The organism is Shewanella sp., assembly GCF_048265805.1.
GTDB lineage: Bacteria > Pseudomonadota > Gammaproteobacteria > Enterobacterales > Shewanellaceae > Shewanella.
In genome coordinates, this window is sequence record NZ_JBLXAT010000016.1 from 1 (window position 1) to 57,671 (window position 57,671).

Sequence of the window (57,671 nt, forward strand, 5' to 3'; positions counted from 1 at the left end):
ATCTTCCCCTCAGTCGGGGCGATTCAGGTTTCTTTCAACCTGACGGGTTTGCCAGCTTCGCTGGGCAAACAAAAAAGGAATGCCGCAGCATTCCTTTCATTCACATCAGCGCAAGCGAAAGCTTGCAAGACCGCTACATATCACATTGTTTCAGCGGCTTACGCAGCTGTGCCCGCACGTTATCCATGCCGGCGTAAAACTCTTTCATCATCAGTAAGCCCATCATTTTACCGTTGTCGGTGACAATCAGCTCATCGGGATTGTTGGGGTCGTTTTTCAACGCGCCAATCATCTTCATTGAGGTCATCTCTTTAAACAGGGCGGTGTCCAAGTTAACGCCGAAAGTGTCGCGGAAGTATTTGCGATTGAGGCGGCCGGAGAACATACCCAGCAGGAAGCGATATTGCATCACGTCTTTAACGCTGTAGTTCTTTTGCTGCTCAACGCCCATTTTGCCGTTGATGATGCGGTCTTCGTAGCGACGCAGTGAGAAGGTGTTCACGTACAAAGTATCATTCAAGAAGCTGAAAGAGCCTGAGCCGACACCTAAGTATTCGTCGTAATCAATCACGTATTCGTCAAAGCCTTCGTCATTCGCTTTACCGAATGCCCATGCGGACAACTGGTTATATTGGCCGTTGAGGGTGTTCAAAATCATGCGATATTGGTTAGCCATGTCGTGATGCGGTGCGGCTAAGTTGGCTTTGACGCTTTTACGGGTTTGGTGGGTGACCATCAGCGGATAGGTGGTGATCTGCCGTGGGTCGAGCTTGGAGGCCATATTCAGATCGTGCTGAATGATCTCGTCGGTTTGGCCACGGAAACCAAAAATCAGGTCGACGTTGATGATCGGGAACAGCTCTTTGGCCGCCATGATCTTGTCGAAAGTTTGCTGACCTGAGCCGAATTTATCGAGGCGTTCGGTCATTTTCAAAATGTCATCGTTAAAGCTTTGTACGCCAATCGACATGCGATCCACTAGGCCTTTGAGCTGTTTAAAACCGGGGCTGTCGAGATGCTGTGGATCAGATTCACACGAGACTTCTTTGATCGATGGGAACAGGGTTTTAGCGTGTTCGATAGTGCGCGCCAGTTCATCTTCTAGCACGGTGGTGGTGCCGCCACCGATGTACATAGATTCAAAGTCGTACCCCAGCGCTTTGACCATGTCCATCTCTTTGCGCAGCGCCACAAAGTAGCGGCGCGCTTTGTCTTCTTTAAACAGAAAACGGTGGAAGGTGCAGTATGAACACAAGGTGTGACAGAACGGCACATGGGCGTACAACATGTACTTTTTGCCCGGCTGTGGCGCTGGCATGATATCCGCTGACAAGGTATCCAGCCGCAGATTCTTGTCGACGTAGTAATGCATCACCTTTTCCATGGCGCGTAACATCCAATCGGGTGTTGTGATGTTGGCTTGGTATGGGCGTACCAGTTGACTATCTAGGCTTTCAATAACGGATGACATAGAGATTCCTGTCCGGGTTGCAATAATCCTCAAATACCGCGCAGAGTTAACGACTATCCAAGGCAGCTTTTTATGGCTGTTAAGGCTACCGCCTCAAGCTAACGGAAAATGTGAACTTGCTAGAGATTAGCATTCCTAGCAAGGCTCCAAAGAGGAATTTGTTAAGCCGGTCATGTTTTAGATAATTATAATGAACTTAAGTTACTTTATTTTAAGCGCATGTATTAGCTATAAAAAAACCGCACATCAAGCGCGGCTTTTTTAAACAATGCTAATTAATCACGATATTTTAACGTACCGTTAGCTTTGATTTCGTCGTACCAGAGGTTGTGATGCTGGGTCGCCCAGTTCTCATCACAGTAACCTGACACCATACATTCCATGCCACCTTCTGACATTACTGTCGCCATAAAGATGTGCACAATCGAGAATGCACAAATGATGATGGCGCTGACGGCGTGCAGGATTAATGAGATTAAACTCAGGGTGCGGCTCGGCTCAAACACGTTCGGGAAGATCAGCAGCAAACCTGAAGCTGAAATCACTAAGCCGAACAGGGCAAAGGTCCAAAACCACATTTTCTCACCGGCGTTAGCAAAGCCAGAATCTGGGTGTTTACCTTTGAATGGGCCGAAGTTGATGTAACCGCCGACCACCAAAAACCATTTGAGATCGTACATTTTTGGCATTTGGTTTTTAGCCCACAGTACTGTCATCAGCAGCCAGCCAATCATGAACGGGAAGGCCATAACGTTGTGCACCTGCTTAGCGATGTAGACAAAGCTCGCCCAGAACCCGTCACTCACATAAGGTTGCAGGAAGAACCGCCCTGCTAACAAGGTTAAGCCAGTGAGGATCAAAGTTAAGCAAGGGATAGCCCCTAACCAGTGAATGGAGATGTCGAACTTCGACCAACGGTGCACCATTTTGCCAGAAAAGCCGTGGTGCAATTTGGAGATGCCATTCACCATGATAAACAGCGCGAAGATGACAATCATGCCAAACAATGCGGCCATTAATCCCGGCGCGAGCCAGTCACTGCGCAGCTCCAATACGCGCAGATCATAGCTGTTGATCGGCATGGCATGGAACTCACTGTGTGAGGTGGTGTAGCCGGTAGCGCCATCTTTTAACTGCGCCCACACGGCGTCATTGCCCACAGGTTGCTCTTGAGTTGATGTATCGGCCGCAAAGCTCAAGGTGCTGAATAACACCACCAAGGCCAGCCCGATGCGGGTGAACAATTTGTTCATAATAAACCTCGCTCACCAGCCTGAGTTAACAGGCTGGTTGTTGTCGCATATTACTTCCACGCTGCGTTATCAGCGCCACGGTAAGCCACACGTTCACGGAAGATGCTTGAAACGACTTCGGCATCACCCGCTAACAGCGCTTTGGTGGCACATAACTCAGCACACATGGGCAGTTTGCCTTCGGCAATACGGTTGGAGCCGTACTTAGCGCGTTCAGCTTCTGAATGGTTTTCTTCTGGGCCGCCGGAGCAGAAGGTACATTTGTCCATCTTGCCGCGGCTGCCGAAAGCGCCATTTTTCTTAAACTGCGGTGCACCAAATGGGCAAGCGTACAGGCAATAACCACAGCCAATGCACTTGTCTTTGTTGTGCAGGATCACACCGTCTTCGGTGCGGTAGAAGCAATCTGCTGGGCACACGGCCATGCAAGGTGCATCTGAACAATGCATACAAGCGACGGAGATTGAAGCTTCACCACGCTCACCATCATGGATGGTCACTACGCGGCGACGTTGAATGCCCCATTCAAGGGCATGTTCGTTTTCGTTTTTACAGGCGGTGACACAGCCGTTACATTCAATGCAGCGCTTGCTATCACACAAAAATTTCATAGTTGCCATAGTGGAATATCTCCTTCACAACGCTGCAATTAGGCTTTGACGATTTGGCACAGCGAGGCTTTGGTTTCCTGCATCTGTGTCACTGGGTCATAGCCGTAGGTCAATGCGGTGTTGGCTGATTCGCCAAGCACGTAAGGTGCAGTGCCTTCCGGATAATTTGCTGCTAAGCTTTCGCCATGCATCACACCAGCAAAGTGGTATGGCATCCAAGTCACTCCCGGTTTCACGCGTGGGGTGACCAACGCATCCACCAGAATGCGGCCGCCTTCAGCGCCCTCTAGCCATACTTTGTCGCCGTTGCGGATGCTACGATCAGCGGCATCGCTTGGGTGCATTTCCACAAACATGCTTTGTTGCAGTTCAGCCAACCATGGGTTTGAACGAGATTCTTCACCACCACCTTCGTACTCCACCAAACGGCCAGAAGTCAGTGCCAGCGGGTATTTACCAGTCATATCCTGTTGTTGGATTGATTTATACAAGGTTGGTAGACGGTGTACCTGACGGTCTTCATAGGTTGGATATTTCTCAACCAGATCACGACGCGGGGTATACAGCGGCTCGCGGTGTACTGGCACTTGGTCAGGGAAGGTCCACACAATACAACGCGCTTTGGCGTTACCAAATGGAATACAACCGTGCTTCATTGCCACGCGGTGGATACCGCCAGACAAGTCAGTTTTCCAGTTTTTGCCTTCTGCTTCCGCTTTTTCAGCGTCAGTTAGATCATCCCACCAGCCCAGTTGTTTCAGCAGCTTATCGGAGAATTCTGGGTAGCCATCTTGGATTTCAGCGCCTAGTGAGTAGGAGCCGTTCGCCAGAATGTTTTGGCCTTGGTATTCCACACCATAACGGGCGCGGAAGTTACCACCGCCGTTCAGTACGTGACGGCTTGTGTTATAAAGGATCTGCGTACCTGGGTGTTTCTGCTCTGGTGTACCCCAACATGGCCAAGGCAAACCGTAAGTTTCACCTTTACATGGGCCGCCTGCCGCTTCCAAGGTTTTGGTGCTAAAAGTGCCCCAGTTCATAGTGTGTTGTTTGATACGTTCTGGGCTTTGGCCACTCATACCAATAGTCCACATGCCGCGGTTGATTTCGCGGGTCACGTCTTCCACTAATGGAATGCCTTTTTCATCCAGTTGCATACGCTTGGTGTACTCTTTATCGAAACCGAGTTTCTTAGATAACAGGTACATGATTTCCAAGTCGTTTTTAGACTCAAACAGCGGCTCAATCACTTGCTCACGCCATTGAATTGAACGGCCAGAGTTAGACAGCGAACCACGTGATTCAAACTGGGTACAGGCTGGCAGCAGGTAAACGCCGTTTTTACGGCGGTGCATCACGCCCGCCATGGTTGGCGCTGGGTCAACCACCACGATGGTGTCCATCTTGTCTAATGCTTCACGCACATCGCGTTGGCGGGTTTCAGTGTTGACCGATTGTCCCCAGAAGAATGCCATGCGAATGTTGTCACGTTGCGCCAGTTTGGCTTTGCCTTCCAGCACACCGTCATGCCAACGCGAACAAGGAATACCCGGCGTGTTCATCGGTACGCGGTCGAGGTATTCCCCTGAATCAAAACGGTTTTGTACCCAGTCGAAATCCAGGTCCCATACGTGTGACCAGTGTTTCCACGCGGCAGTAGTCAGGCCGTAGTAGCCTGGCAAAGTATCAAACAGCAGACCTAAGTCAGTCGCGCCTTGTACGTTATCGTGACCGCGGAAAATGTTCGTGCCGCCACCTTGTTTACCCATGTTGCCCAGCGCCAACTGCAGAATACAGTATGCACGGGTGTTGGCGTTACCCACGTGGTGCTGGGTCCCCCCCATACACCAAACCACTGTGCCCGGACGGTTGTCGGCAAACATTTTGGCAGTTTGATAGAGTGATTCTTCAGTGATACCACAGATGTTCGCCACTTCTTTTGGTGGGAACTTAGCCGCTTCTTTGCGGATCTCGTCCATCGCGAATACGCGTTGTTCGATAAAGGTTTTATCTTCCCAACCGTTGTCAAAGATGTGCCACAACATCCCGTAAATAAACGGAATATCGGTACCTGGGCGGATAGCAACGTGCAGATCTGAGTGAGCAGCTGTACGGGAGAAACGTGGATCAATCACGATAATTTTGGCGTTGTTACGCTCTTTGGCCAGCAGGATATGTTGCATGGCCACTGGGTGAGCTTCAGCAGGGTTAGAACCGATGAAGAAGATCGCTTTGGTGTTTTGAATATCGTTAAACGAGTTAGTTTGCGCACCGTAGCCCCAAGTGTTAGCAACACCGGCTACCGTGGTAGAGTGACAAATACGTGCTGAGTGGTCGACGTTGTTGGTACCCCACATGGCCGCCAGTTTACGGTACATGTAGCAGCCTTCGTTAGAGAACTTGGCACTGCCCATGAAGTACAGTGAATCTGGGCCTGACTCTTGGCGGATCTTCAGCATCTGGTCGCCAACTTCATCAATGGCGGTTGCCCAAGAGATGCGTTTCCACTTGCCGTCGACCAGCTTCATTGGATATTTAACGCGTTTTTCACCGTGGCCATGTTCACGCAGTGCTGCACCTTTGGCACAGTGACCGCCTTGGTTGAACGGATGGTCGAATGCAGGTTCTTGTCCGGTCCACACGCCGTTTTGTACTTCCGCATACAAACCACAACCTACGGCGCAAGCGCTACAGATAGTGCGTTTGACTTCGATTGGTGCATCGTGTGGCACGTCTTTCGCTTCGGCGCGGCGCATCATGCCCGTGCCTAAGAATGACGCAGCGGCGATACCACCAGCGGCCACTCCGGTATGTTTCATAAATTGACGACGACTGATCCCCAGTGTCGGCTTGTCAGCCTTAGCGGCGACATCAGATGTGCGAGTTAACTTCATCGCTTCGTTCTCCTGGATTAACGCAGGCTGTTGTAATAATGGCGAATATGTTCGGTTTCCCGATATCCATTTGCCTTAACTGTCTGTTTTTCTTCTGACTTTGGTTCACTAGCGACTGCGCCTGTTGCTATTACAGCGGCGCCAGCAGCCGAACCGACGGTCAGGGCTTTCAGCAGCGAACGGCGACTCAGATCTGGTGTAGATTGGGTCATGACGACTCCTGATTTACAGCTGCCCGAGAGGGGCAAAAAGTGAGTATGTTTAGCCGTGGAGGTATGCAGATGTGATGGTCCGAATACGACGGCAGACCATTAAGAAAAGTTGCTTAAAAAAGTAACAACTAAACTCTTAATTTAGGCAAGTGGAATATAAAGAGAAATTAGGCAGGAAATATTGATCTAAAACAGCTTTGTAGGCCGCATTCTGACTGGATTTTTAAAAGCGTTAACTGACGCATGTTAATGGGGTGAAAAAGCGGGAAAACTGATCAATTTTCTAACAAAAAATGGCGGCTTTCTCACCTTTTAAACGCTCAAAAATAAAACACCCCAGCACAGGCTGGGGTGTTCGCTTTTACCGCAAAAAAACTTACTCTTCGCGATACTTCAAGGTGCCATTGGCTTTGATTTCATCGTACCAAAGGTTGTGGTGTTGCATGGCCCAGTTTTCATCACAATAACCCGACACCATACACTCCATCCCGCCTTCACTCAGCGCAGTCGCCATCCAGATATGGACGATGGTGAATGCGATGATTAATGTGGCGCTGATACCATGTACCAACAATGCCGCCATTGAGGCTTCACGTGGTAAATCCAGATTTGGCAACACCATCATCACACCGGAAACCCCGATGAACAGACCGAAAATTGCCAAAGTCCAGAACCACAGTTTTTCACCCGCGTTGGCAAAGCCAGAGTCAGGATGTTTGCCTTTCAATGGGCCGATGTTGAAGTAACCACCCACGGTCATAAACCATTTTAGGTCGTAACTTTTCAGCATCTGATCGGGCAACCACTTGATCACTAATACCGCCCAAGCGACGAGGAAGAATGGACCTACCCAGTCGTGAACCGTTTTAGAACCGTAGATCAAAGCCGCCCAGATATCGCCACCGACATAGGGTTGCAATACATGTTTGCCGAGCATGATGTTGAGGCCAGTGAAGATCAAGGTTAAACAGCTGATCGCCACACACCAGTGGATGATCAAGTCCGCCTTGCTCCAACGAAACACCATCTTGCCAGAAAAGCCTTTGCTCAAACGTGATGGGCCGTTGACGAAGTAGAACAGCAAAAAGGCACCAAATACGCCCACTACGGCCAACCCCATAATTGGAGTCATGTATTTGTTGCGCACTTCGCGCCCTTGTTCGCCGACAACGTTAATCAACACGCCCGGCTCAACACCTTGAGCGGTGGTATAGCCAGATTCACCCGACTTTACCGCGCGCCAAAGATCCGCTTCGCTGGTTTGTGCTTTCGCCTGCTGGCTACTGGATTGTTCGTCCGCGGCCATAGCGCTGACACTTGTCAGCCCTAACCCGAATACCAACACCATGAGAGCAAACAGACTGCGCAGTGATTTATTTAGCATAGTCACTCCTCATCAAAGCGGGTTACCCCGCTTTGGTTCACTCTTAGTTCATGTCACCAGTTTGAGGGTTGTAGCCCCAAATGGTGTTCGGGTTACCACGGCGTGCCATACGTTCACGGTAGATGCTCGATACCACTTCTGCATCACCTGCCAGCAATGCCTTGGTTGAGCAAAGCTCAGCACACATCGGCAATTTACCTTCGGCGATACGGTTAGCACCGTACAACTTATGTTCACGTTCAGAGAAGTTCTCCTCTGGACCGCCAGCACAGAAGGTACATTTGTCCATCTTGCCGCGGCTGCCGAACGCTGTCTTTTTCGGGAACTGTGGCGCACCGAAAGGACAAGCGTAGAAGCAGTAGCCACACCCGATACAGGTATTTTTGTTATGCAGTACGATGCCTTCCTCAGTACGGTAGAAACAGTCTGCTGGGCAAACCGCCATACAAGGGGCATCTGTACAGTGCATACAGGCTACAGAGATTGAAGCTTCACCCGCTTTACCATCATTGATGGTAACCACGCGGCGACGCTGGATACCCCACTCAAGAGCGGAGTCGTTTTCGTTTTTACACGCAGTGACACAACCGTTACACTCGATGCAGCGCTTGGTGTCACATAAAAATTTCATGACTGCCATAGTGGCTTATCTCCTCATCAAGTCAGTTATGCTTTAGTGATTTGGCACAGTGAGGATTTAGTTTCCTGCATCTGTGTCACCACGTCGTAGCCGTAAGTCAGCACGGTATTGGCAGATTCACCCTGAACATAAGGCACGGTGCCTTCAGGATAATTACCTACGAGGCTTTCGCCTTCGAACATACCAGCGAAGTGATAAGGCATGAAACACTCACCCGCAATGACGCGCGGAGTCACCATCGCCTTAACCTTGATTTTGGCGCCTTCCGGCCCATGAACCCACACGTTGTCACCATCACGCAGGCCACGATCTGCCGCGTCAGCAGGGCTCAATTCAATGAACATCTCCTGTTGCAGCTCAGCCAGCCATGGGTTAGAACGGGTTTCTTCACCACCACCTTCGTATTCCACCAGACGACCAGAGGTCAGTACCAATGGGAAGTCTTTGGTGAAGTCCTGATCCTGAATTGACTTATACAAGGTTGGCAGACGTGCCACCATGCGGTCTTCATAGGTTGGGTACTTGCTTACCAAGTCACGACGTGGGGTGTACAAGGGTTCACGGTGCAGCGGAATGTCGTCTGGGAAGTTCCAAACCACACAACGCGCTTTCGCATTACCATAAGGGATACAGCCGTGCTTGATGGCAACACGTTGGATACCGCCAGACATGTCGGTTTTCCAGTTTTTGCCTTCAGCAGCCACTTTCTCTTCAGCAGTCAGGTCATCCCACCAGCCAAGTTGCTTGAGCATCTTGTCGGTAAATTCTGGATAACCGTCAGTGATTTCACTGCCTTTTGAGTAGGAACCTTCGGCCAGAATGTTGGTGCCATTGTGTTCAACCCCGTAACGGGCACGGAACACACCACCACCATCTTTAACCGCTTTGCTGGTATCGTACAGAATCTGCGTACCAGGGTGTTTCATCTCTGGGGTACCCCAACATGGCCAAGGCAAACCGTAAGTTTCACCTTTGGCTGGGCCGCCAGGTGCTTCCAGAGAGTCAAAGTCGAACGTGCCCCAGTTTTGTTGGTGCATCTTGATACGTTCAGGGCTTTGACCTGTGTAACCAATGGTCCACATACCGCGGTTGAATTCGCGGGTCACATCTTCGATCAATGGCTCGTCGCCATTCACTTGAATGTGTTTGCAGAATTCTTTTTCTACGCCCCATTTCTTCGCCAACTTGTACATGATCACGTGATCAGGCAGTGACTCGAAATGTGGTTCAATCACTTTGTCACGCCACTGAATTGAGCGGTTAGATGCCGTTACTGAGCCGTAGGTTTCAAACTGAGTACAGGCTGGCAAAATGTACACACCGTCAGTACGCTGTGACATTACTGCTGCCATAGTTGGGTGCGGATCGACCACCACGACGGTGTCCATCTTGTTAAGCGCTTCACGCACTTCGCGACCACGTGTTTCGGTGTTCACCGACTGCCCCCAGAAGAACGCCAGACGGATGTTGTCTTTTTGGGCGATCTTGGCTTTGTCTTCCAACACTCCATCGTGCCAACGTGAACATGGAATACCCGCTGAGGTTTGCGGTTTTTGACCTAAGTATTCACCTTGGTCGAAACGGCTGTTAACCCAATCGGCTTCGAGATCCCAAACGCGTGACCAGTGGCCCCAAGCGCCTGACGTCAGACCGTAGTAACCTGGTAAGTTGTCGAACAACAAGCCAAAGTCAGTCGCGCCTTGTACGTTGTCGTGACCACGGAAAATGTTAGTACCACCACCGGATACGCCCATGTTGCCCAGCGCTAACTGCAAAATACAGTAAGAACGGGTGTTAGCGTTACCGACGTGGTGCTGAGTACCACCCATACACCAAACAATAGTGCCAGGTTTGTGCTCATGCAGCATCTTAGCGATGCGGTACATCTGCTCTTTCTTCACACCAGCAATGTGTTCAACTTCTTCTGGGGTGAATTTGGCGGCTTCTTCACGAATACGTTCCATGCCGTATACGCGAGATTCGATAAAGCTCTTATCTTCCCAGCCGTTTTCAAAGATGTGCCACAGCAAACCGTAGATGAAAGGAATATCGGTACCAGGACGGATATGCACGTACTCGTCAGACTTAGCTGCAGTACGGGTGAAACGTGGATCAACCACAATAATTTTGGCACCGCGCTCTTTCCCTTCTAACACGTGTTGCATGGCAACTGGGTGAGCTTCACTAGGGTTTGAACCCACAAACAACATCAACTTAGAATTATGCATGTCGTTAAATGAGTTGGTTTGCGCACCGTAGCCCCAAGTGTTAGCAACACCGGCTACCGTGGTAGAGTGACAAATACGCGCTGAGTGGTCGACATTGTTGGTGCCCCACATAGCGGCCAATTTACGGTACAGGTAAGACTGTTCGTTAGAGAACTTAGCACTCCCCATGAAGTAAACTGAATCAGGACCAGATTCTTCACGGATTTTCAGCATCTTATCGCCAACTTCGCTGATGGCTTGTTCCCAAGACAGACGCTTCCACTTGCCGTTTTCAAGTTTCATTGGGTACTTGTTACGTTTGTCGCCATGAGCCACTTCACGCAACGAGGCACCTTTAGCACAGTGACCTCCACGGTTAAACGGATGATCAAACGCCGGTTCTTGGCCAGTCCATACACCGTTTTGTACTTCGGCATAAACCCCACAACCTACTGCGCAATGCGAGCAGATTGTACGTTTAACTTCAGTCGGTGCATCATGTGGCACTTCGGTAGCTTCAGCACGACGCATCATGCCGGCACCCAGCATGGATGCTGCGGCGATACCGCCGGTAGCGAACCCTGCTGATTTCAGGAACTGACGGCGGTTCAGCCCAAGCGAAGACTTAACTTCAGCTACGGGTGCTTGGTCAGCTTTACGAGTTAATCGCATCACACACTCCTTATTATCATTTACTACGCAAAGTGTCGTAGTAACTGCGGACATGCTCAGTTTCACGGTAACCGTCAGTTGTTTTTGCTGCAGTTTCTGTGGTGTCGGTCGCGGCAAGCGCTTGACCACTCACAGTGGCTACAGCTCCTGCGGCGCTACCGAGCGCCAAGGTTTTCAGCAATTGACGGCGACTCAGATCAGAAGCTTGCTTCTTCATAGCGTCTCCTAGTAGTTATGCGCAGGAGCCCTCACTCCCGCACAGTGCTTATGGTGAATAAGCGGGTGTTTAGGCCAGTTCGTTGGCCTTGGGTTGGATCTGAACATCGGAAGATTCCACCACCGGTGTACTCAACACTAAACGTTCAAACTCAACAATTTCGGTTTCAAAAAACGCGCGTCCCAGTTGGGCAACAACCGCGTAAAAAGCGGCGCTGTTGCAGCGTGACAACGAATCCCAGAAGCGGATAATCCAACTGCCCAGATGGCGCCGATAAAATGCCAGTTGTTGGTGGCTAGGTGCTTCGAGGATCAGCACACTCATCACTTCAAACAACGCGGCCACATGGTCTTCTGGTTCTTTCACATCATCACCGCGTTCAAACCCCAGCTGTACCAAGTCTTGGCGCAGCAGCGCTAGCGGTTTGTCCATCAGCGAACCAGTCATAAACCAGCTGCCGTATGGGAGGATTTCCCCTGAGCCCACACCAATAAACAGGCTGAAGTATTCGTCTTCTAACTGCTCGGCAGAAAACTGCTCGGCCGCTAATTTCAGCGATAACCAAGCGCGGGTCATGCTGCTGTCGTCGTTGTTATCGACTTCTAATCCATGGAGAAATTGCAGCAACTCCGCAGAGGGAGTGCGGCGCAATAAGGCTGCCAACAGTTGATAAATATCAGCCCGGAGCAGATCGTTTTCGGAGATTTGTTTGGTGTTTTCGGTCATATCGGCTCTCTTATCTCAGTTGCTTTTCCGGGTCTTCAAGAATGTCTTCAAACATATCTTTGACTCGGCAATCGCCGCACATTTTTAGCCGCTCGATATTGGCGCTAAAAGCACTGTGCGTTCCGACCATTTCCAGCATCCGATGCACCATAGACTGGGTCGCAAACGGAGCACCGCAACGAATACATTCAAACGGTGCTTCCTCTTTCAAGGTCTTACGCGCTTGTCTGGACTCCTTATCCAGATTGATCCTTGGCGACAGACTGATGACTTTTTCAGGGCAAGCGGCTTCACATAGCCCGCATTGCACACAATCCTGCTCGACAAAATACAGCGCTGGCTTATCACCACCGTCAAGCAAAGCTTGGGTTGGACAAGTTGCCACGCACGACATACACAAGGTGCAACCTGTCTCTTTGACGCTCACTTCACCGTACGGGATGTTGCTCAACGCCAGCTCTTCTTGGGTATTAGCCGCTTGCTCGTTGAGATAATCCACCGCGGCATAGAAACCGTTACGTTTGGTGGTGACCGCAAATTCCGCTGCCACAGTCGTTGGCCACGCGGTTGACTCTTCAAGTATAGGCGACAGATTTGCCAGTGCTTTTTCATCTATCAGTTGAATACGTGCGGGCTGGCCAATTTGTTCAAGTAAGGTGTTCGCCAGCGCGATTTCACCATTGAGCATTTGGGTTAATGTCGGCGCGGTGGCCGAGGTGTTCAGCACTAACACTTGCTGTGCGCCCCATGCCAATGCGGTCATCCAATGGTCGATACCAGCCACGGTAATCTCTTCCAACTCCACGGGCAGCACTTGGCCTGCGAGGGATTCGTTGATTAAACCGGCGCCTTGGTTGGCGTCATGGAACAGTATCACTGGCGCTACACTGGTTTTGTCGCGGTAGCGATTGATCAATTTATTGAGGTATGAGTGCAGCGACTGCGGCGTTGGCAAGTCGTAGCTCAACGCGCCCGTTGGGCAGGCGTTGGTACAGCTGCCCGCACCGTGGCACAGGTAAGGGTCGATTTCGATAGCTTGCTCGACGCTTTTAATCGCATCCGCTGGGCAGAAGTTGAGGCAGCGGGTACAACCTTCCAGCCCGTTACGGCTATGGGCGCAGATGTCGCTGTTCACTTTAACGTAGCGGGGTTTATCAAACTGACCGACCAGTTGCGGGATCTCTTCCAGCGCGGCAGCCAATTTGTCACTGTCTTCACCGACATAGAAGTAGCCCGGCGGCAACATTTCCAGTTGAATGCAAGGCTCAGGGCTCATGTCGAGTACGATATCGAAATGGGCTTTGCGCAGCGCCACTTTACTCAACTCAGCCGCTTGGCCGTTGTGGTCAACGGACACTTGGTATTGACCTAAAAAGCCTTTAATCCCCAGTAATTTGCCATAGTAACTTTCCACCTCTGGCGCAGCTTCCATTACCTGTTCAAGATAGCTTTCATCTTGATTGGTAATCGCGCCATTAGCCAAAATCGCACGGCCAGCCATGTCCGCCAATTGGCCTGCGGCCAAACGGGTTAGGTCTTCTGGGCCAATCAACAATACGTTGCCTTCAGTTGAGTAACTGACGGTTGGTGGGATCAAGTTTTGAAGTATGCGAGTCTGCCCCTGGACTTCGCCACGCGCTAGCTGCAGCTCAGGCTGCGCCAGCATAATGCTCTCACTATTACTCACGATGCGTTCCTAAATGAGATTCGGGCTGTAGCAGTATTTTCTATGTGTCTGCTTTTGTTATTTTTTATTAGCAAGCTACAGCAAGTTTAAAAGTTATAAGCAATTCACACACCAATTTTATGGCTAACAGATACTGTCAGACTGACGTTAAGCAACGCCATCATCGTTTTTTTCAACGGAGACTGGTGCATTTTGGCTAACCACCGTAATTTCACCGTCCATTTTGTCCGATAATTCAGTGTTTGCTGAAGCTTCCGCTAATGCACTAGTTGTCTGCTCAGCCGCGGCATTTTCTTGGTCGCTTTGCTCAGTATCGACCAACATTGGCTCGCTTGCCGCTTCATCCGCAGTTTTTTCTTCTTGTATAAGATGACGAAAGACTTTTTTGGCTAACTCAGTGGACACTTCAGGCGTTAAAACCTCCTGATTTGAGTAATCAAGCGCATATTCCATCATGCCGTCGATTTCGCTGAAATGCGGTTGCTTCCACAGTGCGCGCAGCGCGGCTTGACGTACATTTGGGTCAACGTTTTTGCCCATAAAGCTAGCAAAACTGCCGCCAGCTTCAATTTGGCTCGGATCAGGCAGATCCTCAGCGCCCAGTAAGCGCTCTTCGTCTGCTTCTGCTAATGGGCTCGCTGAGTGCTCGGTGTCGCTCTGCGCACTTACGGACGCTTCAGTCTCCGTTGTGACAATATCAGTAACTGCATCACTCTCGCTGGCATCGAGTTCCGTCGGTTCGCTAACCTCCTGGCCCTCTTGCACCTGCTGCTTACGCAGCGCCCAACGATTCAAAAAACTGGGTTTGTCGCTCATTAGTGTTTCCTGCCTAGGTGCTGTTCTTCGGCCAGTTCCTTGCGGCGGTTAACGTGTTTACGACGGTGAGCGCAGATCTCCACTTCACCATATTGCGTAATAAAAGATTCAATCCAGCAGGCGATAGCTTCCGGCATGGCCATGTTCAGCACTGGCGTATCGCCCTCTAGGCAACCGGCAGCCACGTTTTGATCGGCAGAGACCAGCGAAGGCACCCAAGTACCATCTTCTTGTTCATCACAGACGATGTAGAGCATTGGGTTATCCATGTCCAAATTGAGGCGGTAGCTGGCGCGCTGATCAAGAAACAGCTCTAGCACCACCAACTTACTGTTTTCTGGGGCGGGTTCCGTAGCAGGAATCACTTGGTCGAGTTCCCAGCTCTCCGCCAACCAGCGACCAACTTGCTTTTCGACCTTTTTCAATGACACATACATAGGCCATAAGCTTTGAGAATGTTGCATAAGAATATTTCCTCCCGAGAGTTAGTATTTTCGGGCCATGGGCGTTATCAGGGGCATAGCAAGATACACACCAACTTGTGATACGGTTTTTTATGAGTGCTAACTCACTGATTTCGCCCCCTGATTGCGACAATTTGTCCGGCGACAAAAGACATTTTGCACTAAAGCATAGTACGAGCGACCGATTGCTGCGGAATATCACCTATTATCTTAGGGAGGATTTGAAACGGTATAAATATTGCTGTGATACAGCTATTGATAACTGAGAAAGCGATTTATGACTGACTCCAAGCTCCATCTCATTAAGACTGCCGCCCAAGTACCGCTGACGATTGCGGTGACCGCCGTGGATGAAAACGGTGACGTACGAGACAAATTCATTGCCTGTGAGCGGCCGCTAACGGTGTACCTCAATTGGCAACCGATTGTGACCCTAATGACCCTAGGTGCTCGGCCAGAAGCCTTAGCAATCGGCTATTTGAAAAATCAGGGATTTATCTCCGACATTCAGCTGTTGGAGTCGGTCATTATTGATTGGGAAGTCAATTCAGCCGCGATTATCACGAAAGAAAATACCGACAGCGTGCAGGCGAAACTATCGGAAAAAACCGTGACCACAGGCTGTGGGCAAGGCACCGTCTTTGGTGGCTTTATGGATGGCGTTGATGACATTAAACTCCCTACGCCTGCACTGTCACAAACCACTATTTATGGGCTGTTGAAAAATATCAGCCAGTACAACGACACCTATAAAAATGCCGGTGCAGTGCATGGCTGTGGTGTGTGTCAGCAAGATCAGATCCTGTCGTTTGTGGAAGACGTTGGCCGCCATAACGCGGTAGACACCTTAGCAGGCGAGATGTGGCTCGATGGCCAAACTGGCGGCGACAAGATTTTTTATACCACGGGGCGGCTCACCTCTGAGATGGTGATTAAAGTGGCTAAAATGGGCATTCCAGTGCTGTTATCCCGCAGTGGTGTCACCCAGATGGGGCTTGAGCTAGCGCAAAATCTTGGCATAACGATGATAGCTCGTGCTAAAGGACGCCATTTCCTCGTTTATAATGGCGCCGACACCATTCAATTCGATGCCCAAAAACAACCGCACGGTTAAGCGCAGGAGCCCAAATGAGCGAACCCAGTGAACTGGTTTATATGAGCGCCAAGCAAGTTGCAGAATATTTAGACCTTAACGAAAAGAAAGTATACGCCATGGCCAATGAGCGTATGTTGCCAGCCACCAAAATTACCGGTAAATGGCTGTTCCCCAAGATTTTAATCGACCGCTGGGTGATGGACTCCTGCCACAGCGGCATGTTGTCTGACCGCATGTTGGTCACCGGCAGCGACGACCCACTGTTGTCAATGTTAGTGGCGCGTTTAATGGCCGAAGTGGGTAGCCGAGAGTTGATCAGCTACAGTGCCACCGGCTCACGTTTGGGCTTGGAGTTATTGTCTAAAGGTTATGCCGATATTTGCACCCTACACTGGGGCAGTGTTGATGAACGTAATATTCGCCACACCGCGCTGTTAAAAGGCTATCCCAACCACCAGCAGTGGATCATGGTACACGGCTACAATCGGCAACAGGGGCTGATTGTGCGACCCGAGCTACTACATCGCTGCCAAGAGGAAGATAACGTGTTGCAGCAGTCTTGGCGCTGGGTCACCCGTCAAGGCGGCGCAGGTAGCCAGCAGCATTTAGAACATTGGTTGATGAAGCGCGGCGCGACGGTCGACAGTCTCAACTCGGTGTTAATGGCATTTAGTGAACGCGAACTGGCCGGACATATCGCACGTAATGAAGCTGATATTGGCTTTGGTTGTCAGGCGGTGGCGCAGGAAAGCGGGCTTGGCTTTGTACCGTTGCTGACCGAATCATTTGATTTTGTAATGCCGCAAGGTATCTATTTCCGCCGTCAGTTGCAGCAGCTGTTTAAGATGCTGCTCAACCCCGGCACGCGGCAGATGGCGGCACAGCTTGGGGGTTACGATCTGACCGACTGTGGCCAAATTATTTGGAGTCCGCAATAGCTAACAGCTCTCGCACGCACACGGTGACTTTACGCTTACACCTTTGCGTAGCCCAATTCAATGACGAAAAAAGCCAGTGTTTACTGGCTTAATGTTGTTTGATTTGCGGCGTTTATGCGAACGGCTAATGCAACGTTACTTCTCTGCGGTTAATCGTACAGGTAGCTGGTAAACAATAAATTCACGATCAGCGACTTACCCGTTTCTTGCTGCAGCAGTTTATTCAGCTCGTCGTAACACTCTTTACGGATCTCTTCTCGACCAGTGAGCGACTTAATGCGATCTTCCGGCTGGTTGCCCAAAATCTCTACCATCGCTGAGCGCAGTAAAGGATCATGATGCTCAATCTGCACCAGATCATCGGGACTTTTCACCATCAGCTCGACACTGATGCGCACAAACCCGAGCTTTTTACGGTTGGAAATGTAGTTAGTGACGATCTCCGGTTCAAAGCCGTAATAGGCATAATTATCTGAGCCGGCAGGTGGTGCAGGCTCATTAGCGGCCCAAAGTGGCTGCCATACCTGCAAACATAACAACACTAACAAAACTTTTTTCAGCACAGCGGCATACTCCCTCATAGCAACCTAGCAACCGTTAGTAGCTGCAAAGATACGTCATAGACATGGTAGACTCCATTCGACTTATCGACTTTTTCGAGTAATGCATGGATCTCTCTAATTTAACCTTTCCTTTTGGCAATGATATTCGCTGGTATACCACTCAGGTACCACAAGCGTTACCCCCCCAGCCGCTAAAAGATTGGTTATTGTCAGAAGGGAGTTTGACACAAAAACTCAAACTCTGCTGCGACCAGTTTGAAGTTATTGTGTTAGGAGAACAGTGGATTGCTGCCGATCCGCGTGAATGGCATGGGCCGGAGCAGCAACTCTGGCTGCGAGAAGTGTTGTTACAGTTGGATGGTATCCCGTGGGTATTTGCCCGCACACTCATGTCGCCACAGCTGTTAAAACAACAGCAACAGCTAGAACAACTGGGCCAACGACCATTGGGCGAACTGCTGTTTAGTGATTTAAATTTTGTGGCCGGTGACATCGATATTTGTCATATCGCTGCGCCTTCAGCTGTCAGTGACTTAGCCACCGCCCTAAAACAAACGGCGTCCACCCCGTTATGGGGCAGACGCCGTCACTTTAGTTATCAGCAACACCCCTTGATCGTCGCTGAGGTGTTTCTGCCCGCGGCAGAAACGGGGATTAAGCGTGCTTAGCGGTTGCCTTCACTTGACCTCGGCGACTCAACGCCAAGCCAGCCAACAGCATTAGCCACCAAGCGCTCAAGCTACCGCCACCTGATGACCTACTAGACTCAGTATTTACATTAGGTTCGTTACCACCACCTGCAGATGTGGCCGCAATGGTCACACTGGTGGTATAAGTCTCGGTCACGTTAGCGCTGTCGGTGACAATCAACACCACCGCATAACTGCCAGCAGTTGTATAGGTATGACTAGGCGTAGCACTGGTGCTAGTCGCTCCGTCACCAAAATCCCAGCTATAACGGTACGGAGCAGTACCGCCCGTCACAGCACTGGTGAACGCCACAGTGCTATTGGTCACTTGTTGGGTAGCAGTAACTTCCAAAGGTGCGACGACAGGAGTCTCCGGTGTTTCGGGCTCTGGCGTATCCGCCGCTGCACGACGAATATTCACCGTCGCGGCAGAGCTATCCTGCTCCTGAGAGGTCACTTCAATAATCACGCCCAGTTCTGGTAACACCACCCCTGCGGTTGGTCGTGTCGGTGCGCTGTAATCATCGCGATCATCAAATACGCTGTTGAAAGTTAAGTGTCGATCACCGCTATAAGCCGTTTGATCGTACATGCTAAAGGCCGCATCACGCAGCTGCCACTGAGTAGCGACATTGCCAATCATCTGCTGATCAGCATCTACGACTGAGATCAGGTTATAACCTGGATGGGTCGACGAATCATTATTATCTAAGTTTGAGTTTTCGTACCAAACCAACACACCGGGTTCATAGTTTTCAAAGCGCAATCCAGCATCATTACCACTGTAGTTGCGTAACTGCACCAAGTAACGATGTTGTCCAGATATCTTATCTTGAATACGGCTAAATCCGCTAAGTGCCACCGAGCTATTGGCTTGCTCAGCATCATCGTTAAATAGCGTTGCCGATGAAGAACGTAGCTGCAAGTTATCTAGTTGAAAACCGGTACCCAGTACATTGGGATCTGTGGTGTAGACGATACTGATCTGTCTATTAGAACCCGCATAAGCGCTGAGATCATAAGTTAACGTCACCCAACCGAGTTCATCTGCATCGCTGAGATCGCTAGACTGACCAGTGATGATATTGCGCGCTGAGTTTCTGCTATTGCTGGCTTTGGTATGGTTACCTGCAATAGCGACACCACCGACTTGTACCTGCACGTAGTCATAGTCTTCTTCAATGTCCCAACGCGCTTGCATCTGCAGTGTTAAGCTGCTGTCTGCTGGCAAATCAAACTGGAACGACATCGCACTGACCGTTTCATCAGTACGACCAGAATAGTACTGATATTGGCCAGCGAACGGGGCACTAAATGGCACAAGATCTTGTGGTAGGTTAATGGCTAGCTGGTTAACTGCCGAACTATCACTCGCGTTAGTGATACGGAAATCCTGACCCGCTTCAGTTAACGCAGCGTAGTTAATCTCCTGCTCGTAAAGCCAGCGGCCTTGATATCGTTCTTGTAAAAATGAGCGAGCATAGGGAGAGAAGCTTGACGGCTGAGAGCCGGATAATGCGCCAGTCCAGTTACCTGAAGCCATTAAGGACCACAACCCCACAGGCGAATCGTTTAACGCTGATTCGTTAGCTGTGTCATATTCGTCTGGCAAACCTAAATCATGACCAAATTCATGTACACACACTCCAACCCCGGCATCAATTGGCTGAATGGTGTAACCGAACAGACGTTTGTTAGTACCAGGCAATAAATAACCATTGTTGTTTGGGCCAAGAACCACAAAACGGTGTGACCAAATGGCATCATCACTTAGCGTTCCGCCCCCCGCTTCTTCACCAATGCTGGAATGGAACACCATCACATGGTCAATAATGCCGTCTGGCTCGTTTAAGTTGCCATCACCATCAGCATCATACGGGTCTTCGATATCATATGCAGCCAACTCATCGGCAGTCATATCCTGAACGGCAGCAGTAACCGCTTCGGTCACCAAATCGGTAGCACGACTGTCGTCACCAGTATCTGTATCGTTGGTGCCATAGTAGGCGGCTTCGTGTTGGGCGCGATACCAACCTTTAACGTCACCAGTAAAGTGGAATGTACCACCCGATGCCGCTTGATAATATTGATAAGCGGACTGCAAATTTTGTCCCGCCGGCCCCGTCATACCCGTTTGTGAAAACAATAACTCGTTGTAGTGGCTGGTGGGGTAATCATTGAAGTACATCTCGGTGTCTGCAGCAGTCAGACCGTTGTCATCATGTGGCAGATCAGGAAAATCAATCAGCACCACCAGCACTTTGACGGTCTTGCTAACGTCATTAGGTGCCACTTGTGCTGATGCCCGCTGTATTCCCGCTAACTTAGCGCGCTGTATTTGTGCCTTAAACGCTGTGGCACGCATTTCACGTTCTTGCTTCTTAAACAGTAACGCTTCTTTACTGCTGTTCTTGGTGATATAGCGTTGCAGCGCTTGCTGCTTCTCCTCCTCACTGGCGTTGGCGGACAGTTCACCATGTTTTTCTAACCAATAGAGAATTCGCTCATTGTTTTGAATGGCGCTATCTGCAGGCGCAGGGATCGCGTGTACGGTTGACGCTAGCAATGCCGTAGCAGCAACCAAAATTGAAGTCATCCATTTACGGCTCATGGTTTGTTCCTCTTTAAACATTTCGAATAAGCTTGCTGACGTTTTTTGATGTACTCCATCAGTTTTTGCTCAGCTTGTTCCTTGCTCATCTGTTCCGTAATAACGCCTTGCTTGACTAAGCTCTGGTAGATTTTTTCACGATCAACATGCGCCGCACCGCTGCCACACGGAGCGAGCGGCGGTACTTGCACAGGTGACGGAGAAGCTTCTTGTGGGGCATCAACAGCCCCCGCCTGACAACCGACAGGGCCCAGCAAAAGGAAAAATGGAATTAACCACCGAACATTAACGATCTGCACAAAAAAACACCCCAATTGAGACGGACAACGCTACGTTATAGTGTATACGTAACACGGCCCAAAATGGTGCACAAAATTTTAAACAATCATCAACAGTTCAGCAGATTTTCAGTTACAAAGAGGGACTAGGCACGGCCGACAAATACCGTGCGACACCGTCGAGAAACATCTGTACCGAGATCATGACCAGCACCATGCCCATCAAACGCTCTACCGCAATCAAACCTTTATCACCAAGAATCCGGTTAAATGCTTTATAGAACATTAAGATAAACGCACTGACCCCCCAAGCAGATACCAGTGCGATGGTCCAATCAACCATGCGGCTTGAGTCGGTATGCGCTAACAAGATCAGCGCCGCCAAAATAGATGGCCCCGCCATCAACGGGATCGCCATTGGCACAATGAACGGCTCTTCTCCCGCAGGCAAACCGGTAATGCCACCTGGGGTAGGAAAGATCATCTTCAGTGCGATAAGAAACAGAATGATACCACCAGCAATGCTGACCGATTCAGAACGCAGATTGAGGAAATTAAGAATCGCTTCGCCAGCGTAAAGAAACATCAACATGATGACCAAAGCGAAGATCAACTCGCGTATCAGCACCCGGCGACGCTTTTTCGGATCGATATGGCGCAAAATAGAAGCAAAGATGGGCAAGTTGCCCAGAGGGTCCATGATCAGGAACAGCATCACTGCGGCAGACAGAATATCCATGAAACTCTCTCATAATTGGTTAAAGTAAATCAGCGGCGCGTTATTGTATCGTTTTTTTTGCTGTGCTTGGCGGAATATTTCTCGTGCGTAAAGGATTTATCTGGAGGCTGCTCTCGGGCTAGACAGTTGCTATACTATGGCGATTTTCCGCTGTTGCCAGAGTCCCATGACCTACCTGATCGCCAGTTGTATCGCGCTGTTGCTTGGTCCCTTGAGTTATCGCTACCTAAATGCGGGTGGCGGACTGCATAAGGGATTGGACGGCTTTATCTTTGTTTCCCTCGGTGGGCTGGTACTGATCCATATTTTGCCAGAGCTGCTGGAACATGGCGGCCTGTTGGCGATTTTGTTTGTGATCCTCGGTCTATGGGGACCCACCGCCAGTGAAAAACTGTTTCACCGGTACTCAGAAATTACCCACAAGCTGACGCTCATTTTTGGTATTGCTGGCTTGCTGCTGCATACGCTCACCGATGGCGGCGCCATTGTGTTAGCTCAGCAAGGCGGTGGTAGCGTGTTATTGGCATTGGGGGTCATTTTGCATCGTCTGCCAGTAGGGTTAGCCATTTGGTGGTTGCTTAAACCGCAAGCTGGTAAATGGTGGGCCAGTCTGGTGATTGCGCTAATGATTCTGCTCACCATCGTCGGTTATTTTGCCGGTGAGCAGTTGTTATCGCATTTAACCCTCGACAATACCGTGTATTTGCAGGCATTTGTCACGGGTTCCATTCTGCATGTGGTGATGCATCAGCCGCACGCCCATGAGCACAGTGCGCCAGCGAAGCCGCGTTATGAACTACATGCCGGTATTGGCAGTCTGCTCGGTATTGCGCTGTTATTAGTGCTACTGTTGACCGAAGCCGAAAGCGCCGGACACCATCACCACCATGAACATCATGCGCTGTTTGAATGGCTGCTTAGCTTGGCACCAGCGTTAATATTAGTGTTTGTGTTAGCGACTTGTCGTCGAGTGATTGGGTTCTACGTTGAGCGCCAAAAGGGTTGGCTCAGATCCTGGCTGCAACAAACAACACCAGAAATTTGGGTCTTTGCCATTTTGCTATTGGGTCCAACATATGGCTTGTTGCTCCCGCTATTCACTGCAATAACCGCATTCATCGTGCCTGCCGATGACCGTGCTGCAGCACAGAACTCACTGCAAAGCAGCTTGATGAAAGATGTCGAACGCTGCGCACCATGGATGCTGCTTAGCTTGCTGCTGGCCAATCTTATCGGTCATCCGTCCATTCCACTCAATACCGATTGGGCCCAGCTTATCTTGCTGGCGGTGATTTTTGCCCTGCTGCCATTCAGTTTGCCGGGCGCTATTGTGCTCGCCATGGGACTAGGCTCAAGCGACTGGAGCCCAATGGCAGCGGTGTTCTGCTTGCTGGCACCGTTACTGCGCCAGCAATATCAACAACAGCTACCGTGGTGGAAGTTGGCGACATCCGTGCTGCTCTGTGCCTGCGTACTGGTGGCAGTACACTTTTGGCAACCGCCTACCGTGCAGATATTGCATTACCCGAGCTGGTTGGAATATAGCGCGCTCACCGCCATGATGCTGCTATTTGCTATCGGTCTATTGCGCCTTGGCCCACGCGAATTTTTAGGGCGTCTGAAACCAGAGCTACCAGCCAGTTTAACCGTGGTACATGTCCATGCGGAGCATCACGAGCACCATCATTAATGATAAGTGCTTAGCCGCCTACATTAACGGCTACCAAACAAACATGAAAAAGGGCTGCATTGGCAGCCCTTTTTATTTCACGAGGCGATGTTAATTCACCCCGCCTTTGATGCTCCGTACATCCAAACCTGTTGGCCCTTGGAAGGCACGTAAATCAAATTCCGGTAGAATGGCAAACACATGGTCAAAAATGTCGGCCTGGATCTCTTCGTAATACACCCAACGGGTATCGTTAGTAAAAATATAGATCTCTAGCGGTAGCCCTTCGGTGGTCGGCGCCAGTTGCCGCACCATCAAGGTCATATCTTGATGTACCTTCTCATGATGTCGCAAAAACTCCACCAAGTAAGCACGGAAAGTACCGACGTTGGTCAAGCGACGGCCGTTGACTAGGCTGTCCATATCACTGACCTTGGCGTTGGATTCGCCCAACTCTTTAGTTTTCTTCGGCAGGTAATCTTTGAGATAGTTAATCTTGCTCAAACGTGGCCGATCGGCTTCGGTCAAAAAGCGAATACTGTTAATGTCGATATTGACCGCACGTTTGATTCGTCGGCCACCCGATTCCGTCATGCCGCGCCAGTTTTTGAACGCATCAGACACCAAGGCATAGGCAGGGATCATGCTTATGGTGTGGTCCCAGTTACGCACTTTAACGGTGATCAGCGATACCTCTTCCACCGCACCATCAGCACCGTACTTCTCCATCTGAATCCAATCACCGGGACTGACCATACGGTTAGCCGCTAATTGAATACCGGCAACAAAGCCTAAGATGGTGTCGCGGAATACCAACATCACCAAACCCGTGGCAACACCTAAACCGCTGAGGAAATACACGGGCGATTGATCTGAGACGATGGAGATCGACACAATAATCGCAATAAAAAACAGAAACAGCTTAAACAGCTGCACAAAGCTTTTAATTGGTAATCGGCGGCTGATCAACTTGACATCAGCGACCTCATTGGCGGCATCTAAGGCGGAGTAGAGCGCACGCACCACGGCAATCACTAACCATACTGTAATCAGCCTATCGGACAGACGCTCAGCAACGTCATGGGCACTTAACGCGACAGGGATCAGTAGCTTGAGCACCATAATGGGTGCCACCATGGCCAGCTTTTCTAATACGCGATAGCGGACAAAAATGTCATCCCACGTCGCTTTAGAGCGAAGAATCACGGCATTCATCGCGCCAACCACGCCACGCCGTAATATCAAATACACTATGACAGCCAGCACGAGGCAAGCACATACCAGCAGTAAAGAAGATAGCCAATCGGAGGGCTCACTTGCGACGCCTACTTGCGTCAACCATTGCGACAACACCTGTCGCAGTTCCTGATCCACATTAACCTCACATACATCCAACTAAGCCCGAGCGGCTCGAAACGGAGCTTAACATAACGCCATAAATGAAAGTTGAACAGTGAATAAAGAAATCGATGACGCGCACCTAAATGCAACGCGCACAGCAAACCGTGGAGGATGAGTGGTCGAGTTAAATGGTCGGTTGAGTTAATTCAACCCGCAAACCTTGGGGTTGCTCAACCTGCTCAAGTGCTTCGGGATCGACGCCAGAAACTTGCAGCGCCGCAGGCGTCCATTGCAACTGGAGGTCGTCCTGACGGCCAAGCATCACCACCGTGCTGCGGTACACTTCACCGGAGCTAAGATCGGTCAAATGCAGGTAACTTTTCCAGCGTTTAGGCACGCTAAGTTGGCAATTGGAGAAATGTAATTCAGCCAGCCAGCGACCATTAGGAGAGGTTAATGAATGCAACACATTATCATCGCAGAAGGTTTGGGCTGCTGCAGTGTCGATATTGCCCGCAAACTTCATCACAGTAAAAGACGTCAGCAACAAAACAACGATGCCGACGAATGATGGCAACAACTTTTTAGCTACAGCGGTTGACGATAACACTGCGACAATCCTTACCTAATAATAAGCTAAACAATCAGGCAGGCTACGCCGCAGCATTAGCAAAGTAAATAACTACAATGATCTACAATTGTTTTCAATGTCACTTAAGTATTAACAATCAAACTAAAACAATTGAATTTAAACAGGTTAAATTTTGTGCGGCATTTGGCGTTATGCAACGAAAAAACACCTAAACGGCTAACGTAGCGTTGGCTGACACACCGAGCAAAACACCGTACTGCGTTGACCTAAGCGGATCTCCGTCAGCAACACACCGCATTGATTACATGGTTGACCACCGCGGCCATACACATGCAGTTTCTGCGCAAAATATCCTGGCTTGCCCTCAGCATTGGTAAAGTCTTTTAAGGTGGTGCCGCCCTGCTCAATAGCCACCGCCAAAATCTGCTTCACTGCGGAGACCAAAAGAGCTAACGCCTCACGCTCAATACTGCCCGCTGGCGCTTGTGGATGAATGGCGGCCGCAAATAACGCCTCGTTGGCGTAGATATTCCCAACCCCCACCACAATAGCGTTGTCCATCAAACACAGCTTGATTGCTTTAGACTTCCCCTTTAATGCGGCCACCAGATAGTCGACATTAAACGCATCGCTTAACGGCTCCGGCCCCAGTTTAGCCAACAGCGGATGGGCTTGCTCAGGCAGTTGACACCATAACCAAGCCCCAAAACGACGAGGATCGTTAAAGCGCATAATACGGCCGCTGCCCAGTACCAGATCGATATGGTCGTGCTTTTGCACCTCGGTGCGCTCGGTAACAATCCGTAAACTGCCTGACATGCCCAGATGCACAATCGCCGTCCCCGCATCGGTATCAATAAGCAGGTATTTGGCACGACGGCGTACCGCCTTGATCGTTTGCCCGACGATCTGTTGTGCCAATTCCGGCACAGGCCAGCGCAGCGAGGCATTTCTTACGATAAGCGCTTGTACATTTTGTTCCAACAACCACGGCTCAACCCCACGGCGAGTGACTTCAACTTCAGGTAATTCAGGCATAACAGATCCAATAACCGATTAACGCGATGCGGCATTCACCAGCGGCAACAAGCCTTCGCGTAGACTGGGGGGAATTTGATACCAGTTGCCCGCCTTCGACTTTAACAAGCCTACGGCGGGATATAACAACCAGATTTGTGACTGCTGCTTACCCACTTGCAGTAGCAGCTCTTCCGGCCGTTCCGCCGGCGTTTGCTGTGGCGCTTGCTCTAACGCTGAGACACGCAGTTGCTGCCAATGTTGGCTCCAAGCGGCGCAGTTGAGTACCTGCTCATCACATTGCCATTGGCCTTGTTCATCTTGCGCCATCCAGATACCCGCCAACTGCAGTTGGGTTAACGGGTGTTGTTGATCAAACAGTGGCTCACTGCTGCTGGGCGTTCTATGGGTGTAGTGATCCAGCAACGTCAGCACACCAATCATGATGGCCGATGCAATAATAATAATGTTATTCCAACGTCGCCGAGAGATCGCCATAAATGCTCCACAAACCCCGCTCAGATTAGCTTAAAGTAGCTCAGCAAACGGCAAAATATATACCGATTCACCAACTTCAATTCGTTCATCGGCTTCGCCGACGACCACTAAGCAGTTACCGGTAACCATGGAGCTCAACATGCCTGAACCTTGCGCGCCAGTTGAGCGTACATGCAGTTTGCCGTCCGCGCCCAACGTAGCAATACCCCGGTTAAATTCGGTACGGCCAGCACGGCTACGAAATGGGTCATCAGCCGCGGCAGGTAACAGCTGTGGCTGCCAATCAGGCTCACCCGCTAGTTTACGCAGCGCGGGTTGTACAAACATCAAAAAGGCGACCATAGCGGCGACCGGATTTCCCGGCAGGCCGAAGAACAATGCATCATCAATTTTGCCGAACGCCAGTGGACGCCCTGGACGCATATCAATGCGCCAGAAATGGATCTCACCAATGGCAGCCAGCACTTTTTTAATGTAATCGGCGTTACCAACAGAAACACCGCCGGAGCTGATCACCATATCGGCTTGTTGGGATGCTTGCGACAGCGCCGCGGTCAGAGCCGCTTCAGAATCTTCAATAATGCCGAGATCGATCACCTCACAACCTAAACGGCGCGCCATCGATTTAATGGTGTAACGATTAGAATCGTAAATGCAGTTGGCTTTCAGCGCGGTACCGGGTTGGCACACTTCATCACCGGAGGAGAACACCGCCACCACTGGTCGACGTTTTACCGCAAACTCGGCAAATCCCAGCGATGCCAGTAAGCCTTGTTCGGCAGCGCCCAAACGACTGCCAGCCGCCAACGCCACCGCGCCTTTGGCAATGTCTTCACCGGCGAGACGCACGTTTTGCCCCACTTTAATCTTGCCCTGCAAACTGACGCGGCCATCTTGCTCGGTGGCATTCTCACGCGGTTGTACGGTATCAGCGCCCGCTGGCACTGGGGCGCCCGTCATAATGCGCACCGCTTGGCCAGCGTTTAAGCGGCCATCATATTGGTAACCAGCACGCACCTCTCCCACGACTTCAAACGAGTCAGGCAGTGGCTCTGCGGCGCTAAACGCAAAACCGTCCATTGCTGAGTTGGTATGCTGCGGCACATCGACAGGCGAAATAGCATCGTCAGCCAGTACACGATTTTCGGCGTCATCAAGGCTAACCTGTTCAGACTGCTCCACTGGCATCACATGCGCCAAAATATTCTCTAGCCCTTGGCGGACCGATAAAAAGCTGCCCGAGGAGTTCAGTTCTTGCAGCGGCAATGGCCGCACCTGTGGCTTAGCCTGATAGTTGTTGGCGTATTGCTCAACGTAATCAGCAATCTGCGTGACATTGTTGATATCCAACTTTTCAATGTTGATATCACTTGGCAGTTGGGTATCGGCACAACAGGCAATCGCCAGCACGTTAGGGTCTTGGTCGAAAATCAGCGGTTTACCGACGGCTGCGCGGTGTAATTCAATTTTGGGCAACGCGAGTTTTTTAAAGCCTTCCACCAGCACCAGATCCACTTTATCCGCTTCAAGTTGTTGCAGCAGATGCACGAGATCTGGGTCACCGTCACATTCATCTTCGGTCATCAACGCCCAACGCACATGTGAGGCCACCAACATCTGGCGAGCTCCCGCTTTGCGCATCTCAAAGCTGTCTTTACCGGGAATATCCACATCAAAATTATGATGGGCGTGCTTCAACACCGCTAACCGCAAACCGCGTTGCGTTAATGCAGGGATTAACTGCTTAAGCAGGGTGGTTTTGCCCGTGCCACTGTAGGCGCAAAAACCCAGTACCGGAATGGATAACGGATTGTTGAATGTGGTGCTCATAAAAACCTCTTAACTCTGGGCAATAACATCGGTGAGCTGTTGTTTATCTTCGGGTGTATTAACGTTAACGAATGCTTCAGGCTGATCAGCAAACGACACCCGCGTCACGCGGAAGTCACCATACCACATGTCAACGCGGCGACGACCAGTATCTAGGAAAGTACGAATCGATTCTGCTAACTCAGGCTTGATCAGTAACACAACCGAATGATCACGCTCACCATCCGTTGCCACTGCCACATCGGCATCTTCAGCAAGCAGTTGCTGCACCATGCGCGCGGCCAAATCTTTGGGCAGTAATGGGCAATCACACGGCACCACCAGCACATAATCGGCTGTGGTATCTACCAAGGCGCTGTACATGCCCGTTAATGGCCCCATAAAACCCGGCAGTTTGTCGGCAAACACCTCATAACCAAACTGCGCATATTGTGCTTGGTTTTGGTTGGCGTTAATACGAATGTGTTGCACCTGTGGCTGCAGCCTATCCAGCACATAACGCACCATCGGCTTATTCGCTAAGGTGATCAGTCCTTTGTCTTGTCGATCCATGCGCCGCGATAGACCACCCGCTAATACTACCGCTTCAATCTCTACTTGCTGCGACATTTAGATACTCTCCAGCCAGCGAAGGCTGCTTAATTGGGAACACATTGATACGTTGCGATTCAATTAACCATTTGGTGCAACATAACGCCAATAACTCAGAATCTTGGTGACTACTCAACAGTAATCCAGTTCCCTGTTTTTTCAATTCCGCAATCATGGTCGCTACCACTTGTCGCGAAACTTTGTCCATGTTTGAAATCGGTTCATCCAGCATCAGCAACGCGGGCTTAAGTAACCAAATGCGCGCTAATGCCAGTCGCTGCCGCTCTCCTCCTGATAGATGGGATGCGCCAGACGTTAACAGATGCCCCAACTGAGCCAACTCAATGGCCGCGGCTAACCGCTGCTGTTGTTCTAGTTTAGGCAATTTACTGTAGCGCTGGGCGAGACGGAGGTTATACGCCACGTCGCCGTCGTACAGATAAGGGTGCTGATGCAGATACAGCGCATAACCCAGCAAGGGGTTAGGCTGCCAAAAACTTTTGCGCCGATGCTGCGCTTGAATCGTGCCGCCAGCGGGCTTAATTAGCCCTGCTAGCAGCTTCATCAAGGTGGTTTTGCCAGTGCCGTTGTCGCCCGCGAGATAGATGACATCGCCCTGCTTAAAGGACAGCTCCGCGGCAGAAAACAGTAACCGCTCGCCAAAATGCATACTGAGTGCATGCGCTGTAATGGCAAATTCTTCCATTAATGGCTCCTTGGGCGTGAGCCGCCGCGCAGTGTACCTAATAGAAAGTTAAGCAGTAGCGAGAGGATCAGCAACACTAACCCTAAAGCAATGGCTTGAGCGAAATCGCCTTTGCTGGTTTCTAATGCAATAGCGGTGGGAATGTTACGCGTCACATGTTGGATGTTGCCACCAATCATCATCGAGCAACCCACTTCGGTCACGATACGGTAGAAAGAGGCAATAACCGCCATCAACAATGGCACGCGCAACTCGCGACAGATCACCCACACCGCGCCCAACCAACTCGCGCCCATCGTACGGCAGGTTTCCCACGCGCGTTTATCGGCACTGGTAAATGCCGCTTGGCTCATAGCGATTAGCACTGGCGCACAAATCATCATCTGGCCAACAATCATCCCTTGCTGAGTAAACAACCAGCGCAAATCCCCAAATGCGCCATTGCGGGTCAGCAACAGATACGCCAGCAGGCCGATCACCACCGTTGGTATCGACTGCAATGTTTGCACTAAATTGGTCACAATCCACTGGCCAGGAAAGCGCGTAAACGCCAGCAAAAAGCCGAGCACAATGGACGGAATAAGTGTGATAAGTAATGCCGATAGTGACACGGCAAACGACACAGAAATGATGGACCAAACATCAGGGTCCAGAGAAAACAGCAGGCGAAATGCCTGCTGTATCAGTGTTAACCAACCTTCGGACATTATTTTTGATAGGTCGCTTTAAACAGTTGTTGGCCTTTTACTTGGAAGCCATTGATCAATGCTTGACCTTCGTCGCTACACAACCAATCAGCAAAGGCGCGGGCACCAGCATGGTTCAGATCTGGGTATTTTTTTGGGTTGATCAGGATCACTTGGTAAGGATTTGCCAGCGTGCTACCGCCGTCAAAATCAACGGTCAGGTCAATTTTGCCCATGTAAGCGATGTAAGTACCGCGATCTGACAGGGTGTAACCTTGCAGCTCGTTAGCCATTTGCAAGGTTTTACCCATGCCTTGACCAACAGATTTATAACCAGAAAAGTCTGGTTTCACGTCAGCCGCTTTCCAGATCAATAGCTCTTTTTTATGGGTGCCAGAATCATCACCACGAGATACAAATACCGCGTCAGTCTTAGCGATTTTAGCGAATGCTTCTTCAGCTGAAGCACTACCATGAATTTTTGCAGGGTCAGCTTTAGGACCTAACACCACAAAATCGTTTTCCATAATGCCGCGTGGTTCAATCCCAAAACCATCCGCCACAAACTTCGCTTCAGCGTTTGGTGCGTGAGTCATCACCAAATCCACATCACCTTGCGAACCCAGTTTCAATGCCTTACCGGTGCCAGTGGCAATAACTTGTACTTTATAACCTGACTCCGCTTCAAACTTAGGTAACAGATACCCCAACAACCCTGAGTTTTCTGTACTGGTAGTGGTTGCTAGTTTGATGGTTTCCTGTGCGTAAGCAGAAGAAACAAACATCATTCCAGCAGCAACTGCATAACCGATCATTTTTTTCATTTTTAGCATGATTGCTCCTTGGCTTATTAATGACGCTGAAAGTTGTGTTTAGAGTGCCACTTTCAAACGTGTTCGTGCCTGCCCCATTAGCAAAATGAGTGCCACTCACAATTATGGTCGACTTATCTGCATGTACCTAACATTCATGTGAATATTGTCACAATTAGACTAAAAAACTGGCAGACAATTTGTCTCAACCCAACGTTAAACTGCCCCATAGTGACCAAATTTATATAAGTAGGTGATAGAATACTTACCTAACCCGTCAGAATGTCCAGCCTAATCAACTATGAGTCAAAATGATACACAGCTAAAACCATTGCCCTCAGCCGTGTCTGTGCTGATTGTGGATGACGAGCCAGGGATGCGCAGTTTTTTGAGTAAAGCACTGGCAAAGAAATTTGCCTTGGTGGAAACCGCGGCCAGCATTGAAGAAGCTGAGCAACTGCGTAGCCGTTGCCATTTTGACTTGCTGATTGTGGATATTCGCCTGCCTGGCCGCAGCGGTATCGAATGGCGCGAAGCGCTGGACGACCAAGAGCGCCGTTCCGACATCATTTTTATGACCGGTTACGCCGACATGGATGTAGCGATTCAAGCGCTGCGTGCAGGCGCCTCCGACTTTATCCTCAAGCCATTCCACCTCGACCAGATGATGCAATCCGTTGAGCGCTGTATCGAGCGCCGTTTGCTCAAGCGGGAAAACTTGATGCTGCGCCGCGATGTCTCGCTCGGTTTCTCTTCAACCTTAATCGGCAACAGTGATGCCATGACCGAAGTGAAGCGTATTATCGAGCGGGTCGCGCCAACCAATGCCGTGGTGTTGATTGAAGGCGAATCGGGCACAGGTAAAGAGTTAGTCGCACGCCAACTGCATGCACTGAGCGGTCGCCGCGGCCCATTTGTGCCGGTGAACTGTGGCTCTATCGCGCCAGAACTGCTGGAAAGCGAACTGTTTGGTCACACTGCTGGCGCATTTACCGGCGCCAAAGGTAACCGCGAAGGGCTATTTAGCTTCGCCTCTGGCGGCACTATTTTCCTCGATGAAATCGGCGAGATGCCGTTGAAGATGCAAACCTCGTTGCTGCGGGTATTGGAGCAGAAATCCATTCGCCCTGTCGGCAGTGAGAAAGAGAGCGCCATTGATGTGCGTGTGGTGGCCGCAACCAACCGTAAGCTAAAAGATGAAGTCGAAGCAGGTAACTTCCGCCGCGATCTGTTCTATCGCCTCAATGTGCTTAATCTGACGATTCCGCCACTGCGGGAACGACCTGAGGACGTGGTCGAACTCACCCATCATTTCACCCGTCAACTCGGTGTCGAGCTGGGGGTGCGCGAAGTGGTGTGGAGCCACGAAGATCTGCTCAAGCTGCAGCAACATGACTGGCCGGGCAACACCCGCGAGCTGCGCAATATGATTGAACGCTGCCTGTTATTGGGTAAACCGCCAGCAGAATATTGGAAAGATCTGCCTAAATCGGAACAGCCAGTACAAAGTGGTTATCCAATGGATTGGCCGCTCAAAGAGGTAGAAAAAGACCACGTCACCGCGGTGGTGGCAACCCATGGTGGCAACAAGTCCGCCGCCGCGCGGATACTGGGCGTATCGCGTAAAACCCTCGACCGCAAATATAAAGAGTGGTTTGATAGCGAGTCTGAATCGGAACAGGAGTTCTAACAGTGACGCTGTTTCACCGGCTGTTTGGGGTAACTTGGCGGCAGATGCAAGCCAAGGTGCGCTATAAAATCTTGATTCTGACTTTGCTACCCATCTTGCTCACCTTGGTGAGCTTGGTGTTTATTACCATTTACTGGAATATCAGCTACACAGGTAAGCAGCTGTTTATGAAAGTAAAAGCGGATTTAACCGTCGCGATAAACACCTTGTCATCCGTACAGCAAAATCAAGAAAAACTGCTGGACCGCATTAAAAACTCCTACGAGTTTCAAACCCGCTTACGGGCGCTGCAAGCGGGCGATAAAACCCAAGTGGTTGAAATTCGCCGTTTCCTTGCCGAACAGAAGCAACTGTTACACCTCGACTTTTTACAATTCATCACCATTGATAGCGCCGCTCAAGATCCTGACGTGCGGCAGATGCTACCTAAGATGAAAGACACCGGCGTCTATTCCGGCCTGATGGTACTGCCCGGCGCTCGCCTCGCCCGCATCGACCCCAACCTGCCGGCCAAAGCCCGCTTACCAATTATTGCCACACCGCGCGCGCATTCACCATCACTGTCTGAAGAAACCCGTGGCTTACTCAGCCGCAGCCTCTTGGCGATTGAAGGCGAGAGCGACAGCCCCGCATGGTTCCTCGACGGTGGCACCTTGATCAATGGCGACAACCGCATCGTCGACCACATTCGCGATTTAGTATACGACCAAGGTACGCTGCCGGAACGCTCCATCGGCACCGTGACCATTTTCCTCGACAATATTCGTGTCAGTACCAACGTACCGCTGAAGGTCGACAGTATTCACCACGCCACTGAAGGCCGAGCGTTGGGCACGCTAGTTTCCGAAGATGTGCGGCAAAAAGTGCTCGATGATGGCTTGCTCTGGCTCGACCGTGCCTTTGTCTACAACGACTGGTTTATCTCCGCCTATGCGCCGCTAGAAGATGTACGCGGCCAGCGTATTGGGATGATCTACACTGGCTTCTCAGAAGCGCCGTTCATCCACAATTATCTGTTAAATATCATCGAATTGGGCACAATTTTGATGCTAGTGCTACTGGTATCAGGCATGTTGGTTTATCGCGGGGCCTATAGCTTATTGCAACCGATTGAACGCATTCACCATGTCGTTAATGCGGTGCAATCTGGCCGTAATCTGCGCATTGGTGAGTTGGGGCTGGAAAGTGATAACGAGTTATCCAACCTCGCCGAGCAATTCGACAATATGCTCGATCTGTTGCAGCGTCGTAACGCCCAAATCCAAGCGGCCGCCGAGCAGTTGGAGATGAAGGTCGAGCAACGTACCCGCAGCCTGCAAGAAAAGACCGAAGAGCTGCAGCAAAACGTTAAACTACTAAATGAAACCCGCCACCAACTGGTGACCAACGAGAAGCTGACCGCACTGGGTGAGTTAACTGCTGGTATTGCCCATGAGATCAACAACCCGACAGCGGTTATCCTCGGTAACATGGAACTCATGCGCTATGAGCTGGGCGATAATGCCGCCGCCGTGGAAGAAGAGATTGAACTGGTGATCCAGCAAGTGGGCCGCATCAGCACCATTATCCGCAGCCTGTTGCAATATAGCCGCCCCGGCGAATTTAATGCGCCGATTGAGATGCAGCAAACCGGACCGATCATTGATGAAATGCAACTGTTAGTGCGTCATTCGCTGGGCAAGCAGGAAGTAGTTCTCCTGTCGGAACTCAATGCCAGTTGCCCAGTAGAAGTTAACCGGCCACAGCTGCTGCAAGTGCTGATCAACATGGTGATGAACGCCGCCCACGCAATGGATGGCAATGGTCGTATCTGGCTGCGTACCAACGACTGGCTGCTGCAAGATAAACCCGTCGGCGTAACAATTGAGATTGAGGATCAAGGTTGCGGTATTCCTGCCGAACAAGTCGGCCGCATTTTTGATCCCTTCTATACCACCCGCAAAGACGGTACCGGTTTAGGTTTGTCACTCAGCTATGGCTTGATCAAACGCATTGGCGGCAGCATTGAGGTACGTTCAGAGGTCAACAAAGGCACGGTATTTACCATCTACCTGCGCCACAAGGCCCAAGAGAACCATGTGTTGCCGTTCGAAGGCTTATTAGGCGACAAGCAAAGCAACGCTGAAGCATAAAAAAAACGCCGATGATAATCATCGGCGCAAAGAGTGTGTGAGCAATGTCGTGCTATGCAAACTCAGGGAACACCATACGAAGAAGCAGACTGCAATCTAATCCTCGTTTGGAATGAGTTTTGGAACGCACAATAACGATAATGATTCTCATTTAAATTTGCAAGCGCTGTGATGAAAAAATGGCTATCTTTACATTTCATACATCTGCCGTGGCCGTAAGCTTGCGTTTTTCATAATTGAGAACTGATAGGCTTGCTTGGTTAGCAGCGTATACATTCACTATAGCGTTGTGACTACGTCACCTGACGAGGAGTACCAGTTAGCGCGTCGAGTCGACCACAGCCTTGCATCTCGCATCTCGCATCTCGCATCTCGCATCTCAGGAAACTTTAGATAAAAAAACGCCGATGAAATTCATCGGCGCAAAGAGTGTGTGAGTAATGTCGTGCAATGCAAACTCAGGAGCACCATAACGAACGGAGGAGTAGTGCATACCTTTCGTTAAGGATGAGTTTTGGAACGCGGATTAACGATAATCATTCTCATTTATATTTGCAACTGATTTTTTGTGCTCTTTACAAATGAACTGCCGACAACGGCGCAATCTACTTGGTCGTCACGGACTGGCGCGGTGCGCCGACCTGATACCATTCGATGTGACTGATCTCCGCCACCGCCTCTTTAAATGCTGCACCATCGCTATCTAACTCAAACAACAACGGCGTTTTTAAGCGAATATTAGTGGCAAAGCGTGGTTTGGTTAACCATTCAATCTCCAAAGCAAACGCGCGATTTTTTTGCATCACAATGGCGTATTTCAGATCAGCGAGTGGGTAATGGTTAGCGTCGATGTGTAATTGCTGCTCGGTAAGATCAAAAGTCACCATTTTTGGCGCACTGGCATAACGAAAGAAGCGCACAAATAGCCAGCCCAAAGACGCCAACGCCACCGCGACTAAACACAGCGCCTTGCCACGTAGGCTATCTGGCACCGAAGCCAGCGCTAACTGGATCCACGCTACCGAACTACAGAGCCACAACAGCAACGGCGCCATGATGTAACTGGCAAGATGCTGTTTGTTCAATTGGTAGGTATTCAAATCACTCACCTATAGATGTCTAACGTCAAAACTGAGGGCGACAGCATAGCGGAATTCCGCGCTAATTAGCAGTCACATCAGCCGCTAATTCATGGGGGCTGTGGTGCAATGCCGCTAACCATCTGTTGATATTGAAGAATGTGCCGTTAGCTATACTTTTGACAGATAATGACGTACGCGCTGACATCTCGCATCTCGCATCTCGCATCTCGCATCTCGCATCTCGCATCTCGCATCTCGCATCTCAGGAAATTTTAGATAAAAAAAAGCCGATGAAATTCATCGGCATAAGAGTGTGTGAGCAATGTCGTGCTATGCAAACTCAGGAGCACCATAACGAACGGAGGGGTTTTGCATACCTTTCGCTAGGGATGAGTTTTGGAACGCAAACTAACGATAATCATTCTCATTTGTATTTGCAAGTTATTTTTGCATAAATTTTTTGCTGCGTGTTATCGCCAGATTAAATACGGTTATCGCCAACACTACAGGCGATGATACGGCTGATCTCCGCCATGGTACGGCCACTACTTTGCTGCCATTGATTAAACGCACCTTGCACTTGGGTTAAGCCCGTTTTTGAACTAAAGCTAGCATCCACAAGCTTATGCGCAATCAAGTACCCCTTAATATCTTCGGTCAATAAAAAGGTATCTTTGCCAATACGCCGCAGAAAATAAGGGCCAGTGTTACCCCCCAAGCGACAGCCTTGGCGTTTAAGTGCTTGCCACAACCCCACAATCTCCTCCACGGGCCACAAGGCGATATAACGGGCCAGACTGCCGTGATCTTGCATGACGTCTCTGATCATCAACGCATTGTCGTAGATAGACTGCGTCTTCTTTAAATGACGAATCAGTTGCGGATCGCTGGCACGCGCTTGTAACTGTTCCGGCGACAGCAGCATCACTTTATTGGGATCAAACTGGAAAAAGGCTTGTTGATAAGCAGGCCATTTGGCCTCGACTACCTTCCACACAAAGCCGCTTTGAAATACCTGCATACTCATGGCCGACAGCAATTCCGCATCTTGGTACTGCATTATTTCATCACTGCTGAGCGTTTGCGGTAGCAAACTTTCTAAGTGCGCCTCGCCACCTTTACGTTCACAGGCTCGGGCGTAGATATCGTCGAATTTTTCTAATGTCGCCATGCATAGTCCCCCACTGAATTTTGCCGCTGGCGATGGCAATTTTTACGCAAACTACTTAGCTGAAATAACCAATTACTGCTTAACTTAGAGCTTGATTAATCTAATGCAACAAGCGAGCAGACTATGGACGCCACTCATCTCTATCGCATGCTGGTTTTTGCCAATGTTGTCGAGCAAGGCTCATTGACAGGTGCAGCCCAGCAGCTTGGCATTAGTCGCTCAATGGTAAGCCAACATCTAAAAACGCTCGAATCCAAGTTGCAACTACAGCTACTGCAACGAACCACCCGCAGCTTATCACTCACTGCTGAGGGCAAAGATTACTACGAACACTGCGCCGAACTCACCCGCATGTCCAAGCAAGCCGAAGCGTCTGTCACAGTATCTAACGAACAGTTGTTCGGCAGTATTAGACTTTCAGTGCCAGAAGCTTGGGCCACATTAAAATTATTGCCGCAATTAGGTAAATTTCATCGCCAATATCCACAGTTACAGCTTAATCTATCTTTGGAACAACATGATCACATGTCGATAACAGAGCGGTCAGCCGACGTTGCCGTGATTGCAAGCAATGGGGCAGTGCAACAAGAAGCATTACCATTCGTACATTATCAACAACTGATAGTTGCGAGCGCAGAATATGTGGCGCAACATGGAAAACCGCTGCATCCAGATAATTTGCAGCAGTTCCATTGGCTGGCAGCGAGTGTTAACCAATTGCCACAGAGTTGGCAGTTACACAACAGCAGCGGCCAATGTTATCAGGTAAAGCTCACCCCATTTTCTGGGTGTAATAGCCTGTTAGCGTTAAAAATACTTGTCGAACAGAGCCTAGGATTCGCCTGTTTACCCGATTATTTATGCAAGGAGGCGCTCGACCAAAGGCGTTTGGTACAACTGTTACCAAGTTACCCTTTGATGACCAGCCAGCTATATGTAGTGCATCGTTTTGGCGAAAATGTCCCGCCACGCGTGCGGGCATTGTTGAAGTTTTTACAGCAGAACTTTGCCGATTAAACTCCAGCAGAACTACAGTTAACTGGCTGCTATGTTTGGAGCCGTCCGCTATGGAGCTTTTTTACCATCCGTTGTCCCGTTCTTGCCAAAAGGTGCTCATTGCCCTTTATGAGAAGCAGGCCAACTTTTTTCCTCGACTCGTGAATCTGCATGATCCGGTAGAGCGTCATGAGTATCTGGAAATGTTTCCGCTGGGACAGCTACCGCTGTTAAAAACCCGCGAAAGATGGCAGATCTCTGATTCCAGCATCATCATCGAGTATATCAACCAGCATGTAACAGAAAACACGCAGCTGTTTCCAACCGACTCAGTGCTGAATCTGCGCACTAAGATGCTCGACCGTTTAATTGATAACCAGCTGTATCACATCCTGTATGAAATCGAGCGCCATCACCGCTTACCAGAGCAGATGCAGCAAGCCATTCTGCTACGACAGCTGTACAAGCAACTCGACACCATTCTGACGGAATTTGATAAACAAGTGGAAGGCCATTACTGGCTGTGCGGCGATGGGTTTACTTTGGCCGACTGCGCGTTGATCCCCGCCTTAGCCAGCCTACCGGCAGAAGTGCAACTGATGGAATATTTCGAGCTAAATCGATATTGGCAACAAGCCGAACTGCGCGGCGCCTGGCATTTAGTTAAGGACGAAATTGAACAAGCCAAACAGGCGCTGCACACGGGGATCCAACCACCGCCTTAGACGGCTAAAGATTTTCCTCTTTTTTACGTTGCAGCATCAGTTTCCATTCTTCAACGGCAGCGGGTAACTGCGGGGCAACGCCGTCAAATCCCACCTGCGCCACTAACTCTTGTGAGCTGATCTTGCGTCCTTTGCAGACAAATAACCCCCGCACGTTAGCAATGGCATGTAAACCACGGTCGCTAACAAAGCGTTGTTCAATGTAGAAATATTTTTCATCCCAGCCTAGCACCCGGGTATCTAAATGAAATGGCTGTAATGGCTTGATATCTTTAATAAAGGTGAATTCAGATGCGTTCACTACCGGAAGCCATTTCAATTTTAATAACGGCTTGAGCTGTCCCATTTCAGCCAACATATAGGTGCGGCCAAGATCCATTAACGCCGGATAACGCGCGTTGGTGAGATGCATGTTGATGTCACAATCCGAAGGCCACACACGGTGCGCCATGCGACTGGTTTCAAGAAATCCAATGGCGCTTATCCTGCGTAACCGCCAAACAAACAGCCAAAAAAGGCGAAAATACAAGTTCATGACGTCACAGTCCTTTTTGTTAGCGGCAATTAATCTAACACATCCCCTACCTAGCTTGACAAGCGACAACGGAAACTTAATTTCCCATTTAAAATCATTAAATTAACCAATCATTTAAAACATCACGGTAATGTATCCAGCGCTCGCCAGCGCCAATTGCTCAATCTTTATGGCTCTGCCAGTAAAAAACCGGCTTATACGCCGGTTTTTTTAAGCACTTACCATCAATTAGGCCGTAATGCCTGAGTGGCGCAGCAACGCATCAATGTTCGGCTCACGGCCGCGGAAATTCACAAATAAGGTCATTGGTTCTTCGGAGCCACCTTTTTCGAGAATATTGTGCAGGAAGCTACGGCCAGTCTCTTCATTGAAGATACCCTCTTCTTCAAAGCGGGAGAACGCATCAGCCGACAACACTTCTGCCCACTTGTAGCTGTAATAACCTGCGGCATATCCACCGGCAAAAATGTGCGAGAAACCGTTTTGGAAGCGGTTAAACTCAGGCGGGATCACTACTGCCACTTGCTGACGCACTTCATCCAACACTTGTTGCACACGCGCGCCTACGGCTGGGTCATATTCGTGGTGTAAGCGGAAATCAAACAGCGAGAATTCCAACTGGCGCACCATCGCCATGCCTGATTGGAAGTTTTTCGCCGCTAGCATTTTATCCAGCATCGCTTTTGGCAGTGGTTCACCGGTTTGATAGTGGCCAGAAATCTCCGCCAATGCTTCCTCTGACCAGCACCAGTTTTCCATAAATTGGCTTGGCAACTCGACCGCATCCCACGCCACACCGCTAATGCCAGACACGCCGCCAACATCAATTTGCGTCAGCATGTGGTGAATGCCGTGACCGAATTCGTGGAACAGTGTGGTGACTTCATCGTGGGTAAACAGCGCGGGTTTGTCGCCGACGGGGCCGTTGAAGTTACAGGTCAAATACGCCACCGGCTTTTGCAAACCGTTTGGCGTTTGGCGACGACTGCGGCACACATCCATCCACGCGCCACCACGTTTGCCTTCACGGGCATATAAGTCGAGGTAGAAGCTACCGCGATGAGTGTTGGTTTCGTCAATGATGTGGAAGAAGCGCACATCTTTGTGCCAAGTATCAACGCCAGCTTGCTCTTCCACGCGCATGCCGAACAGGCGTTTTACGGTGTAGAACAGGCCGTTTAATACGCGGTCTTCAGGGAAGTAAGGGCGTAGTTCTTCTTGCGAGATTTCGTAAGTGTGTTGCTTGAGTTTTTCGGCGTAGAACGACAAATCCCACGATGCCATTTCATCCACGCCGTAGTGTGCTTTAGCAAAGGCTTTCAGCTCGTCCAATTCCGTTTTGGCTTGCGGTTTCGAGCGCAGCGCCAGCTCATTCAAGAAGGCGATCACTTGCGCTGGCGATTCGGCCATTTTGGTGGCAAGTGATTTATCGGCGTAGCTGTCAAAGCCCAGCAGTTGTGCCAATTCATGGCGCAGCGCGAGAATTTCGTCAATCACTGGCGAGTTATCAAATTCGCCGGCGTTCGGCCCTTGCTCTGAGGCGCGAGTGCAGAAGGCGCGATACATCTCTTCGCGCAACGCGCGGTTTTCGCTGTACGTCAGCACTGGCAAGTATGATGGAATATCCAGCGTGAACAACCAGCCGTCTTTTTCTTTAGCTTCAGCCATCGCTTTGGCTGTGGCAACGGCAGATTCTGGCAAACCCGCTAGCTCGGCTTCATCGGTAATTAATTTGTGCCACGCGTGGGTCGCATCCAGCACTTGGTTGGCAAACTTGCTGGTCAGTTCTGACAGGCGTTTAACAATTTCGCCATAACGCGCTTTTTGTGCGTCTTCCAAGCCGATGCCTGACAGTTCAAAATCACGCAGCGCATGTTCAATCACAGTTTGTTGCGGCTGACTTAACGTGGCAAATTCATCTGACGCGTGCAGCGATTTATACGCTTGATACAAGCCTTGGTGCTGCCCAACGTAAGTGCCATATTCCGATAATAGCGGCAAACACGCATCGTGCGCCGCGCGCCAGCTGTCGTTACTCATGACCGAATTCAAGTGCGATACTGGCGACCAGATATTGCCGAGTTCATCATCCACTTGCTCCAGTGGTGCCACCAAGTTATTCCAAGTATATGGGCCACCGCTGGCGAGCACCGCATCAATTTTGCTGCGGCTGGCAGCAATCGCGTGTTCAACTGCGGGTTGAATGTGTTCGGCTTTAAGCTGTGAAAACGGTGGCAATTCCGCTGGGGTAACGAGTGGATTAGTCATGATGATTCCTTGCGCGTTGTAATGCGAATATGAGGTTATAGATAAGGTCTGCTACGCTGTTTATCAAGGTGTATTGACCGATTGCCCCATTCGATTTCACCGCCGTTACGTTATTTCTCTCACAAATTTGCACTTAATTGACTATTTTTTGTTAACCACCGCCAAAAGTGGTGCCGAGTTAAAATTTTCGCCCAACAATCGCATCAATAATAAGGCCGATTCTCATTTAGCTTTGGAATGACACAATGAAAACTGGGTGTCTGTTAGCGTTACTTATCTGCTGTGTTGCTGGCTACTGCCATGCCGAGTCTGATATTGCCGTCTATGTGGATGGCGAGAGTAAGTACATCTCCGAGGGACGCAACAACCTGCCAAATGGCGGCATTGTGTGGAGTGGCATCGATTATCATCACGGCGCCCTGCTGTTATTTGAACGGCAAGGCATCGCCACCAGCGAGGATTATATTGAGTTTAATGGCGGCATCGGTTACCAACTGCAACTGGCCGATTGGCAACTCACTGGCAGCTATACCCGCTTAGAGTTTTTTGGCGATGAGCGCTGCCATGATAATGAACTTGCGGCGCAGCTGGAGTATCAAGCCATCGAGTGGCTAACGCCGACGCTAGTCTACACCCATGCCACCGCGGCCAATGGCGGCTTTCTAGAGTTTTCCCTCACTGGGCATTGGCCCCTTAGCGACAACTTTGAACTCGCGCCCTATGTCACCCAAGGCTGGGATTTTGGCTTTGCCACCGCCGACCATGACGGCCTCAATAACCTGCAATTTGGCGTTGTTGGCGAACTGCAAGTTAATTCACAGTGGGCCTTGGCGTTACATGTCAGCCGCACCCTCGCGCAGCGAGACATCAAAGATGAGCAGGGCGACCAATGCCAAACACAACAAACATTTGGCGGGGTGATGTTTAGCTATCAGTTTTAGTAACGGAGGTATCATATTCAACCGCCCCTGATACCCTACGCGCTGCTGCGACAGATTAATGCTGGCATGACGCGGCGGGTCTATTTACACTGGTTGATGAAAAAATCCCCTTCGGCCCACGGAATGGTCATCAACAGGAGGACAAGGAATGTCACTCGTGCCACGGCTTATGCTCGGTTTCCTGCTCGTATGTAGCACGTTGCCAGCCACCGAACTCACCAACACCACGCCACTCAAGCAATCTCAAGATCAAGCATTAGATGCCGATGGCAACCCCATTGCCCTGCCACAGGAGTTTGCCCCAGCGCTGCAATATCGCGCCGATGAAGCCACAGTGGCACCCATTAAGGTCAAGGCACAGCGCAGTAAAAATCACGCGGCAGCCAAAACGACACGAGTAGTCGATGATGCGGGTTGCCGCTGGCTGCACAGCCGCATGAGCGAACTAAGACGCCGTTTAAAATCCGAGACTCGCCTAGCGGATTACTTCCACGATGAAATGCGCGAACACCAACAGCAGTGGCAGTGTCTCAAGTGCGATGGCGCGGGACCAGCCGCAGGCGATCACGCCCGTTGTGGCTTATAGTTGCTGTGGTTGAAGGCTGGCAAGGCTAAGGAAATCTCCCTACAATGGCTGGCATTAACCGACTTGTAGGGCCAATTTTGGCCAGCCAATCCAAGCAATGGAGTAAAACATGGCACAGCATTTTGACTATATCTGCCTCGGGGCTGGTAGTGGCGGTATCGCTTCCGCCAACCGCGCGGCAATGCGTGGCGCAAAGGTACTACTGATTGAAGCCAAACAGCTGGGTGGTACTTGCGTTAACGTCGGTTGCGTACCGAAAAAAGTGATGTGGTACGGCGCCCACATCGCCGAAGCCATGAAACTGTACGCCGCAGATTATGGCTTTGATGTCAGCATCAACAAGTTCGATTGGCAAACGCTGGTTAACAGCCGCGAAGCCTACATTGACCGTATTCATGGCTCTTACGAACGTGGTTTGGGCAACAATAAAGTGACCGTGGTCAACGGTTATGGTCGCTTTGTGGATAATCACACTATTGAAGTCAACGGCGAGCAGTACTCTGCTGACCATATCCTGATCGCTACCGGCGGAGCACCGACAATTCCGAATATTCCAGGCGCGGAATATGGTATCGATTCTGATGGTTTCTTTGCCCTGACACAACAACCTAAACGTGTAGCGGTAATCGGCGCGGGTTATATCGCGGTTGAGATCGCTGGCGTATTGCAAGCACTGGGCAGTGAAACCCACCTATTTGTGCGTAAACATGCCCCACTGCGTAACTTCGACCCAATGCTATATGAAACACTGATGGAAGCGATGGCCGCCGATGGCCCGACCTTACACACCCACAGCGTGCCAAAATCGGTCATCAAAAATAGCGATGGCAGCCTGACGCTGACCTTGGAAAACGATGAACAGTATGAAGTTGATAGCCTGATTTGGGCGATTGGTCGCCATCCATCTACCGACAATATCGGCCTAGAACATACTGACGTTGCACGTGACGAGCGCGGCTACATCATCACTGATGCCCAGCAAAACACCGCTGCTGAAGGAATATATTGCGTTGGTGACATCATGTCTGGCGGCGTTGAGCTAACGCCCGTAGCAGTTAAAGCCGGACGTCTGCTATCAGAACGCCTGTTTGGCAACATGCCAGACGCCAAAATGGATTACGATTGCATTCCAACAGTGGTATTCAGCCATCCACCGATTGGCACCATGGGTTTATCTGAGCCAGAAGCCATCGCCCGTTATGGCGCCGATAAAGTCAAAGTCTATAGCTCTGGTTTTACCGCCATGTACACCGCAGTAACAGCCCATCGTCAACCATGCAAAATGAAACTGGTTTGCGTCGGTGATGATGAAAAAGTGGTTGGTATTCACGGTATCGGTTTTGGCATGGATGAGATCCTGCAAGGCTTTGGCGTCGCCATTAAAATGGGCGCCACCAAAGCAGACTTCGACGCCGTGGTCGCCATCCACCCAACCGGTGCAGAAGAGTTTGTTACTATGCGTTAAATCAAGCGTTAGTCGCCTGATTTTATTAAAAAGGTCGCTAAAGCGGCCTTTCTTATTGCACGTTCACCACCACTTTTTGGCGGCGCAACGGCGCGGCTAAGCGACTGCTCGTTGTCTAATTCATCATGGAGCTGCTAGTCTGAGGCATATCCTTGCTAAATCGGGACTGACGTTGCGCACCTATTTACCTTTCCTACTGATATTCATCACGCTGTTACTTGCAGGTTGTAGCAGTGCTCCTGAGCCTGCCAAAGTCAGCGGCCCCAGCACCAACCAACAGCTATTGCCGGTAAACACCTTAGCCGCCTTTGAGCAGCAGTGGCGTGGGGTGCCTTACCGTTATGGCGGTAATAGCAAACACGGTATTGATTGTTCCGCGTTTGTGCAACTCACTTACCAACAACTGGCCAATATCCGTTTACCACGCACCACCGCGGCACAGGCACAATACGGGGTCAAAATTGCGCGTTCGGAACTAGTCAGCGGTGACTTAGTGTTTTTTAAAACCGGTTGGAGTAGTCGTCACGTCGGCATTTATTTGAGCCATAATAACTTTATGCATGCATCCACCAGTGAAGGCGTGACCATCTCGTCATTGAATACCCCCTATTGGCGCGATGCATTTTGGCAAGCACGGCGACTGCTCGCCCATGGGCAGTAATCTGCTTGGGACAGCATTTTTCTCACAACGACATATACTCATTGAGTACTAACTTATATGCTTAGCAAACAACATCTAACGCGATGTTTTTGAGAGCAAGGGATACCAACAACGCTGACTAGCTAACACTTATTCGCCGTCAGAATGGGGAGCCTAGTCGATGACTCTTTGAGGCAATAATCTAGATGGTTGGATGGTTTCTAAAAAAAAAATAATAACAATGTAAACGTTGCGTCCTCACAGCAACTCGGTGATTTTCACACTTGGGCCTTGCATGCTCGCCTTCCGCAAATTCGTTATATCGCGCTAGTCACCACACTGCTGTATCTGGTTTACACCGTTATCGAATATCAGATCGTGCCCAACTACGATATTGAGCGTTTCTTGTGCCATGCCGTACTGGTACCGGTGACCATGGCAATCGTGGGCATTTTGACGCACTTCCCTCAATACCATCGCGCCATGTCGCTGTTGCTGATTCTCGCCCCTATTGGTGCCAATTGCGTCAACGTGTACTTAAATATTAACTCAGGCAACTTTAGTGACTTTGCCCCCGAGCTGTACCTGAGCATTATGTGGATTTTTGCCATCTCAGGGCTACGGTTAGCACATGCATTAATCTCTGCAACCAGCAGTTGCATCATAATTCTTGTAAGCAGCTTTCAGGCAGATCTACCTAGCCCTTTTCTTAGTTGGCATGTGATGTGGCTGTTTTCCGCCTTTAGCTTTGGTTTTGTCAGCGCCTTAGTGCTAGAGCGCACCCATTACTCTCTTTATGAGAAAACACTGGAACTAGCCGCGTTGGCCAGCCGTGACCCACTGACTCAGTTGTGGAACCGTGAGAAAATGTCGCAGCTGTTTGAGCAAGAAAGGCAATTGGCCACCACGCACAAACAACCCATATCATTGATCATGTTGGATATTGACCACTTTAAAGCGGTTAATGACGAATTTGGTCACGATGCAGGCGATAAAGTGTTATCGCACTTCGCCCAGTTGCTCAAACGTAACGTGCGCCAACAAGATCACGTTGGCCGCTTTGGTGGCGAAGAGTTTTTTATCATTCTGCCCAGCACTATAGGCACCGATGCCCTGAATGTGGCGCAGCAATTACAGCAACAGATCAACCAATATCAATTCCCTGTCGTAGGCCATAAGAGTGCCAGTATTGGCGTGACTCAAGCGCAAAACGTTCATGAATCACTGACGCAACTGATGCGCCGTGCCGACATCGCGCTCTACCAAGCCAAAGCACAGGGGCGCGATAACGTGGTGTACTTGGCAGCTACCCTCGCCAGCGCATAAGCAGCGCAGGCTCTTTTGCCACGATTATGCTATTGTGGCGCTTTTATACTGCCGAAGAAGATTGTGGAGTAAAAGATGGGAAAAGCTAAAATCGGAATTGTCACTGTCAGCGACCGCGCTAGCGCGGGGGTGTACGAAGATCTGTCAGGCAAAGCAATTATCGATACCCTGAATGATTACCTCACTAGCGAATGGGAACCCGTTTATGAAGTGATCCCAGATGAGCGCGATGTGATTGAAGCCACGTTGATCCGTATGGCAGATGAAGATGGCTGCAGCTTAGTTGTCACCACAGGTGGCACTGGCCCCGCTAAACGCGACGTCACCCCAGAAGCCACTGAAGCGGTATGTGACCGCATGATGCCAGGCTTTGGCGAATTGATGCGCCAAGTGTCACTGCAATATGTGCCAACGGCCATTTTGTCGCGTCAAACTGCTGGATTACGTGCAGATACACTGATTGTTAACCTGCCAGGTAAACCTAAATCGATTCGTGAATGTTTGGATGCGGTATTCCCAGCCATTCCTTATTGTATCGATCTGATGGAAGGCCCGTATTTGGAGTGCGACGAAGCGGTGATCAAACCGTTCCGCCCGAAAAAATAAGCGCTAACCGCAGAGACAACAACGCCGAACCTCAGTGTTCGGCGTTGTTGTATGTAACTAGCGCGTGGTAGAGGCTGCGCTGGGATGACTGACGCTAGCGTTGTCCGTTGCCCCCGCCGCAGGCACCTGCAACACAGGTTCGGTATAGGCTAAACGCTCTGGCCAGTGGCTCTGCTGATACTCGCCTTGCTGCAATGCTTGCGCTAACTGCTGCGCCTCAGTATCAAGCCCCGCCTGTGCGGCACGATGGGCGCCCAACACATCGGCGAGCATGCGCTGATTGACTCCTCGGCCAGTCAGCACCACATTGGTTTTTTGCAGCAGATATTGTAACTCTACATCCGGTGTCACACTGGCTAAGGCTAACAACCAATCCGCCACAAATTGCTCTGGTGTGGCATTTTGTAACGCCTGCAAAAACAGCTCCCGCGCTTGTTCCGGCTCACGCCGCAGACGATCAGTGCCAAGCCCCGCCAGAATGTACGCATCGTGAATTTGGTTGTGTGATTGCAGCTCATTAAGCACCGCAAGCGCGTTACCATCACCCAATTTAGTCCAGTGATAAAAGGCCAGATGCGCGTTGTCGCGCCCTTGGGTCTGCCGTTGTAGCTCCAGCAAACTCTCTGATGTCAACGCGTATGCCCGCTGCGCATTACTGGTTAACGACGGGTTGTTCACATGCTGAATCCCCGCCGCTCGCTTCAAACAGGTGTTATACGACTCCAGTATTTGCAGTAATTTGAATTGGGTCTCGTCATCTGCCGTTACTTGCTGCCGTTTAATCGCTAGCCGTAATTCCAACAACGGCGTGCGGCGCTCTCGGCAAGTCGCATCTAAGTCTAAATCGCGACAAACCAACGGGTTGTCGTGGCACACTTCCGCTAATGGTGATTTCCTTCCACAACCGGCTAACAACAACAGACAGACCACGCACGCGGTACTGACCCCCAGCTTTGTTAATGCATTCAACTTTGCCATACTACTTAACAACACCTGTGATGATGGGTTATCCATTACCTGTAAACCATCCAGATAACATCCTTATAATTAAGCGTCATATCTTCACATTTTCTTAATTTTTTGGCACGTTAGATCTCACGATTTAACAAAACTCTGCATAAATTCTCGCCGTTTTAAGCAAGAAAAAGCCCCGCTTGACGCGGGGCTTGCTCACTGGGGAAAGTTACACCGTTACACTTAGCGACTCGCTAACAATTGGCTCAGCACGGCGGCTTGCGATTGCAGTTCCACGGTATCGCTTAAGCCTTGGTTATCGGTTAACTGCAACCTTGGTTGCATAACAAACGCCCGCGCTTCGGCAGCGTTGTCAATCGCTGGGGTAGTTAACGTCAGTTGGGGTTGGTCGCCCACCTTGATATGCGCAAACAATGTTTTTGAGCTTACCCAATCACCTGAGTCATCGGCATACGCACTAAAATAATCGTTATATTTTAGGGTGATAAGATGATCTCCCTCAGTGAGGTTGATACGATTCAGCGGAGTAACCGCTTGGCCATCGACACTGCTAATTTCAATGCTGTCAGGCACGTGCAGCGTGGCAGCAGAAGCTAACGGTGCAACAACAGCAGCCAGAGTTAAAGAAGCAGCAATAACAGTTTTAGTCAGAGATACACACATAGTCATAATTCCCAAATTAGTTAAATCGTAAATCGGTTAAATCGTAAAAATTGGCCGCACAGAGCGGTAATAGAGAAGATTTACGCTAAATTTGGGGGAGGCGTTTGCACATGACTATCGGCAGTTTGTACGCTCCAAAGTGGAACGCTAATGCGCTGTGTCAGCGTGTTGAGCGGAGTAACAACAGCCATTGCAATAATGGCAGAAACGGCACTGCAATGGGCGATACACCCAGCAGCGGAAGCACATTGGTGGCTCGACATATCACAATGGCAACTATCCATACCTTGGCAGCAATCCATCGGTGCAGCGGCGCTATGTTGGCTTGCCATTGCTGCGCTAGAAGCTGGTGCAGACATCGACATAGCAAAGCTGTGGTTGGCAATCATACCTTGCCCCACCAGCGTCAATATCAATGTAATGACCAACAACAGATTACGCATCAAACTCGCCATCGTTTTGAACTCTGTTTTATACCCTAGACCTCTAAAACCTGAGAAACAAGCACGAATTCTGCACAGATAATCAATCTTAGCCTTAGTTCACACTTTGCTTGTTTGCTTAAGTAAAGTTGTCGTCACACTAGCTGCCACGGTAGAGCCTAATCGCGCTTGTTAGTAAGTAGCTCAGGTAATTGAACGGCATAGGCAAATCGCCTTTCCTCTAATACCGCCTCATGCAAACACTGGGTAGCCTTGATAAAAACAAAGGCATAGCTCATCTGTTTTAACGCTACAATCACGTATGCCAATACTGCAGTGTTTACGGGTTATTCACTGGTCAAATGCGGCAATAACGCTTAGTATTCTCTCAGCGATCACAAGGAGTCTCGGGAGTATCCATCTCATGGGCATCAGAGCCATTATTGTTGACACAGCAGGAACCACCACGGATGACGCATTCATTCACGATGTGCTATTTCCTTATTCCATTGAAGCGATGCCAGCGTTTTTAATGCAGCATCAAAAAGATGTGTTAGTTGATAACTGCATTTGTGATACGCGTGAAATGGCGCTTGAAGAAGATGCCTCATTAGCACGCGTAGCAGAAATTCTGCAGCAATGGGTGCGAGAAGATCGCAAGGCCACGCCTCTGAAAACCTTGCAAGGGTTAATCTGGAAAGAAGGCTATGGCAAAAGTGCGTTTAAAGGCCATATTTTCCCTGACTTCATCGATGCTGCCGCGCGTTTTAAAGCCCGTGGTATTCGCCTGTATAGTTTTTCATCTGCCTCAGTAGAAGCACAAAAACTGCTGTTCGGTCATAGCGATGGTGGCGACTTAACCGAGCTATTTAACGGCCATTTTGATACCCGTACCGGTGGCAAACTGGATAAGCAGGCATACTGTAATATCATCAACACCATCAGCATGGCGCCAAAACAGGTGTTGTTTGTGTCTGATCTCGCCGAAGAACTCAAAGCCGCCCAAGCCGCAGGCTTGCAAACTTGCCAAATGTTGCGTGATCCCGCGGTGGCCTCCGGCAGTTTCCGCCATGTGCGCAGCTTTAACGATCTACAGTTAGACTAATCTCCTCGCTATCATTATTGCGCTGCGGGATGCCCAAACGGCATCCCGCGTGAGTACTGAATTCAGTAAATTAATCGGTAGTTCCCTTGCACTCACTGCGGTTTTTATTACACTTGGCTTCGATTTTTCACCACCTGATGACCCCTTGATAGCCGATGTTGAAACGACTTTTCACTGCCACAGTTTGTTGCCTGATACTGGTGTCGACAGCGATACAAGCCGCTTCTAAGCTTCCGACAACAAAGCAAAACATGGCGTCACAAAGTGCCATGCTGGTCGATCTCGACTCGGGTAAAACCTTATATTCAGAGGCATCTGACCTCATCACTCCCATCGCCTCCGTCAGCAAGTTGATGACCGCGTTAGTGGTATTGGATGCTGGCTTACCGCTGAATGAGTCGATCACCGTTGACGTGAGCCAGTCGCCGATTATGCAGAATGTGGTGTCGCGTATCCGTCTCGGTAGCACGCTAACCCGCAAAGAAGCGCTAGCATTGGCATTGATGGCCTCAGAAAACCGCGCCGCCACCACGCTAGCGCACAGCTACCCTGGTGGCTTTGATGCCTTTGTCGCGGCGATGAATGCCAAAGCCAAAGCGCTCGGCATGCACAACAGCCATTTTGAAGAACCTACCGGCTTGTCTTCGCATAATATTTCAACGGCGGCCGATCTGGTCAAATTGGTCAAAGCGATTCAGCACTATCCCATCATTGGCGAACTCAGTACCGCCTCTAGCCGCAGCGTTACGTTCCAACATCCGCGCTACAGTTTGGCGTTTTATAATACCAATCCACTGGTAAACCGTAAGAGTTGGAAAATTCAGCTCACCAAAACGGGTTACACCGATGATGCTGGCCACTGCTTGGTGATGGTCACCAAAATGGGCCATCGCAATGTGGCCTTTGTGGCACTCGATTCCTTCGGTAAATACACCCATATTGCCGATGCTACCCGTCTAAAACGCTGGCTGACGACAGGCAAGGTCTCCAAAGTGCCAGACGACGCCTTAGCCTACAAACGGCAAAAACGCTTGCAGCGCGAGCAGTTAGCCGCCCCTCAAGATAACATGTTAGCAGTGCCATAAGGCACCGCTGTTTTTACTGCCGCAGTAAAAACAGCAATACACCGATCAGGACGATGATGTATTTCCCTAAAAACACCAAGATAAGTTTCAATCCACTCGACGCCACCAGCGTTGTCGACGCACTCAACCAGTACCAAACCTTGCTCGAGGAACAGCGCATTCTCTCTACCCGCGAGCGTCACTATGACGTGGAATTTATGGCGCTGGATGCCGCGCAGCAACCGCGGCGCCTACAGCTGAGCGATGTCCCCAATCCACAACATGTGGCGTGGCTACAACGTGCGTACAGCATGGGGCCAGACCCATTTGAAATCGATGAACACATTGGCGACGATGACGATACCCATGTGTCCGAAGCACTGCTGTTTGCCATCGCTATCGGTCACGCCGATAACAACACGCCACTCCAAATCGCTTTGCGCCATACCGCCCGCGCCCTGTGTGAGCATGCCCGTTATTACAACGACACCAGCGATATGTGGCTCGATGATATGCGCGTCTACGGTGTTGAAGCCCTTTACCTGTATGGCTGTTATGAACCGAGCTTACGCCGCTATCTGTCGCAACTACTGGTGCCGTATTGGGACGATGAGCATACCAGTGGCTATCACGAGTATTTAGCCGATTATGTCAGCCGCGAAGGTTGGAACCAGGACAATATTGCTGCCTTTATCTGGTGTGATAATAGCGAGTTCCGCTGGCAGATGTTTATGGATGGTGAGAGTGACGAGTGTTATAACCCGCCGCTTATCGACGCACTGCGCCAAGATGCTAACCTCTACCAGTGCTTTAAACAGATACTGCAAGCACGTTTTCTCAATGGGCAGATGTTGGCGCGCGATGACGAGCAATTTGAAGCCAATGAACCGGTGTTAGATATTTTGTTGTCGGCGCTACCGTTAACTGAACGTTGGGACCTCGACCGCGATGCCGTGCTGGAACAGCAATTTGTCGATGCTAGTGTGGAAGACACCGCTTATGATCTACAGCAAGCCATTAGCGCACTGACTGACAAACCGCTGATTTATCAGCAAGAAACGATTTATCCCGATAACGAAGACACTGAGTTCGACTACGCACTGCAACTGCTTAGCGGCTTCAAAACGCTGATATTGGCGCAACCGCAAGGCGAGTCATTATGGCGCTACTGGCGTGATGGCACCGACGCTGAACAGCTTAAACAGCTACAATGCGTCGATTTGCTAGAACAGAGCCGCCAACTTGCGCCTGAATTGTACCGTATACTCGAAGAGTGGAGTTTCCTCTGCGACGACAATGCCAGCCTGTTGAGCGATCTCTGTTACCACCTTGCGCCAGTAATTAGCAGCCTAGCCAATGAGGCCGTACCAGCCGCCTTAACCGACTTATTACCACAGCAACAGCCCAGTGATGGTCAACAGCAACTGCTGCGTCATTTCGACCTGTGGTTTCGTCTCGCTGGGCTTGAACAAGCGCCGGATGAATGGCGTGATCAGCTGTGTGAACGCCATGAGTTGCTATCTGAGCAGGCATTTTTTCAGCGTTACAACCAAAATGCTGATCAACCCGAGGCTGCACGTCAGCAGCGCTTCAAAGTATTGCTCAAAGATTGGCAACAAGACGCCGATGAAATCCATCAAGAAACCCTCAACCGTTTCACACAGTTGCTGCGTGAAGCACCGCAGTTGGCGCGTGACGACTATTGGCCGCAAGCCGATGTCGATACTGTTGACGAAGTCGAGCAGCTAGCCACTCAACTTGCCCACAACAGCTTACGCGCTTGGCTGTTGCATAGCGGCCATGCCAGCGAGCCCACACAAGCAACGCAGCTGCAACAACAGTTGAGCAGCGACCAGTGCTGGCAAACGCTACTGGCGCTCATTGCTAACCACTGCCATGCGGCAGATGACTCGCAAGCCGAGCTAATGCAGCAATTGGAGGCGGCCAGCCGCGATGGCGCCGCACTCACCCAACTGCTGCAAGCACGACTAAAACAGGACACGCCAACGGTCGGCGACCTTGTCCCCTATCATTATTTCAGTGCGCAGCAGCCACGCTATGAATTATTTGAAGACGCTAGCGCCAGCCACCTGATTTTACTGTGTTTTTGGCAGCAAGCGCACAACCCGCGCCTCAAACAGTTGTGGCAAGTGCTCCTGCAAATCGCGCCGATACGCACGCTCAAACAAGTGGCAATGCTTTATAGTCATTATCCGTACCGTGTGGAGTGGGAAGCGCAAGCACAGCAGGCATTTTGTGCCGCCGCCCAAAAAGCGGGGGTTAGCAGCGCGCTGCTTGATGCGTTTCAGATCAGCATTTGCCATTTCGACCAACAGCCGCAGCAATATCAGCATTGGCTGGAGCAACTGAAACGACTGCGTCATCCGCTGTTAAAGCGCAAAGCTCAAGCACTGCAGCAGCAACTGCAATGGATCGATGAAAACCGCAAGATCTGCTTTTATGAAGAGTTACTGCTGCGGTCGCCTAAGCTGCGGCCACGGCTACAAGCGGAGATCGACCAAAGCCTCGCCCACACACTCAAACTCACGCTGGGCTACAACCTGCTCTCGTGGGATGAAGTGCTGCTGCACGATTTTGCTGGCGACTGCCAAATGCTCGATTACCAAGAGCAACAACAGTTGCCCGCCTTTGCCGATGCCAACATGCACCAAGCCTGGCTAGCGCATGACCATCACCAATGGTACGCCATTAGCATTAGTCAGCAGCAGGGTGCAACGCAGCAACTGCTGTACTACCGAGAGCCAGTCCCCGCATCTGGGCTAGCACAAGGGGCCGAAAACGGCCGCGTATTACTGTTTGCCGAGTCGCTTGATCGCAGCGAGATTTATCGCGCCATCGCCGCACTGCCTGATTTTCATGGCCGCTTGCAGCAATTGGTTGAACAAGTGATGGCCTATATTGCTGGCCATGCTTCTCTGGCAGACACCCTGCTGCTAATGCAACGCTACCTGCGCCATGACAGGTTTGAGCTGCCACGCCTTTACTCGCGGGCTAAAATAGCTGATCTACTGCCACTATTGGAAACTGAGCAACAGCAACGGCTGCTGAGCTTACTGTTTAACTTCCATACTGATACGTTTGAACTGCTGGATAGCGAATTTATGCAGCGTTTCTGGCGCGCGACACAACTGCGTTATCAGCGCATTAGCTACAGCGAATACCTTGAACAACGCCAATATGCCTATGAGCATGACAGCGAAGAACTGGAGAATGCTTCTATTGGTGCCACCTTGCAGTGGCTGAGTTATTTGGACATCGCGCCACTGCAACTGGTTAAATTCGCGCTGCAATATAGCGTGTATGAAAGCCCTTGCGATTGGCTGGTCGCGCTAGCGCGCAAAAACGAATTGGCCCCGTTATTGAGCCAACTCAGCACCGATCAGCGGGTGGCGTTGATTGATGCGCTCGAAGGCGATTATGACGATGCGGCCGCCTTGTTAGCGCCACTTGCCAACGACCGTTCGCGCCGTGTGCGCGAACGTTGGAAAGCAGCGTTCGCCTAATACGGCTTGCATGACAAGCGCAATAAAAACGGCGTGAGAGGTTAACCTCACGCCGTTTTTATTGGTCATCTTTTAGGTTATTTCGGCACGTTGTTTGCGGTGGGCGACAACGGACAAGCCCAGAGTTCCACCGCCTCAACTTGATGATTCGGCGCACCGATCCAGTGACTCAGCGGTTGGCAGTTACCGCTAAAACATAACTGATAATCACCCGCTTCCGGCGCGCGGCCTAAGCGCAACAGCGGGATCGGCGCCAGCTTCGGCTGATAATGCCAACTGTCATCGTAGAACTTGGCATCGTCGGGGATCTCCATTCCCGCGCCCGTGCCTTTCACTCGCGCTTGCACAATTTGCAGCCCTTGCGGCGTCAGTTGGTAGTCCTCTTGCCAGAGGATTTTTTCTACCGTATGACGCCAGCTCAGAGTGAACTGCTCACCTTGCCCTTGTTCAATGGCGACTTGCGCCCACACCTGTCCAGCGAAGCCTAAACACAGCCCTAACATCAGGCGTTACGACGCGCTAAAAAATCGCGTCCCAGATGTTGCAGCAGGAATGTGCCCACCAGCGCAAAACCGAGTTCATCACTCATTGGGGTCGCCAAAATCAACGATGCGCCCCCCGCAAACGCCCAAATCCGCTCCCACCAACGCAGCGGTTTAGTGAGATATCCGGTAAACACCGCGCCCCACAAACCAATCGCCAACGCCGCTTTAAACACCACGTAGATGATCGCCGTGGTGCTGTCGCTTTGCAGCATTAATGCAGGGGAATACACCGACATAAACGGAATAATAAAACCGGCAATGGCGATACGAATCGCCCACAGACTGATCTTCAAACCGCGCTCTTTGGCTATCGGCGCCGCAGCAAAACAGGCCAACGCCACTGGCGGGGTTAAGTCCGACATAATGCCGAAATAGAACACAAACATGTGCGACACAATCAGCGGCACGCCCAGGTCGAGCAAAGCCGGAGCGGCAATCGAACTGGTGATGATGTAGTTAGGGATCGACGGAATGCCCATGCCCAGCACTAAGCAGGTGATCATGGTTAGTACCAGCGACAGGAACAGATTATTTTGACCGACATGCAGAATGTAACCCGCCACAGTTGACGCCACACCAGTGAGCGACACGATACCGATAATCACCCCCACCAGCACGCAAGCAATCCCTACCGGTACGGCATGGCGCGCACCATCCACCAGCGCGTGTAAGCAGATTTGCAATGTGTCGCGGCCACCTTTGATAAACCAACACACCACCACGAGCACAGCAATCACACCAAACACCACCGCGATGCCCATTTGGAAGAAGCCAGCACACAAAATGCCAAGCGCAATCCAAAACACCAGCCGCAACCATTTAGACGACACTTGCATCACAATCGCCGAGCCAAGGATCACCAGCGCAGTGAGCGACAAACCCACCGTGCCACTAAACAGCGGCGTCCGGCCGGAGAACAGCAAACCTATCAGCACCACCAGCGGGATCAACAGATACCAGCGTTGGCTGAGCGCACGCCACGGATTGGGGCAATCCTCTTTGGCCAGACCATTCAAACCTGCGCGTTTTGCTTCGAGATGCACCATCCAAAACACCGAGCCGAAGTACAACATCGCGGGGACTAATGCGGCTTTAGCAATCTCGATAAATTCGACATTGATGGTTTCCGCCATAATGAACGCTACCGCGCCCATGATCGGCGGCATAATTTGGCTGCCCATACTGGAGGTAGCTTCTACGCCCCCGGCAAAGGCGTTACGGTAGCCAAAACGCATCATCAGTGGAATAGTGAATTGGCCAGTGGTGACCACGTTAGCCACGCCAGAGCCGGTAATGGTGC

The 57,671-nt window shown here is 50.4% G+C and carries 52 protein-coding genes (1 of these 52 running past the window's edge); 17 read left to right on the plus strand and 35 right to left on the minus strand.

What is annotated here, in order from left to right; translation table 11 throughout:
- Positions 1-133: 133 nt before the first annotated feature.
- The 13 genes from ACN0TT_RS12085 to ACN0TT_RS12145 all read right to left on the minus strand — a co-directional run bounded on the left by ACN0TT_RS12085 (position 134) and on the right by ACN0TT_RS12145 (position 15,254).
- A complete protein-coding gene (locus ACN0TT_RS12085; RefSeq protein ID WP_417762412.1) occupies positions 134-1,471 on the minus strand; it encodes a coproporphyrinogen III oxidase family protein in 1,338 nt (445 codons plus the stop codon).
- A 275-nt stretch (positions 1,472-1,746) separates the two neighbouring features.
- Positions 1,747-2,724, minus strand: a complete 978-nt coding sequence (locus ACN0TT_RS12090; RefSeq protein ID WP_417762413.1) for a formate dehydrogenase subunit gamma — start codon at positions 2,722-2,724, stop codon at positions 1,747-1,749.
- A gap of 50 nt (positions 2,725-2,774) precedes the next feature.
- Positions 2,775-3,344 (minus strand): formate dehydrogenase FDH3 subunit beta, encoded by a 570-nt coding sequence (gene fdh3B, locus ACN0TT_RS12095; RefSeq protein ID WP_417762414.1) that lies wholly within the window; start codon positions 3,342-3,344, stop codon positions 2,775-2,777.
- Between the two features lie 29 nt (positions 3,345-3,373).
- Positions 3,374-6,229 (minus strand): formate dehydrogenase subunit alpha, encoded by a 2,856-nt coding sequence (locus tag ACN0TT_RS12100; RefSeq protein WP_417762415.1) that lies wholly within the window; start codon positions 6,227-6,229, stop codon positions 3,374-3,376.
- A 17-nt stretch (positions 6,230-6,246) separates the two neighbouring features.
- A complete protein-coding gene (locus ACN0TT_RS12105) occupies positions 6,247-6,441 on the minus strand; it encodes a formate dehydrogenase (protein WP_417762416.1) in 195 nt (64 codons plus the stop codon).
- Positions 6,442-6,817: 376 nt separating this feature from the next.
- Positions 6,818-7,825, minus strand: a complete 1,008-nt coding sequence (locus tag ACN0TT_RS12110; protein ID WP_417762417.1) for a formate dehydrogenase subunit gamma — start codon at positions 7,823-7,825, stop codon at positions 6,818-6,820.
- Between the two features lie 43 nt (positions 7,826-7,868).
- On the minus strand, positions 7,869-8,465 hold the full coding sequence (gene fdh3B / locus ACN0TT_RS12115) for a formate dehydrogenase FDH3 subunit beta (protein ID WP_417762418.1): 597 nt from the start codon (positions 8,463-8,465) through the stop codon (positions 7,869-7,871).
- Between the two features lie 26 nt (positions 8,466-8,491).
- Positions 8,492-11,344, minus strand: coding sequence for a formate dehydrogenase subunit alpha (locus tag ACN0TT_RS12120; protein WP_417762419.1), 2,853 nt, complete (start codon positions 11,342-11,344; stop codon positions 8,492-8,494).
- A gap of 16 nt (positions 11,345-11,360) precedes the next feature.
- The gene (locus ACN0TT_RS12125; protein WP_417762420.1) at positions 11,361-11,561 is read right to left on the minus strand and encodes a twin-arginine translocation signal domain-containing protein; all 201 of its coding nucleotides are present in this window, start codon (positions 11,559-11,561) and stop codon (positions 11,361-11,363) included.
- 69 nt (positions 11,562-11,630) lie between these two features.
- Positions 11,631-12,287: a TorD/DmsD family molecular chaperone gene (locus ACN0TT_RS12130; protein WP_417762421.1), complete on the minus strand. Its 657-nt coding sequence runs from the start codon at positions 12,285-12,287 to the stop codon at positions 11,631-11,633.
- A 10-nt stretch (positions 12,288-12,297) separates the two neighbouring features.
- The gene (locus ACN0TT_RS12135; RefSeq protein ID WP_417762497.1) at positions 12,298-13,953 is read right to left on the minus strand and encodes a 4Fe-4S binding protein; all 1,656 of its coding nucleotides are present in this window, start codon (positions 13,951-13,953) and stop codon (positions 12,298-12,300) included.
- Between the two features lie 168 nt (positions 13,954-14,121).
- The gene (locus tag ACN0TT_RS12140) at positions 14,122-14,790 is read right to left on the minus strand and encodes a DUF3306 domain-containing protein (protein ID WP_417762422.1); all 669 of its coding nucleotides are present in this window, start codon (positions 14,788-14,790) and stop codon (positions 14,122-14,124) included.
- Positions 14,790-15,254, minus strand: a complete 465-nt coding sequence (locus ACN0TT_RS12145) for a DUF3305 domain-containing protein (RefSeq protein ID WP_417762423.1) — start codon at positions 15,252-15,254, stop codon at positions 14,790-14,792. The genes ACN0TT_RS12140 and ACN0TT_RS12145 overlap by 1 nt, the downstream gene beginning before the upstream one ends.
- A gap of 277 nt (positions 15,255-15,531) precedes the next feature.
- On the opposite strand from ACN0TT_RS12145, the gene ACN0TT_RS12150 reads away from it, so the two are divergent.
- Both ACN0TT_RS12150 and ACN0TT_RS12155 read left to right on the plus strand, forming a co-directional pair.
- Positions 15,532-16,368 carry a formate dehydrogenase accessory sulfurtransferase FdhD gene (locus ACN0TT_RS12150; protein ID WP_417762424.1) on the plus strand — a complete coding sequence of 279 codons (837 nt, stop codon included), beginning with the start codon at positions 15,532-15,534 and terminating at the stop codon, positions 16,366-16,368.
- A 14-nt stretch (positions 16,369-16,382) separates the two neighbouring features.
- On the plus strand, positions 16,383-17,288 hold the full coding sequence (locus ACN0TT_RS12155; RefSeq protein WP_417762425.1) for a substrate-binding domain-containing protein: 906 nt from the start codon (positions 16,383-16,385) through the stop codon (positions 17,286-17,288).
- A gap of 149 nt (positions 17,289-17,437) precedes the next feature.
- Here the strand turns inward: ACN0TT_RS12155 and ACN0TT_RS12160 are convergent, their stop codons facing one another.
- Positions 17,438-17,848: a flagellar basal body-associated protein FliL gene (locus ACN0TT_RS12160; protein ID WP_417762498.1), complete on the minus strand. Its 411-nt coding sequence runs from the start codon at positions 17,846-17,848 to the stop codon at positions 17,438-17,440.
- Between the two features lie 107 nt (positions 17,849-17,955).
- On the opposite strand from ACN0TT_RS12160, the gene ACN0TT_RS12165 reads away from it, so the two are divergent.
- Positions 17,956-18,519 (plus strand): chorismate--pyruvate lyase family protein, encoded by a 564-nt coding sequence (locus ACN0TT_RS12165; RefSeq protein WP_417762426.1) that lies wholly within the window; start codon positions 17,956-17,958, stop codon positions 18,517-18,519.
- Here the strand turns inward: ACN0TT_RS12165 and ACN0TT_RS12170 are convergent.
- From ACN0TT_RS12170 to ACN0TT_RS12180, 3 genes are all read right to left on the minus strand, one after another.
- On the minus strand, positions 18,506-21,151 hold the full coding sequence (locus tag ACN0TT_RS12170) for an immune inhibitor A domain-containing protein (protein WP_417762427.1): 2,646 nt from the start codon (positions 21,149-21,151) through the stop codon (positions 18,506-18,508). The genes ACN0TT_RS12165 and ACN0TT_RS12170 overlap by 14 nt on opposite strands.
- Complete coding sequence (locus tag ACN0TT_RS12175) at positions 21,148-21,450, minus strand: hypothetical protein (protein WP_417762428.1); 303 nt, start codon at positions 21,448-21,450, stop codon at positions 21,148-21,150. The genes ACN0TT_RS12170 and ACN0TT_RS12175 overlap by 4 nt, the downstream gene beginning before the upstream one ends.
- Positions 21,451-21,562: 112 nt before the next feature.
- On the minus strand, positions 21,563-22,168 hold the full coding sequence (locus ACN0TT_RS12180) for a YhgN family NAAT transporter (protein WP_417762429.1): 606 nt from the start codon (positions 22,166-22,168) through the stop codon (positions 21,563-21,565).
- A gap of 166 nt (positions 22,169-22,334) precedes the next feature.
- Here ACN0TT_RS12180 and ACN0TT_RS12185 point away from each other — a divergent pair, with 166 nt between their 5' ends.
- The gene (locus ACN0TT_RS12185; RefSeq protein WP_417762430.1) at positions 22,335-23,858 is read left to right on the plus strand and encodes a metal transporter; all 1,524 of its coding nucleotides are present in this window, start codon (positions 22,335-22,337) and stop codon (positions 23,856-23,858) included.
- Positions 23,859-23,948: 90 nt separating this feature from the next.
- Here ACN0TT_RS12185 and ACN0TT_RS12190 read toward each other — a convergent pair whose 3' ends face one another.
- The 9 genes from ACN0TT_RS12190 to ACN0TT_RS12230 all read right to left on the minus strand — a co-directional run bounded on the left by ACN0TT_RS12190 (position 23,949) and on the right by ACN0TT_RS12230 (position 31,931).
- Positions 23,949-25,211, minus strand: coding sequence for a mechanosensitive ion channel family protein (locus ACN0TT_RS12190; RefSeq protein ID WP_417762431.1), 1,263 nt, complete (start codon positions 25,209-25,211; stop codon positions 23,949-23,951).
- A gap of 151 nt (positions 25,212-25,362) precedes the next feature.
- Positions 25,363-25,788 carry a hypothetical protein gene (locus ACN0TT_RS12195; RefSeq protein ID WP_417762432.1) on the minus strand — a complete coding sequence of 142 codons (426 nt, stop codon included), beginning with the start codon at positions 25,786-25,788 and terminating at the stop codon, positions 25,363-25,365.
- Positions 25,789-25,986: 198 nt separating this feature from the next.
- Positions 25,987-26,808: a bifunctional DNA-formamidopyrimidine glycosylase/DNA-(apurinic or apyrimidinic site) lyase gene (gene mutM / locus ACN0TT_RS12200; protein WP_417762433.1), complete on the minus strand. Its 822-nt coding sequence runs from the start codon at positions 26,806-26,808 to the stop codon at positions 25,987-25,989.
- An 18-nt stretch (positions 26,809-26,826) separates the two neighbouring features.
- Positions 26,827-27,285: a hypothetical protein gene (locus ACN0TT_RS12205; protein ID WP_417762434.1), complete on the minus strand. Its 459-nt coding sequence runs from the start codon at positions 27,283-27,285 to the stop codon at positions 26,827-26,829.
- Positions 27,286-27,315: 30 nt separating this feature from the next.
- A complete protein-coding gene (locus tag ACN0TT_RS12210; protein ID WP_417762435.1) occupies positions 27,316-29,115 on the minus strand; it encodes a bifunctional molybdopterin-guanine dinucleotide biosynthesis adaptor protein MobB/molybdopterin molybdotransferase MoeA in 1,800 nt (599 codons plus the stop codon).
- A 9-nt stretch (positions 29,116-29,124) separates the two neighbouring features.
- Positions 29,125-29,724 (minus strand): molybdenum cofactor guanylyltransferase MobA, encoded by a 600-nt coding sequence (gene mobA / locus ACN0TT_RS12215; protein WP_417762436.1) that lies wholly within the window; start codon positions 29,722-29,724, stop codon positions 29,125-29,127.
- Complete coding sequence (locus ACN0TT_RS12220) at positions 29,702-30,412, minus strand: ABC transporter ATP-binding protein (RefSeq protein ID WP_417762437.1); 711 nt, start codon at positions 30,410-30,412, stop codon at positions 29,702-29,704. Before ACN0TT_RS12220 ends, mobA begins: the two co-directional genes overlap by 23 nt.
- Complete coding sequence (locus ACN0TT_RS12225; RefSeq protein WP_417762438.1) at positions 30,412-31,119, minus strand: ABC transporter permease; 708 nt, start codon at positions 31,117-31,119, stop codon at positions 30,412-30,414. The genes ACN0TT_RS12220 and ACN0TT_RS12225 overlap by 1 nt, the downstream gene beginning before the upstream one ends.
- Positions 31,119-31,931 carry a substrate-binding domain-containing protein gene (locus tag ACN0TT_RS12230; RefSeq protein WP_417762439.1) on the minus strand — a complete coding sequence of 271 codons (813 nt, stop codon included), beginning with the start codon at positions 31,929-31,931 and terminating at the stop codon, positions 31,119-31,121. Before ACN0TT_RS12230 ends, ACN0TT_RS12225 begins: the two co-directional genes overlap by 1 nt.
- Positions 31,932-32,211: 280 nt before the next feature.
- On the opposite strand from ACN0TT_RS12230, the gene ACN0TT_RS12235 reads away from it, so the two are divergent.
- Together ACN0TT_RS12235 and ACN0TT_RS12240 are read left to right on the plus strand one after the other, a co-directional pair.
- A complete protein-coding gene (locus tag ACN0TT_RS12235) occupies positions 32,212-33,600 on the plus strand; it encodes a sigma-54-dependent transcriptional regulator (protein ID WP_417762440.1) in 1,389 nt (462 codons plus the stop codon).
- A 2-nt stretch (positions 33,601-33,602) separates the two neighbouring features.
- Positions 33,603-35,732: an ATP-binding protein gene (locus ACN0TT_RS12240; protein WP_417762441.1), complete on the plus strand. Its 2,130-nt coding sequence runs from the start codon at positions 33,603-33,605 to the stop codon at positions 35,730-35,732.
- Between the two features lie 605 nt (positions 35,733-36,337).
- On the opposite strand, the gene ACN0TT_RS12245 is transcribed toward ACN0TT_RS12240, so the two are convergent.
- Positions 36,338-36,832, minus strand: a complete 495-nt coding sequence (locus tag ACN0TT_RS12245) for a hypothetical protein (protein ID WP_417762442.1) — start codon at positions 36,830-36,832, stop codon at positions 36,338-36,340.
- A 463-nt stretch (positions 36,833-37,295) separates the two neighbouring features.
- Positions 37,296-37,985, minus strand: a complete 690-nt coding sequence (locus ACN0TT_RS12250; protein ID WP_417762443.1) for a DNA-3-methyladenine glycosylase I — start codon at positions 37,983-37,985, stop codon at positions 37,296-37,298.
- 123 nt (positions 37,986-38,108) lie between these two features.
- On the opposite strand from ACN0TT_RS12250, the gene ACN0TT_RS12255 reads away from it, so the two are divergent.
- Together ACN0TT_RS12255 and ACN0TT_RS12260 are read left to right on the plus strand one after the other, a co-directional pair.
- Positions 38,109-39,002 (plus strand): LysR family transcriptional regulator, encoded by an 894-nt coding sequence (locus ACN0TT_RS12255; RefSeq protein WP_417762444.1) that lies wholly within the window; start codon positions 38,109-38,111, stop codon positions 39,000-39,002.
- 50 nt (positions 39,003-39,052) lie between these two features.
- Positions 39,053-39,706, plus strand: coding sequence for a glutathione S-transferase family protein (locus ACN0TT_RS12260; protein WP_417762445.1), 654 nt, complete (start codon positions 39,053-39,055; stop codon positions 39,704-39,706).
- A 4-nt stretch (positions 39,707-39,710) separates the two neighbouring features.
- Here the strand turns inward: ACN0TT_RS12260 and ACN0TT_RS12265 are convergent, their stop codons facing one another.
- Complete coding sequence (locus ACN0TT_RS12265; RefSeq protein WP_417762446.1) at positions 39,711-40,241, minus strand: thioesterase family protein; 531 nt, start codon at positions 40,239-40,241, stop codon at positions 39,711-39,713.
- Positions 40,242-40,469: 228 nt separating this feature from the next.
- Positions 40,470-42,509 (minus strand): oligopeptidase A, encoded by a 2,040-nt coding sequence (gene prlC / locus ACN0TT_RS12270; protein ID WP_417762447.1) that lies wholly within the window; start codon positions 42,507-42,509, stop codon positions 40,470-40,472.
- A 245-nt stretch (positions 42,510-42,754) separates the two neighbouring features.
- Between prlC and ACN0TT_RS12275 the strand changes: the two genes are divergently transcribed.
- The 6 genes from ACN0TT_RS12275 (at position 42,755) to mog (ending at position 48,073) form a co-directional block, all read left to right on the plus strand.
- The gene (locus ACN0TT_RS12275; protein WP_417762448.1) at positions 42,755-43,450 is read left to right on the plus strand and encodes a hypothetical protein; all 696 of its coding nucleotides are present in this window, start codon (positions 42,755-42,757) and stop codon (positions 43,448-43,450) included.
- A 148-nt stretch (positions 43,451-43,598) separates the two neighbouring features.
- Complete coding sequence (locus ACN0TT_RS12280) at positions 43,599-44,036, plus strand: hypothetical protein (protein WP_417762449.1); 438 nt, start codon at positions 43,599-43,601, stop codon at positions 44,034-44,036.
- A gap of 109 nt (positions 44,037-44,145) precedes the next feature.
- Positions 44,146-45,501: a glutathione-disulfide reductase gene (gene gorA, locus ACN0TT_RS12285; RefSeq protein ID WP_417762450.1), complete on the plus strand. Its 1,356-nt coding sequence runs from the start codon at positions 44,146-44,148 to the stop codon at positions 45,499-45,501.
- Positions 45,502-45,673: 172 nt separating this feature from the next.
- A complete protein-coding gene (locus ACN0TT_RS12290) occupies positions 45,674-46,162 on the plus strand; it encodes an NlpC/P60 family protein (protein WP_417762451.1) in 489 nt (162 codons plus the stop codon).
- A gap of 270 nt (positions 46,163-46,432) precedes the next feature.
- The gene (locus ACN0TT_RS12295; RefSeq protein ID WP_417762452.1) at positions 46,433-47,467 is read left to right on the plus strand and encodes a diguanylate cyclase; all 1,035 of its coding nucleotides are present in this window, start codon (positions 46,433-46,435) and stop codon (positions 47,465-47,467) included.
- Positions 47,468-47,542: 75 nt separating this feature from the next.
- Positions 47,543-48,073: a molybdopterin adenylyltransferase gene (mog, locus tag ACN0TT_RS12300; RefSeq protein ID WP_417762453.1), complete on the plus strand. Its 531-nt coding sequence runs from the start codon at positions 47,543-47,545 to the stop codon at positions 48,071-48,073.
- Positions 48,074-48,130: 57 nt separating this feature from the next.
- Here mog and ACN0TT_RS12305 read toward each other — a convergent pair whose 3' ends face one another.
- The 3 genes from ACN0TT_RS12305 to ACN0TT_RS12315 all read right to left on the minus strand — a co-directional run bounded on the left by ACN0TT_RS12305 (position 48,131) and on the right by ACN0TT_RS12315 (position 50,154).
- Complete coding sequence (locus tag ACN0TT_RS12305; protein WP_417762454.1) at positions 48,131-49,051, minus strand: lipoprotein; 921 nt, start codon at positions 49,049-49,051, stop codon at positions 48,131-48,133.
- Between the two features lie 219 nt (positions 49,052-49,270).
- Positions 49,271-49,711 carry a DUF2057 family protein gene (locus ACN0TT_RS12310; protein ID WP_417762455.1) on the minus strand — a complete coding sequence of 147 codons (441 nt, stop codon included), beginning with the start codon at positions 49,709-49,711 and terminating at the stop codon, positions 49,271-49,273.
- An 80-nt stretch (positions 49,712-49,791) separates the two neighbouring features.
- Complete coding sequence (locus tag ACN0TT_RS12315; protein WP_417762456.1) at positions 49,792-50,154, minus strand: hypothetical protein; 363 nt, start codon at positions 50,152-50,154, stop codon at positions 49,792-49,794.
- A 403-nt stretch (positions 50,155-50,557) separates the two neighbouring features.
- On the opposite strand from ACN0TT_RS12315, the gene mtnC reads away from it, so the two are divergent.
- From mtnC to ACN0TT_RS12330, 3 genes are all read left to right on the plus strand, one after another.
- Positions 50,558-51,238, plus strand: coding sequence for an acireductone synthase (mtnC, locus tag ACN0TT_RS12320; protein ID WP_417762457.1), 681 nt, complete (start codon positions 50,558-50,560; stop codon positions 51,236-51,238).
- Between the two features lie 155 nt (positions 51,239-51,393).
- Positions 51,394-52,323 carry a D-alanyl-D-alanine endopeptidase gene (pbpG, locus tag ACN0TT_RS12325; protein ID WP_417762458.1) on the plus strand — a complete coding sequence of 310 codons (930 nt, stop codon included), beginning with the start codon at positions 51,394-51,396 and terminating at the stop codon, positions 52,321-52,323.
- 53 nt (positions 52,324-52,376) lie between these two features.
- The gene (locus ACN0TT_RS12330) at positions 52,377-55,826 is read left to right on the plus strand and encodes a hypothetical protein (protein ID WP_417762459.1); all 3,450 of its coding nucleotides are present in this window, start codon (positions 52,377-52,379) and stop codon (positions 55,824-55,826) included.
- A gap of 77 nt (positions 55,827-55,903) precedes the next feature.
- On the opposite strand, the gene ACN0TT_RS12335 is transcribed toward ACN0TT_RS12330, so the two are convergent.
- Together ACN0TT_RS12335 and ACN0TT_RS12340 are read right to left on the minus strand one after the other, a co-directional pair.
- A complete protein-coding gene (locus ACN0TT_RS12335; protein WP_417762460.1) occupies positions 55,904-56,329 on the minus strand; it encodes a DUF1850 domain-containing protein in 426 nt (141 codons plus the stop codon).
- Positions 56,329-57,671, minus strand: the 3' portion of a protein-coding gene (locus ACN0TT_RS12340) for a TRAP transporter permease (protein WP_417762461.1). 679 nt of this gene lie beyond the right edge of the window; 1,343 of the gene's 2,022 nt are visible here — the last part of the coding sequence; the start codon falls outside the window, past its right edge — the gene reads right to left on this strand; the stop codon is at positions 56,329-56,331. Before ACN0TT_RS12340 ends, ACN0TT_RS12335 begins: the two co-directional genes overlap by 1 nt.

Coding starts and splice junctions, on each gene's coding strand:
- ACN0TT_RS12085 (WP_417762412.1), bottom strand. CDS start 1,471: ATGTCATCCGTTATTGAAAGCCTAGATAGTCAACTGGTACGCCCATAC.
- ACN0TT_RS12090 (WP_417762413.1), bottom strand. CDS start 2,724: ATGAACAAATTGTTCACCCGCATCGGGCTGGCCTTGGTGGTGTTATTC.
- fdh3B (WP_417762414.1), bottom strand. CDS start 3,344: ATGGCAACTATGAAATTTTTGTGTGATAGCAAGCGCTGCATTGAATGT.
- ACN0TT_RS12100 (WP_417762415.1), bottom strand. CDS start 6,229: ATGAAGTTAACTCGCACATCTGATGTCGCCGCTAAGGCTGACAAGCCG.
- ACN0TT_RS12105 (WP_417762416.1), bottom strand. CDS start 6,441: ATGACCCAATCTACACCAGATCTGAGTCGCCGTTCGCTGCTGAAAGCC.
- ACN0TT_RS12110 (WP_417762417.1), bottom strand. CDS start 7,825: ATGCTAAATAAATCACTGCGCAGTCTGTTTGCTCTCATGGTGTTGGTA.
- fdh3B (WP_417762418.1), bottom strand. CDS start 8,465: ATGGCAGTCATGAAATTTTTATGTGACACCAAGCGCTGCATCGAGTGT.
- ACN0TT_RS12120 (WP_417762419.1), bottom strand. CDS start 11,344: ATGCGATTAACTCGTAAAGCTGACCAAGCACCCGTAGCTGAAGTTAAG.
- ACN0TT_RS12125 (WP_417762420.1), bottom strand. CDS start 11,561: ATGAAGAAGCAAGCTTCTGATCTGAGTCGCCGTCAATTGCTGAAAACC.
- ACN0TT_RS12130 (WP_417762421.1), bottom strand. CDS start 12,287: ATGACCGAAAACACCAAACAAATCTCCGAAAACGATCTGCTCCGGGCT.
- ACN0TT_RS12135 (WP_417762497.1), bottom strand. CDS start 13,953: ATGCTGGCGCAGCCTGAGCTGCAGCTAGCGCGTGGCGAAGTCCAGGGG.
- ACN0TT_RS12140 (WP_417762422.1), bottom strand. CDS start 14,790: ATGAGCGACAAACCCAGTTTTTTGAATCGTTGGGCGCTGCGTAAGCAG.
- ACN0TT_RS12145 (WP_417762423.1), bottom strand. CDS start 15,254: ATGCAACATTCTCAAAGCTTATGGCCTATGTATGTGTCATTGAAAAAG.
- ACN0TT_RS12150 (WP_417762424.1), top strand. CDS start 15,532: ATGACTGACTCCAAGCTCCATCTCATTAAGACTGCCGCCCAAGTACCG.
- ACN0TT_RS12155 (WP_417762425.1), top strand. CDS start 16,383: ATGAGCGAACCCAGTGAACTGGTTTATATGAGCGCCAAGCAAGTTGCA.
- ACN0TT_RS12165 (WP_417762426.1), top strand. CDS start 17,956: ATGGATCTCTCTAATTTAACCTTTCCTTTTGGCAATGATATTCGCTGG.
- ACN0TT_RS12170 (WP_417762427.1), bottom strand. CDS start 21,151: ATGAGCCGTAAATGGATGACTTCAATTTTGGTTGCTGCTACGGCATTG.
- ACN0TT_RS12180 (WP_417762429.1), bottom strand. CDS start 22,168: ATGGATATTCTGTCTGCCGCAGTGATGCTGTTCCTGATCATGGACCCT.
- ACN0TT_RS12185 (WP_417762430.1), top strand. CDS start 22,335: ATGACCTACCTGATCGCCAGTTGTATCGCGCTGTTGCTTGGTCCCTTG.
- mutM (WP_417762433.1), bottom strand. CDS start 26,808: ATGCCTGAATTACCTGAAGTTGAAGTCACTCGCCGTGGGGTTGAGCCG.
- ACN0TT_RS12205 (WP_417762434.1), bottom strand. CDS start 27,285: ATGGCGATCTCTCGGCGACGTTGGAATAACATTATTATTATTGCATCG.
- ACN0TT_RS12210 (WP_417762435.1), bottom strand. CDS start 29,115: ATGAGCACCACATTCAACAATCCGTTATCCATTCCGGTACTGGGTTTT.
- mobA (WP_417762436.1), bottom strand. CDS start 29,724: ATGTCGCAGCAAGTAGAGATTGAAGCGGTAGTATTAGCGGGTGGTCTA.
- ACN0TT_RS12220 (WP_417762437.1), bottom strand. CDS start 30,412: ATGGAAGAATTTGCCATTACAGCGCATGCACTCAGTATGCATTTTGGC.
- ACN0TT_RS12225 (WP_417762438.1), bottom strand. CDS start 31,119: ATGTCCGAAGGTTGGTTAACACTGATACAGCAGGCATTTCGCCTGCTG.
- ACN0TT_RS12230 (WP_417762439.1), bottom strand. CDS start 31,931: ATGCTAAAAATGAAAAAAATGATCGGTTATGCAGTTGCTGCTGGAATG.
- ACN0TT_RS12235 (WP_417762440.1), top strand. CDS start 32,212: ATGAGTCAAAATGATACACAGCTAAAACCATTGCCCTCAGCCGTGTCT.
- ACN0TT_RS12250 (WP_417762443.1), bottom strand. CDS start 37,985: ATGGCGACATTAGAAAAATTCGACGATATCTACGCCCGAGCCTGTGAA.
- ACN0TT_RS12255 (WP_417762444.1), top strand. CDS start 38,109: ATGGACGCCACTCATCTCTATCGCATGCTGGTTTTTGCCAATGTTGTC.
- ACN0TT_RS12260 (WP_417762445.1), top strand. CDS start 39,053: ATGGAGCTTTTTTACCATCCGTTGTCCCGTTCTTGCCAAAAGGTGCTC.
- ACN0TT_RS12265 (WP_417762446.1), bottom strand. CDS start 40,241: ATGAACTTGTATTTTCGCCTTTTTTGGCTGTTTGTTTGGCGGTTACGC.
- prlC (WP_417762447.1), bottom strand. CDS start 42,509: ATGACTAATCCACTCGTTACCCCAGCGGAATTGCCACCGTTTTCACAG.
- ACN0TT_RS12275 (WP_417762448.1), top strand. CDS start 42,755: ATGAAAACTGGGTGTCTGTTAGCGTTACTTATCTGCTGTGTTGCTGGC.
- ACN0TT_RS12280 (WP_417762449.1), top strand. CDS start 43,599: ATGTCACTCGTGCCACGGCTTATGCTCGGTTTCCTGCTCGTATGTAGC.
- gorA (WP_417762450.1), top strand. CDS start 44,146: ATGGCACAGCATTTTGACTATATCTGCCTCGGGGCTGGTAGTGGCGGT.
- mog (WP_417762453.1), top strand. CDS start 47,543: ATGGGAAAAGCTAAAATCGGAATTGTCACTGTCAGCGACCGCGCTAGC.
- ACN0TT_RS12305 (WP_417762454.1), bottom strand. CDS start 49,051: ATGGCAAAGTTGAATGCATTAACAAAGCTGGGGGTCAGTACCGCGTGC.
- ACN0TT_RS12310 (WP_417762455.1), bottom strand. CDS start 49,711: ATGTGTGTATCTCTGACTAAAACTGTTATTGCTGCTTCTTTAACTCTG.
- ACN0TT_RS12315 (WP_417762456.1), bottom strand. CDS start 50,154: ATGCGTAATCTGTTGTTGGTCATTACATTGATATTGACGCTGGTGGGG.
- mtnC (WP_417762457.1), top strand. CDS start 50,558: ATGGGCATCAGAGCCATTATTGTTGACACAGCAGGAACCACCACGGAT.
- pbpG (WP_417762458.1), top strand. CDS start 51,394: ATGTTGAAACGACTTTTCACTGCCACAGTTTGTTGCCTGATACTGGTG.
- ACN0TT_RS12330 (WP_417762459.1), top strand. CDS start 52,377: ATGATGTATTTCCCTAAAAACACCAAGATAAGTTTCAATCCACTCGAC.
- ACN0TT_RS12335 (WP_417762460.1), bottom strand. CDS start 56,329: ATGTTAGGGCTGTGTTTAGGCTTCGCTGGACAGGTGTGGGCGCAAGTC.